The organism is Roseospira navarrensis (assembly GCF_009601025.1).
GTDB lineage: Bacteria > Pseudomonadota > Alphaproteobacteria > Rhodospirillales > Rhodospirillaceae > Rhodospira > Rhodospira navarrensis.
In genome coordinates this window covers 1-56,590 of sequence record NZ_WIVE01000014.1, presented here as the reverse complement: position 1 = coordinate 56,590, position 56,590 = coordinate 1, and the positions used below count along the sequence as shown (strand labels likewise).

General features: G+C 71.0%; 50 protein-coding genes. 24 read left to right on the top strand and 26 right to left on the bottom strand.

Annotated features, from left to right (window positions below; genetic code table 11):
• Positions 1-505: 505 nt before the first annotated feature.
• Positions 506-1,159 carry an alpha/beta hydrolase gene (locus GHC57_RS06650; RefSeq protein ID WP_153342447.1) on the top strand — a complete coding sequence of 218 codons (654 nt, stop codon included), beginning with the start codon at positions 506-508 and terminating at the stop codon, positions 1,157-1,159.
• A gap of 7 nt (positions 1,160-1,166) precedes the next feature.
• Here GHC57_RS06650 and queA read toward each other — a convergent pair whose 3' ends face one another.
• The 3 genes from queA to GHC57_RS06635 all read right to left on the bottom strand — a co-directional run bounded on the left by queA (position 1,167) and on the right by GHC57_RS06635 (position 5,999).
• Positions 1,167-2,213 carry a tRNA preQ1(34) S-adenosylmethionine ribosyltransferase-isomerase QueA gene (gene queA, locus GHC57_RS06645; protein WP_153342445.1) on the bottom strand — a complete coding sequence of 349 codons (1,047 nt, stop codon included), beginning with the start codon at positions 2,211-2,213 and terminating at the stop codon, positions 1,167-1,169.
• A gap of 605 nt (positions 2,214-2,818) precedes the next feature.
• Entirely contained in the window at positions 2,819-3,706 is an 888-nt protein-coding gene (locus tag GHC57_RS06640; RefSeq protein WP_170294727.1) for a LysR family transcriptional regulator, read from the bottom strand.
• A gap of 121 nt (positions 3,707-3,827) precedes the next feature.
• Positions 3,828-5,999 carry a methyl-accepting chemotaxis protein gene (locus tag GHC57_RS06635; protein WP_153342441.1) on the bottom strand — a complete coding sequence of 724 codons (2,172 nt, stop codon included), beginning with the start codon at positions 5,997-5,999 and terminating at the stop codon, positions 3,828-3,830.
• 327 nt (positions 6,000-6,326) lie between these two features.
• Here GHC57_RS06635 and GHC57_RS06630 point away from each other — a divergent pair, with 327 nt between their 5' ends.
• The 10 genes from GHC57_RS06630 to GHC57_RS06585 all read left to right on the top strand — a co-directional run bounded on the left by GHC57_RS06630 (position 6,327) and on the right by GHC57_RS06585 (position 15,413).
• Positions 6,327-7,076 (top strand): YebC/PmpR family DNA-binding transcriptional regulator, encoded by a 750-nt coding sequence (locus GHC57_RS06630; protein WP_153342439.1) that lies wholly within the window; start codon positions 6,327-6,329, stop codon positions 7,074-7,076.
• A gap of 159 nt (positions 7,077-7,235) precedes the next feature.
• A complete protein-coding gene (ruvC, locus tag GHC57_RS06625; RefSeq protein ID WP_153342437.1) occupies positions 7,236-7,736 on the top strand; it encodes a crossover junction endodeoxyribonuclease RuvC in 501 nt (166 codons plus the stop codon).
• Entirely contained in the window at positions 7,733-8,374 is a 642-nt protein-coding gene (ruvA, locus tag GHC57_RS06620; RefSeq protein ID WP_153342435.1) for a Holliday junction branch migration protein RuvA, read from the top strand. Before ruvC ends, ruvA begins: the two co-directional genes overlap by 4 nt.
• Positions 8,375-8,560: 186 nt before the next feature.
• The gene (locus GHC57_RS06615) at positions 8,561-9,895 is read left to right on the top strand and encodes a diguanylate cyclase domain-containing protein (RefSeq protein ID WP_153342433.1); all 1,335 of its coding nucleotides are present in this window, start codon (positions 8,561-8,563) and stop codon (positions 9,893-9,895) included.
• A 75-nt stretch (positions 9,896-9,970) separates the two neighbouring features.
• The gene (gene ruvB, locus GHC57_RS06610) at positions 9,971-11,071 is read left to right on the top strand and encodes a Holliday junction branch migration DNA helicase RuvB (protein WP_153342431.1); all 1,101 of its coding nucleotides are present in this window, start codon (positions 9,971-9,973) and stop codon (positions 11,069-11,071) included.
• On the top strand, positions 11,068-11,559 hold the full coding sequence (locus GHC57_RS06605) for a YbgC/FadM family acyl-CoA thioesterase (protein ID WP_153342429.1): 492 nt from the start codon (positions 11,068-11,070) through the stop codon (positions 11,557-11,559). Before ruvB ends, GHC57_RS06605 begins: the two co-directional genes overlap by 4 nt.
• A gap of 10 nt (positions 11,560-11,569) precedes the next feature.
• Positions 11,570-12,535 (top strand): protein TolQ, encoded by a 966-nt coding sequence (gene tolQ, locus GHC57_RS06600; RefSeq protein WP_343031128.1) that lies wholly within the window; start codon positions 11,570-11,572, stop codon positions 12,533-12,535.
• Between the two features lie 78 nt (positions 12,536-12,613).
• On the top strand, positions 12,614-13,060 hold the full coding sequence (locus GHC57_RS06595; RefSeq protein WP_153342427.1) for an ExbD/TolR family protein: 447 nt from the start codon (positions 12,614-12,616) through the stop codon (positions 13,058-13,060).
• Positions 13,061-13,076: 16 nt separating this feature from the next.
• Entirely contained in the window at positions 13,077-14,048 is a 972-nt protein-coding gene (locus GHC57_RS06590; protein ID WP_153342425.1) for an energy transducer TonB, read from the top strand.
• Positions 14,049-14,294: 246 nt separating this feature from the next.
• Positions 14,295-15,413: a PA0069 family radical SAM protein gene (locus GHC57_RS06585; protein ID WP_153342423.1), complete on the top strand. Its 1,119-nt coding sequence runs from the start codon at positions 14,295-14,297 to the stop codon at positions 15,411-15,413.
• A gap of 23 nt (positions 15,414-15,436) precedes the next feature.
• On the opposite strand, the gene lpxK is transcribed toward GHC57_RS06585, so the two are convergent.
• The 4 genes from lpxK to GHC57_RS06565 form a co-directional block, all read right to left on the bottom strand.
• The gene (lpxK, locus tag GHC57_RS06580; RefSeq protein WP_153342421.1) at positions 15,437-16,438 is read right to left on the bottom strand and encodes a tetraacyldisaccharide 4'-kinase; all 1,002 of its coding nucleotides are present in this window, start codon (positions 16,436-16,438) and stop codon (positions 15,437-15,439) included.
• Positions 16,425-17,735, bottom strand: coding sequence for a 3-deoxy-D-manno-octulosonic acid transferase (locus tag GHC57_RS06575; protein ID WP_153342419.1), 1,311 nt, complete (start codon positions 17,733-17,735; stop codon positions 16,425-16,427). The genes lpxK and GHC57_RS06575 overlap by 14 nt, the downstream gene beginning before the upstream one ends.
• A gap of 61 nt (positions 17,736-17,796) precedes the next feature.
• Positions 17,797-18,840, bottom strand: coding sequence for a glycosyltransferase family 4 protein (locus tag GHC57_RS06570; RefSeq protein WP_246152178.1), 1,044 nt, complete (start codon positions 18,838-18,840; stop codon positions 17,797-17,799).
• A 108-nt stretch (positions 18,841-18,948) separates the two neighbouring features.
• Positions 18,949-19,953 carry a UDP-2,3-diacylglucosamine diphosphatase gene (locus GHC57_RS06565; protein WP_211369133.1) on the bottom strand — a complete coding sequence of 335 codons (1,005 nt, stop codon included), beginning with the start codon at positions 19,951-19,953 and terminating at the stop codon, positions 18,949-18,951.
• Positions 19,954-20,316: 363 nt separating this feature from the next.
• On the opposite strand from GHC57_RS06565, the gene GHC57_RS06560 reads away from it, so the two are divergent.
• Positions 20,317-21,216 (top strand): diacylglycerol kinase family protein, encoded by a 900-nt coding sequence (locus GHC57_RS06560; RefSeq protein ID WP_170294726.1) that lies wholly within the window; start codon positions 20,317-20,319, stop codon positions 21,214-21,216.
• Between the two features lie 332 nt (positions 21,217-21,548).
• On the opposite strand, the gene GHC57_RS06555 is transcribed toward GHC57_RS06560, so the two are convergent.
• The 3 genes from GHC57_RS06555 to recG all read right to left on the bottom strand — a co-directional run bounded on the left by GHC57_RS06555 (position 21,549) and on the right by recG (position 24,852).
• Positions 21,549-22,160 carry a FlgO family outer membrane protein gene (locus GHC57_RS06555; RefSeq protein WP_153342411.1) on the bottom strand — a complete coding sequence of 204 codons (612 nt, stop codon included), beginning with the start codon at positions 22,158-22,160 and terminating at the stop codon, positions 21,549-21,551.
• Between the two features lie 12 nt (positions 22,161-22,172).
• The gene (locus tag GHC57_RS06550) at positions 22,173-22,364 is read right to left on the bottom strand and encodes a hypothetical protein (RefSeq protein ID WP_153342409.1); all 192 of its coding nucleotides are present in this window, start codon (positions 22,362-22,364) and stop codon (positions 22,173-22,175) included.
• Between the two features lie 391 nt (positions 22,365-22,755).
• On the bottom strand, positions 22,756-24,852 hold the full coding sequence (gene recG, locus GHC57_RS06545; protein ID WP_153342407.1) for an ATP-dependent DNA helicase RecG: 2,097 nt from the start codon (positions 24,850-24,852) through the stop codon (positions 22,756-22,758).
• 118 nt (positions 24,853-24,970) lie between these two features.
• On the opposite strand from recG, the gene GHC57_RS06540 reads away from it, so the two are divergent.
• The gene (locus GHC57_RS06540; protein ID WP_153342405.1) at positions 24,971-25,228 is read left to right on the top strand and encodes a succinate dehydrogenase assembly factor 2; all 258 of its coding nucleotides are present in this window, start codon (positions 24,971-24,973) and stop codon (positions 25,226-25,228) included.
• Positions 25,229-25,250: 22 nt separating this feature from the next.
• Here GHC57_RS06540 and GHC57_RS06535 read toward each other — a convergent pair whose 3' ends face one another.
• Together GHC57_RS06535 and GHC57_RS06530 are read right to left on the bottom strand one after the other, a co-directional pair.
• The gene (locus GHC57_RS06535; RefSeq protein ID WP_153342403.1) at positions 25,251-25,715 is read right to left on the bottom strand and encodes a hypothetical protein; all 465 of its coding nucleotides are present in this window, start codon (positions 25,713-25,715) and stop codon (positions 25,251-25,253) included.
• 40 nt (positions 25,716-25,755) lie between these two features.
• Positions 25,756-25,965, bottom strand: a complete 210-nt coding sequence (locus GHC57_RS06530; protein ID WP_153342401.1) for a hypothetical protein — start codon at positions 25,963-25,965, stop codon at positions 25,756-25,758.
• A 285-nt stretch (positions 25,966-26,250) separates the two neighbouring features.
• Here GHC57_RS06530 and GHC57_RS06525 point away from each other — a divergent pair, with 285 nt between their 5' ends.
• From GHC57_RS06525 to GHC57_RS06515, 3 genes are all read left to right on the top strand, one after another.
• Positions 26,251-27,474, top strand: coding sequence for a PAS domain-containing sensor histidine kinase (locus tag GHC57_RS06525; RefSeq protein ID WP_153342399.1), 1,224 nt, complete (start codon positions 26,251-26,253; stop codon positions 27,472-27,474).
• A gap of 264 nt (positions 27,475-27,738) precedes the next feature.
• Complete coding sequence (amt, locus tag GHC57_RS06520; protein ID WP_153342397.1) at positions 27,739-29,694, top strand: ammonium transporter; 1,956 nt, start codon at positions 27,739-27,741, stop codon at positions 29,692-29,694.
• 276 nt (positions 29,695-29,970) lie between these two features.
• Positions 29,971-30,948, top strand: coding sequence for an EamA family transporter (locus GHC57_RS06515; protein WP_153342395.1), 978 nt, complete (start codon positions 29,971-29,973; stop codon positions 30,946-30,948).
• Positions 30,949-31,174: 226 nt separating this feature from the next.
• Here GHC57_RS06515 and GHC57_RS06510 read toward each other — a convergent pair whose 3' ends face one another.
• Positions 31,175-32,971 (bottom strand): acyl-CoA dehydrogenase, encoded by a 1,797-nt coding sequence (locus GHC57_RS06510; protein WP_153342393.1) that lies wholly within the window; start codon positions 32,969-32,971, stop codon positions 31,175-31,177.
• An 838-nt stretch (positions 32,972-33,809) separates the two neighbouring features.
• On the opposite strand from GHC57_RS06510, the gene GHC57_RS06505 reads away from it, so the two are divergent.
• The 4 genes from GHC57_RS06505 to GHC57_RS06490 all read left to right on the top strand — a co-directional run bounded on the left by GHC57_RS06505 (position 33,810) and on the right by GHC57_RS06490 (position 36,458).
• The gene (locus GHC57_RS06505) at positions 33,810-34,436 is read left to right on the top strand and encodes a glutathione S-transferase N-terminal domain-containing protein (protein ID WP_153342391.1); all 627 of its coding nucleotides are present in this window, start codon (positions 33,810-33,812) and stop codon (positions 34,434-34,436) included.
• A gap of 45 nt (positions 34,437-34,481) precedes the next feature.
• Positions 34,482-35,324 (top strand): pseudouridine synthase, encoded by an 843-nt coding sequence (locus GHC57_RS06500; RefSeq protein WP_153342388.1) that lies wholly within the window; start codon positions 34,482-34,484, stop codon positions 35,322-35,324.
• On the top strand, positions 35,324-35,812 hold the full coding sequence (locus GHC57_RS06495) for a GNAT family N-acetyltransferase (protein WP_153342386.1): 489 nt from the start codon (positions 35,324-35,326) through the stop codon (positions 35,810-35,812). Before GHC57_RS06500 ends, GHC57_RS06495 begins: the two co-directional genes overlap by 1 nt.
• Before the next feature lie 277 nt (positions 35,813-36,089).
• On the top strand, positions 36,090-36,458 hold the full coding sequence (locus tag GHC57_RS06490) for a hypothetical protein (RefSeq protein WP_153342384.1): 369 nt from the start codon (positions 36,090-36,092) through the stop codon (positions 36,456-36,458).
• Between the two features lie 44 nt (positions 36,459-36,502).
• On the opposite strand, the gene GHC57_RS06485 is transcribed toward GHC57_RS06490, so the two are convergent.
• Together GHC57_RS06485 and GHC57_RS06480 are read right to left on the bottom strand one after the other, a co-directional pair.
• A complete protein-coding gene (locus GHC57_RS06485) occupies positions 36,503-37,471 on the bottom strand; it encodes a tyrosine recombinase XerC (protein ID WP_343031127.1) in 969 nt (322 codons plus the stop codon).
• Between the two features lie 53 nt (positions 37,472-37,524).
• Entirely contained in the window at positions 37,525-38,112 is a 588-nt protein-coding gene (locus tag GHC57_RS06480) for a YqgE/AlgH family protein (RefSeq protein ID WP_153342380.1), read from the bottom strand.
• A gap of 359 nt (positions 38,113-38,471) precedes the next feature.
• Here GHC57_RS06480 and GHC57_RS06475 point away from each other — a divergent pair, with 359 nt between their 5' ends.
• The gene (locus GHC57_RS06475; protein WP_153342378.1) at positions 38,472-40,754 is read left to right on the top strand and encodes a protein-disulfide reductase DsbD family protein; all 2,283 of its coding nucleotides are present in this window, start codon (positions 38,472-38,474) and stop codon (positions 40,752-40,754) included.
• A gap of 136 nt (positions 40,755-40,890) precedes the next feature.
• On the opposite strand, the gene dacB is transcribed toward GHC57_RS06475, so the two are convergent.
• The 4 genes from dacB to GHC57_RS06455 form a co-directional block, all read right to left on the bottom strand.
• Positions 40,891-42,612 (bottom strand): D-alanyl-D-alanine carboxypeptidase/D-alanyl-D-alanine endopeptidase, encoded by a 1,722-nt coding sequence (gene dacB, locus GHC57_RS06470; protein WP_170294725.1) that lies wholly within the window; start codon positions 42,610-42,612, stop codon positions 40,891-40,893.
• Positions 42,613-42,889: 277 nt separating this feature from the next.
• Positions 42,890-43,465 (bottom strand): RsmD family RNA methyltransferase, encoded by a 576-nt coding sequence (locus GHC57_RS06465; RefSeq protein ID WP_153342374.1) that lies wholly within the window; start codon positions 43,463-43,465, stop codon positions 42,890-42,892.
• 92 nt (positions 43,466-43,557) lie between these two features.
• The gene (locus tag GHC57_RS06460) at positions 43,558-45,111 is read right to left on the bottom strand and encodes an ATP-binding protein (protein ID WP_153342372.1); all 1,554 of its coding nucleotides are present in this window, start codon (positions 45,109-45,111) and stop codon (positions 43,558-43,560) included.
• 453 nt (positions 45,112-45,564) lie between these two features.
• Entirely contained in the window at positions 45,565-45,816 is a 252-nt protein-coding gene (locus GHC57_RS06455; protein WP_153342370.1) for a DUF1127 domain-containing protein, read from the bottom strand.
• 195 nt (positions 45,817-46,011) lie between these two features.
• Between GHC57_RS06455 and lptF the strand changes: the two genes are divergently transcribed.
• The 3 genes from lptF to parA all read left to right on the top strand — a co-directional run bounded on the left by lptF (position 46,012) and on the right by parA (position 50,288).
• Positions 46,012-47,142, top strand: a complete 1,131-nt coding sequence (gene lptF, locus GHC57_RS06450; RefSeq protein ID WP_170294724.1) for an LPS export ABC transporter permease LptF — start codon at positions 46,012-46,014, stop codon at positions 47,140-47,142.
• On the top strand, positions 47,139-48,971 hold the full coding sequence (locus GHC57_RS06445; protein WP_153342366.1) for an ABC transporter transmembrane domain-containing protein: 1,833 nt from the start codon (positions 47,139-47,141) through the stop codon (positions 48,969-48,971). Before lptF ends, GHC57_RS06445 begins: the two co-directional genes overlap by 4 nt.
• Positions 48,972-49,634: 663 nt before the next feature.
• Positions 49,635-50,288: a ParA family partition ATPase gene (gene parA, locus GHC57_RS06440; RefSeq protein WP_153342364.1), complete on the top strand. Its 654-nt coding sequence runs from the start codon at positions 49,635-49,637 to the stop codon at positions 50,286-50,288.
• 13 nt (positions 50,289-50,301) lie between these two features.
• Here parA and cobU read toward each other — a convergent pair whose 3' ends face one another.
• The 7 genes from cobU to GHC57_RS19295 form a co-directional block, all read right to left on the bottom strand.
• Positions 50,302-50,847, bottom strand: a complete 546-nt coding sequence (gene cobU, locus GHC57_RS06435) for a bifunctional adenosylcobinamide kinase/adenosylcobinamide-phosphate guanylyltransferase (protein ID WP_170294723.1) — start codon at positions 50,845-50,847, stop codon at positions 50,302-50,304.
• Positions 50,844-52,148, bottom strand: a complete 1,305-nt coding sequence (locus tag GHC57_RS06430) for a Ni/Fe hydrogenase subunit alpha (RefSeq protein ID WP_153342362.1) — start codon at positions 52,146-52,148, stop codon at positions 50,844-50,846. Before GHC57_RS06430 ends, cobU begins: the two co-directional genes overlap by 4 nt.
• Complete coding sequence (locus tag GHC57_RS06425) at positions 52,141-52,950, bottom strand: NADH-quinone oxidoreductase subunit B family protein (protein WP_153342361.1); 810 nt, start codon at positions 52,948-52,950, stop codon at positions 52,141-52,143. The genes GHC57_RS06430 and GHC57_RS06425 overlap by 8 nt, the downstream gene beginning before the upstream one ends.
• 13 nt (positions 52,951-52,963) lie before the next feature.
• Entirely contained in the window at positions 52,964-53,869 is a 906-nt protein-coding gene (locus GHC57_RS06420; protein WP_211369132.1) for an FAD/NAD(P)-binding protein, read from the bottom strand.
• A gap of 23 nt (positions 53,870-53,892) precedes the next feature.
• The gene (locus tag GHC57_RS06415) at positions 53,893-54,363 is read right to left on the bottom strand and encodes a cyclic nucleotide-binding domain-containing protein (protein ID WP_153342360.1); all 471 of its coding nucleotides are present in this window, start codon (positions 54,361-54,363) and stop codon (positions 53,893-53,895) included.
• Positions 54,364-54,400: 37 nt separating this feature from the next.
• Positions 54,401-55,645 carry a 4Fe-4S dicluster domain-containing protein gene (locus GHC57_RS06410; protein WP_153342359.1) on the bottom strand — a complete coding sequence of 415 codons (1,245 nt, stop codon included), beginning with the start codon at positions 55,643-55,645 and terminating at the stop codon, positions 54,401-54,403.
• Positions 55,646-56,110: 465 nt separating this feature from the next.
• Positions 56,111-56,590, bottom strand: a 480-nt coding sequence (locus GHC57_RS19295) for a hypothetical protein (RefSeq protein WP_211369131.1), incomplete at its 5' end; no start/stop codon positions are given.

Here is a 56,590-nt window from a genome sequence, read left to right as displayed (position 1 = left end):
CGATGTCCGCGGCCTCGCGGTCGACCGACTGGTCCCGTCGTGCTTTCGGCCCATCCCTCTGCCGCACCACCGAGGGGGGCCCGCCCGCCGGAAGGGCGACGGCGGCGGGGCCGCCCACACCCGGGTCATATCCGGCTCGGGAGGGTGCCCCGAACCCGACACGGATGTTGGGGGGAGAGGCGCCGAACGGAACGGCCGTCTGGTCCGATCGGTCGTCCGACTGTCTGTTCTGTATCCCTGTGTACGCGGACCCGCGCCGTGCGTCAGGACCGAGATGGACGGTGTTGTCCGCCAGACCTGTCCGGCACCTCGGCCGATCCATAAACTGGCAGTGTTGGAGGAGTTTATGGTATCCGAGGAATTCGGTCAAGAAAACCCCAGCCCCTGCCCGGTCGCCGGGAGTCGTTGCGGGCACGGCCGGTCGGCGCCCCATGCCCCGACCCCTGGTCGCCCCTGTGGCGACCCGCCCACGTTCACCATCTAGAGACGGAACCCGCCGCGCCCCATGCCCGACGTCATATTCAACGGCCCCGAAGGCCGCCTGGAAGGCCGCTACCACCACAGCAAGGCGGCCCAGGCGCCGATCGCGCTCATCCTGCACCCGCACCCCCAGCAGGGCGGCAGCATGAACAACAAGGTGGTGTACACGTTGCACCAGGCGTTCTCACGGCGCGGATTCTCCGTGATGCGCTTCAACTTCCGGGGGGTCGGACGGTCGCAAGGCGTGTTCGACAACGGCCAGGGCGAGTTGTCCGACGCCGCCGCCGCCCTGGACTGGCTGCAGGCCGTCAACCCCGACGCCGCCCACTGCTGGGTCGCCGGATTCTCGTTCGGCGCCTGGATCGGCATGCAGTTGCTGATGCGCCGCCCGGAGATCAGCGGCTTCATCTCGGTGGCGCCGCCGGCGAACCGGCAGGACTTCACCTTCCTGGCCCCCTGCCCGTCCTCCGGTCTCATCGTCCACGGAGACCGCGACGAGATCGTGCCGGAGGCCTCGGTGGTCAAGCTGGCGGCCAAGCTGTCGGCCCAGAAGACCATCACGGTCGAGCACGCGGTGATCGAGGGCGCCTCGCACTTTTTCACCGAGCACATGGAGGCCCTGGCGGACGCGGTGGACCGCTACCTGCTGGCCAATCCGGATCGCGTGCGCGCCGGGTGAATCTCGCTCACGCACCGTCGGACTCTGCCCGGCGGTCGAGAAGGCAGGCGTCGCCATAGCTGTAGAATCGGTAGCCGGCCGCGATGGCGTGGGCATAGGCCGCCCGCATGGTCTCCAGCCCGCTGAAGGCCGAGACCAGCATGAACAGCGTGCTCTTCGGCAGGTGGAAGTTGGTCATCAGCCGGTCCACGGCGCGCACCCGATCGCCCGGCGTGATGAACAGATCCGTCCCGCCCGAGAACGCGGCCAGGGTGCCGTCGGGCGCGGCCGCGCTCTCCAGCACCCTGAGCGCCGTGGTGCCGACGGCAACCACCCGGCCGCCGGCGGCACGGGCCGCGTTGATCGTGGCGGCGGCCTCGGCGGAGACCGTGCCGTCCTCCACGTGCATGCGGTGGTCGTCGGTGTCGTCCGCCTTCACCGGCAGGAAGGTGCCGGCGCCCACATGCAGGGTCACCGTCACCCGCCGGACCCCGCGCGCGTCCAGGGCCGCGAACAGCCGCTCCGTCATGTGAAGGCCCGCCGTCGGCGCCGCCACCGCGCCGTCCGTGCGGGCGTGGATGGTCTGGTAGTCGGCGCGGTCGCGGGCGTCGTCCGCCCGCTTGATGTAGGGCGGCAGCGGGACATGACCGTGCGCCTGCAGCGCCGCCATCAGGTCGGCCCCGGCGCGGTCGAAGCGCACCAGCACCTCGCCGCCCTCGCCCGTCTCGACGCATGTGGCGCTCAGGTCCTCGGCGATGGCGAGGGCCGTGCCGGGTTTCAGCTTCTTCGCGGGCCGCGCGAAGGCCCACCAGGCGTCTGGGGCGACCCGCCGGTGCAGCATCAGTTCCACGCGGCCCTGGCCGACCCGGGCGAACAACCGGGCCGGGATCACCCGGGTATCGTTGAGCACTAGCACATCGCCGGGGGACAGCAGAGCGGGCAGGTCCAGCACGGCCCGGTCCGACAGCGCCCCGTCCGCCGCCACATGCAGCAGGCGGGCGGCGTCCCGGGGACTGGCCGGACGGTCGGCGATGCGTTCGGGCGGCAGGTGGAAATCAAACAGATCGACGCGCATGGGCTCTCGGCGGGATGGGGGAAACCGGGTCCGACACCTCGGACCCTATCGGACGCGGCGGAGGCGATGAACCAAACACGGCCGGTTCATCGCCGATCAAGGAAAAAAAGGTCATGACGGACATCCGGGGGTCCGGTGGTTTCTGAACCGTGGCGGCCACCGAGACACCCCCTCCCCCAAGGCAACGGGCTCAGGTTCACGCGATCGCTTCTGCAGGTCTTTGCAGCGGATCGGAGACCCGCGCTCGAGATCCTTCAGCCGCTTCGCGGCTTCAGGATGACATCCTATAATTTCAGTGTGTCATCCCGAGTGAGCGAAGCGAGACGAGGGATCTCGAGAGGCCTGCTCTGACGGCGCGGACCGTGCCGTCATGGTAACCTGAGCCCGTTGCCCTGACCCCACCCCTCCCCATTCCATGGGGAGGGAGTCCGGTCGGCGCGGCATGGACCGGAACTCCTCCCCCATTCATGGGGGAGGTCGGGAGGGGGTTCAGGCGCGCAGCGCGACGCCAGAGAGCACGCGAGGACCGCGCGGCCCCCGCCGTCCTGACCCCTCCCGTCCCCGGACATCCGTGATGACCCAAACAAAAGGCGCGGGAGACTGCGTCAGGCGAGGTCCGTCGTCCAGTCGAACCGCTCCGCCAGGTTGATGACCGCCTTGACGGCGGGCGAGAACCGCCGCCCCGCCACCGTCACCAGGCTGATTTCGCGGGTCAGCGCGGGCTGGACCAGTTCACGGGTCAGCACGCCCGGCATGATGGGCAGGAACTCCGGCATGATGGCACACCCCATCCCGGCCAGGATCATGGCCTGGATCCAGTCCTCCCGTTCGGTCTCGTAGCGGACGCGGATCCTGGGCTCGTCCATCTGCGGGTGCAGGGCGGCCATGTAGTCCCCGAATTCGCAGTTGGAGCGGTTCAGGTAGTCCTCGCCGTCCAGATCCGACAGCGAGACCGCGTTCATGGTCTGGAAGCGGTGGCCCTCCGGAAAGGCGACCACATAGCGCTCGCGGAACAGGGTGCGGGCGTCCAGCCGGTCCGGGAACGCGGGTTGGGCCAACAGCGCCAGATCCAGGGCCCCCTGCATCATCAGGTCCTGGATCCAGTCGCCCGGCCCCTCGCGCAGGCTGACCTCCAGGGTGGGAATGTCGCGTTCCAGCCGCTGGAAGAAGCGGATCAGCCGGCGCGGCCCGATGGTGCACATCACGCCGATGTTCAGGGGCGCCTTTTCCAGCGCCTGGAAGGACTGGGCCTCGCACTGGGCGGCGGAGCTGGCCGCCATGACCGCTTCCAGGTGCGGGCGGATCAGGTGGCCCAGGTCGGTCAGGTGGGTCAGGTTGCGTTCGCGCCGGAACAACTGGCCGCCCAGCTCGTCCTCCAGCTTCTTGATGGCCTTGGTCAGGGACGGCTGGGAGACGTTGCAGGTTTCCGCGGCGCGGGTGAAATTCAGGCAGTCCGCCAGGGCCAGGAAGTAGCGGACCTGATGCATTTCCATGGGGGACCCGTCCTCCCGTTGCAGGGCTTGGCATTGCCGGGGACACCCTCCGCCAATCGCGCAGCAATGCGGCAACCGCATGGCGGCGCACCGGGATGGGCCGGCCCCGGACGCGCCCCGGTCAGTCCTGCCGCACGCCCTGAAGGAACCGATTGACGGCCGAGGACAGATCGGCCGCGCGCCGGCTGAGTTCCCCGGCAGCGCCGAGCACCTCGCGCGCGGCCCCGCCCGCCTCCTCGGATGCGGCCGTGACGTCGCCGATGGAGCGGCTGACCTCCTGGGTGCCGCCGGCCGCCTCGGCGGTGTTGCGGCTGACCTCGCCGATGGCGGCGTTCTGCTGTTCGACCGCGGCGGCCACGGCGGCCGAGATCTCGCCGATGCGGCCCACCGTGGCCGCGAAGTGCTCGATGGCCTTGACGGCGTGCTGGGTGTTGGCCTGCACCTCCTTGATGTGGCGGTCGATGTCGTCGGTCGCCCGGGCGGTCTGACCGGCCAGCGCCTTGACCTCGTTGGCCACGACGGCGAAGCCCTTGCCGGCCTCGCCGGCCCGCGCCGCCTCGATGGTCGCATTCAGGGCGAGAAGGTTGGTCTGGCTGGCGATGTCGTTGATGAGCGAGAGGACCTCGCCGATGTTGTCCGCCGCCTGATCCAGCGCGCGGACCTCCTCGGTGGTGCGGTCGGCCTCCTGCACGGCCGTCTCGGCGGTGGTGCGCGCCTGTTCGACCTGACGGGCGATCTCCTGGATGGAGGCCGCCAGTTCCTCGGTCGCGGTCGCCACCGTCTCAACGTTGGCGGCTGTCTGCTCGGCCGCGCCGGCGACGGTGGTGGCGTTGCTGCTGGCCCGGTCGGCAACGCCGGTCAGGCCGTTGGCCGAGGTCTCCAACTCGGTGGCGGCGCTGGAGACGGCCTCGACCACGCCCGAGACGTCCCGCTCGAAGCGGTCGGCCATCGCCAGCAGGCTCTTGCGGCGGGCGGCCTCGGCCTCCTGCCGCTCGCGCTCCTGGGCGGCCTTCAGGTCCTCCGCCTCCTGGAAGCGGGTCTTGAAGACCGCCATGGCGTGGGACATGTCGCCCAGCTCGTCGCGGCGCTCCGTGGCGGGAATGGTCACCGACAGGTCGCCCTCGGCCAGTCGCCCCATCGCGCCCGTCATGGCGGCCAGGGGTCGGGTGATGGCCCGCGCGAACAGGATCCCCAGCAGACCCACCACGACCAGGATGCCGATCCCGGCCAGGATCAGGAACCACTCCATGGCCACGACGGGGGCCATCACCTCGGCCACGTCCACTTCCGCCAGAACGGCCCAGCGGACGCCCTGGACATCAATCGGGCCGAAGGCCGAAACGACGGGCACGCCGCGATAGTCCGCCACCTGCCGCACCCCGCTTTCGCCGGCCAGGGCGGCGCGGGCGGTCTCGGTCTCGACCGTGCGGGCCAGGATGGTGGACTGATCCGAGAACCGCGAGTCGCTGCGCATCAGCAGGTCCGTGCCCACAAGGTAGGCCTCGCCGGACTCGCCCATGCCGGCCTCGATCTGCATGATGTCGTTGATGCGCCCGATCGGCATCTGGAAGGCCAGCACGCCCGCGAAGTCCCCGTCCTCGTCGAACACGGCGCCCGCGATGAAGCTGGCCGGCGCGTTCCCGGACGGCGCATAGGCCGCGAAGTCCACGAAGGTCACCGCGTCCGGCCGGGGGTCCTCCGTGATGTGCCGATAGGCCTCGGCCAGCCCCGACCCGGCCCATTGGCCGTCGGTCAGGTTGGTGGCGAAATCGGCCTCCTTGAACACCGTGTAGATGACGTCGCCGTCGGGCGAGATCAGGAAGACATCGTAGTACCCGCGCTCCCGCTGCAGGGCCCGGAACCAGGCGTGATAGAGGGCGTGCTGTTCGTCGTACCATGTGCCGTCGGGCGCCGCGTCCAGCTTGTCCTTCTCGCCTTCGGGATGGGGATTGCCGTCGATGTAGGCCCCCTGGAGGGCGGCCACCACGTCGTTGCCGGGGGCGTTGCGGCGGGCGGCGTCGAACCCCAGGCCGAAGTCCTTCAGCGCGCGGGCCACCGTCTCGTTGTTGGATGTGATCCGGATGTCGCTTTCAATGTTGTCCAGGAAGGTGCCGAGCGCATTGGTCCGTCCCTCGCGCAGGGCCATCATCTTTTCCTCGGCCTGGACCGTCATGTCCCCGGCCGCGCGCAGGTAGGCGAGCGTGCCGGTGACCGCGACCGAAACCAGCGCGATCAGCCCGATCAGCAGCGGCAGGACGATGGCAATCCGATAGCGCGACAGAACACGAGACATGAACGACCCCCTCCCCCGTCTTGAAGACCGCACGGCGACTCAGGCTGGTGATGAAGGGATGAGCAGCGTCGACGGGCCGCCTCCCAAATTTTGGGCAGACGTTCCATACGTTCCGTATATGAACGCCCACACCCTACCAGAGTAGCAAATTGAGTTCGGACGCGATACAGGCTGCGAATTCCAGGATTTTATTTGAACTGTTTAAAATCGCGCCAAGCAGCCGGTCCGCGCACGCTGTCAGCGGGCAACCCGCTGGAATCCGCCCGGCATCTGGTGTAATCGGGGGCACCGACTTCCATCTTCGACAGACACGGGTGCCACACGACCATGGCCGGCCATTCCCAGTTCAAGAACATCATGTATCGCAAGGGCGGGCAGGACGCGAAGCGCGCCAAGCTGTTCACCAAGCTCGCCCGCGAAATCACCGTCTCGTGCAAGGTCGGTTCGCCCGACCCGGATTCGAACCCGCGCCTGCGGGCCGCCATCGCGGCCGCCAAGCAGGCCTCGATGCCCAAGGACAACATCGAACGCGCGATGGCCCGCGCCACCAGTTCGACCGACGGGGCCGATCTGGAGGAACTGCGCTACGAGGGCTACGGCCCCGGCCAGGTGGCGGTGATCGTCGAATGCCTGTCCGACAACCGCAACCGCACCGCCGCCGAGGTCCGCGCCGCCTTCAACAAGAACGGCGGCACCATGGGCGAGACCAACTCGGTCGCGTTCAACTTCGAGCGGGTCGGGCTGGTGCGGTACGCGGCCGAGGCCGGCGGCGCCGACGAGATGCTGGAAGCCGCCATCGAGGCGGGCGCCGACGACGTGGTCAGCGACGACAGCGGCCACGACATCTATTGTCAGCCGGATGATCTGAACACCGTGCGCGAGGCCCTGACGGCCGCCAAGGGCGAGCCGGAGGCGGCGCGCCTGGACTGGCGGCCCAACAGCACCGTGCCGGTGGACGAGGATACGGCGAAGACCCTGCTGAAGTTCCTGGACGTGCTGGACGACAACGACGATGTCCAGCGGGTGGCCGCGAACTACGAGATCTCCGACGAGATCATGGACAAGCTGAGCGCGTAGGAACACCAGGGCGTCATCCTGAGGCCGCAAGGCGGTCGAAGGATCTCGTGCCCTGACGAAACCCCGGACCCGACGCACCCTGCCTGACGAGATCCTTCGCCGCCTCCGGCGGCTCAGGATGACGGGCGGGGCGCGCGGGGCGCCAGGAAGGACACACCCATGCGCATCCTGGGGCTGGATCCGGGCCTGCGGGTCACCGGCTGGGGCATCGTGGAGGCGGCCGGCAACCGCCTGTCCCACGTCGCGGACGGCGTCGTGACCAGCGACGACCGCGCCGCGCTGGCCGACCGGCTGGCCCAGCTTCATGACGGGGTGATGGCGGTGATCGAGCGCTTCAATCCGGCCGAAGCGGCGGTGGAGGAAACCTTCGTCAACCGCAACCCGCTCAGCACGCTCAAGCTGGGACAGGCGCGCGGCGTGGTCATGCTGGCTCCGGCGCGGTGCGGCCTGGTGGTGGCGGAATACACGCCGAACGCGGTCAAGAAGGCCGTGGTCGGGCGCGGCCACGCCGAGAAGGCGCAGATCGCGCTCATGGTCCGCACCCTGCTGCCGGGGGCGGACCCGACGCGGACCGATGCGTCGGACGCCCTGGCCGTCGCCATCTGTCACGCCCACCTGCGCGCCAGCCAGCGCGCCCTGATGGCCGGGGCGCGGCCATGATCGCGGCCCTGCGCGGCACCGTGCTGGAGGCCGGCGAGGACGGCCTGGTGCTGGACGTGAACGGCGTCGGCTATCTGGTGTTCTGCTCGGGCCGCACCCTGGCGCGGCTGCCGGCCCCCGGCGGCGAGGCGGCGCTGGTGGTCGAGACCCACGTGCGCGAGGACCATATCCACCTGTACGGCTTCGCGGATGCGCTGGAGCGGGACTGCTTCCGCCTGCTGGGCACGGTGCAGGGCGTGGGAACCAAGGTCGCGCTGGCCATCCTGACCGTGGTCCCGGCCGAGCAGATGGGCCAGATCCTCGCCGCGCAGGACAAGGCCATGCTGACCCGCGCCGCCGGTGTGGGGCCCAAGCTGGCCGGGCGCATCGTCGCCGAACTGAAGGACAAGGCGGCCGGTCTGGGCGCGCTGCCGGTGGGCCGCCCGGCCGGGGTCGCCCTGCCCGAGACGACGGCGGGGGCCGCAGGCGGCGCACCGGCCGGATCGGTGATCGACGATGCCACCTCGGCCCTGGTCAACCTGGGCTACGGCCGCGCCGAGGCCTGGGCCGCCGCCACCGCCGCCGCAACGGCGCAGGGCGACGCCGCCACGGTGGAGGGCGTCATCGGGACCGCGCTGCGCGAGTTGGGGCGCACCTGATCCGCGCATCCGGCCGTTGCAGAAACGAAATCGGGGCGGCATCATTCTGTCCAGCATACCCAGGCGGTGGGTCTACACGTCGGGATCGCTCCGTCCGGTCGGCGACGGAGGGGGCCGCGCGGATTGAGTCGGGCAAGACGCCCGGATGCGAGCCCCCTGGCGCCACCCGACGGCCAGACGAGGACCATGCCGAAGCTCTCCCTCACCCTGCGCGACACGATGGAGATCGCCCTGCGCCACGTGCAGGCGCAGGCCGGGGCCAGGCATGGCGTGCGCTGGCACTATCTGTTCGTCGTCGTTCTGATGGCCATCGCCCTGCTGGTGCGTCTGCTGATCGCGCCGCTGGAGGGCGGCATTCAGTACATCACCTTCTTTCCGTCCGTGGCCATCGCGGCCGTGGTCGGGGGGTTCCGGGTCGGGATGGTGGCCGCGCTGCTCGGCATCGGGCTGGCCACGTACCTGTTCTGGCCGCCCTACATGGCCTGGCCCGTGGGCTTCCAGAAGGACATGTGGATGTCCAACGCGGTCTTTCTGGTGGACGCCCTGCTGGTCTGCACGGCGATCGAGGCCATGCACCGCTTCTACCGGCGCTTTCTCGGCGCGGAAAGCGAACTTCAACTGGCCGCCGCCGTCTATGAGTACTCCTCCGAAGGCATCCTGGTGACCGACCGCAATGCCTGCATCCTGACCGTCAACCCGGCCTTCACCCGCATGACGGGATACACCCAGGCCGAGCTGGTCGGCCAGACGCCGAGCATGCTGCGCTCCAACCGGCACAATGGCGACTTCTACCAGGACATGTGGACCACCCTGGAACGGCAGGGCGTCTGGCAGGGCGAGGTCTGGAACCGGCGCAAGACCGGCGAGCCCTACCTGCAGTCCATGAGCATCAATCGCGCCGCCGATCCGTCGGACCACGATATCCGCTACGTGGCCGTCTGCCGCGACATCACGGACAGTCACCTTCAGGACGAGAAGATCCGATACCTGGCCTTTCACGATGCTCTCACCAACCTGCCCAATCGGCTGGTTCTCATGGACCGGATGCGCCAGGCCATCGCCCGGGCCGACCGGGAAGGCGGCCGGCTGGCGCTGGTCTACATCGACCTGGACCGCTTCAAGGAGGTCAACGACACCCTGGGCCACGAGATCGGCGATCTGCTGTTGCAACAGGTCGCGCAGCGCATCAGCGACCAGTTGCGCGCCTCGGACACCGCCGTGCGCATGGGTGGCGACGAGTTCGTGATCCTCATGGAAGGACAGACGCCCCGGGACCACTACCCCCGGGTCTGCCACGCCCTGACCGAGGCCGTCACGGCCCCCATGACCCTGAAGGGCCACACCGTCCAGGTGGGCGTGTCGCTGGGCATCGCGTTCTATCCCGACGACGCCGGGGACATGGACACCCTGCTGAAGCGCGCCGACGCGGCCATGTACCGGATGAAGTCCGACACCCGCGACCCCACCCACATCCCGGGCCCGGCGCAGGGCGGGGACATCGCACCCAGCTCACCGGCCTGATCCGGGACCTGGGGACCACGACGCTTTCCCGCCTCGGGCGTATCCCTCCCGGCGGGCTTTCGCTACCATCCGCCCATGACGCCCAATCATACGCCTTCCGACGCCCCCGACCGCCTCGTCTCCGGCCAGGCCCGGCCCGACGACACGGGCGAGGTCGGCCTGCGCCCGCAGACCCTGGACGACTTCATCGGCCAGCGGCTCGCCTGCGACAATCTGCGCGTCTTCGTCCAGGCCGCCCGCACCCGCGCCGAGGCCATGGACCACGTGCTGCTGCACGGCCCGCCCGGCCTGGGCAAGACCACCCTGGCCCAGATCGTCGCCCGCGAACTGGGGGTGGGCTTCCGCGCCACCTCCGGCCCGATGATCGCCAAGGCCGGGGATCTGGCCGCCATCCTGACCAACCTGGAGCGCGGCGACGTGCTCTTCATCGACGAGATCCACCGCCTCAATCCCGCCATAGAGGAGGTGTTGTATCCGGCGATGGAAGACTTCCAGCTCGACCTCATCATCGGGGAAGGGCCGGCCGCGCGCTCGGTTCGCATCGACCTGAAGCCCTTCACGCTGGTGGGCGCCACCACCCGGTCGGGCCTGCTGACCACGCCCCTGCGGGACCGCTTCGGCATTCCCGTCCGCCTGAACTTCTACGACCCCGAGGACCTGGAGGCCATCGTGCGCCGGGGCGCCGACAAACTGGGCATGACGCTGACCCCCGACGGCGCGATGGAGATCGCGCGGCGCTCGCGCGGCACCCCCCGTGTGGCCGGGCGCCTGCTGCGCCGGGTGCGCGACTTCGCCGCCGTCGCCGGGCGCGCCACCGTGGACCAGGTGGCCACGGACGCCGCCCTGCGCCGCCTGGAGGTGGACGCCCTGGGCCTGGACGCCATGGACAGGCGCTATCTCTCGTGTATCGTGCGGCACTATTCCGGCGGCCCGGTGGGCGTGGAGACCATCGCGGCCGCCCTGGCGGAAGAGCGCGACACGCTGGAAGAGGTCATCGAGCCGTTCCTCATCCAGCAGGGCCTGATCCAGCGCACGCCGCGCGGGCGCATGGTCACCGAAACCGGCTATCGGCACATGGGCCTGGCCGCGCCGGCCGGGCGGGATCGCGCGCAACTGGACATGCTGAACCAGCCTTCGCCGGGCGATGACAACGATGCAGGAGGGACGAGACCTTGAATGCACTCCAGGATCCCGCGCCCCACTCGGGGGTGTTCCGGGGACCGCTGCATATCCTGCCGGTGCGGGTGTATTACGAGAACACCGACGCGGGCGGCATCGTCTATCACTCGGATTACCTGAACTTCGCCGAGCGGGCCCGCACCGAGATGATGCGCCGCTTCGGCCTGTCGCACGGGGACCTGATGGCCGAGGCCGGCGTGGGCTTCGCCGTCCAGCACGCCGAGGCGACCTTTCACAAACCGGCGCGGCTGGACGACCTGCTGATGGTCGAGACCCGCATTCTGGAGGTGGGCGGCGCCAGCATGCGCCTCGGCCAGGAGATCACGCGTCAGGGCGAGCGGCTGGTGAGCCTGCTGCTGCGCCTCGCGCTGGTCACCGAGCGGGGCCGACCCGGCCGCATTCCCCCCTCGCTGCGTACCGCCCTGCGCGACCATCTGGCAGCCCACCCGGCGGATGCTCCCGCCCCCGAGACCCACGGATCGTGACGGACAGACCATGGACACAGTGATCCTCGACATCGCCGGCGCCATTGCCGACCTGGGCGATCTGGCGCGCGGCCTCGCGGACGGCGCGGCCGGGCTCTCCGACATGGTGCAGGCGGAGCCGCCGCCCCCCTCGGCCGCGCCGGTGTCCCCGGCGGGCCGCGAGAGCCTGCCGGGCGGCGGGCTTGACGCGCTCGGCGCGCCGACGCCCGGTGCCCCGCTGGCGGGCGGCGGCGGCGCCGGAGGGCTGGCCGCCACCAAGCTGGACCCGATGAGCCTGTTCTGGCAGGCCGACATCATCGTCAAGGGCGTCATGCTGATGCTGGTGCTGGCCTCGGTCTGGTCCTGGGCCATCATCATCGACAAGGTCACGCGCCTGAAGATGCTGTTCCGCCGCGCCAACGCGTTCGAGGATCGGTTCTGGTCCGGCGGCTCGCTGGACGACCTGTACGACCGCCTGGGGCCGAACCCGAAGGACCCCATGACCTCGCTGTTCATCGCCGCCATGCGCGAATGGCGGCGGGCGACCGGCCGCGAGGGCGGGGCCGGGCTGTCCGCCAGCCTGCCGCAGCGCATCGACCGGGTCATGCAGATCACCATGAGCCGCGAGCTGGACGGGCTGGAACGCCGCCTGGGCTTCCTGGCCTCCACCGGATCGGTCGCGCCCTTCGTCGGGCTGTTCGGCACGGTCTGGGGCATCATGAACAGCTTCCACGCCATCGGCATGTCCAAGGACACCAGCCTGGCCACCGTCGCCCCCGGCATCGCCGAGGCCCTGTTCGCCACCGCCATCGGGCTGGTGGCGGCCATCCCGGCCGTGGTGGCCTACAACAAGCTGTCCAACGACATCGACGCCTACGCCCGCCGGCTGGAGACCTTCGCCGGCGAGTTCAGCGCCATCCTGTCGCGCCAGATCGAGGAACGCACCAGTCCCCGGCCCGCGCACGAGCGGCTCAGCCTGGACAAGGCCGACGCGTGATCCCTCCGACCGCCCGCGCGCGCCCCGGCGCGCGCGCCTGACGACCCGCACCAGGATGCACCAGGAGACGTCGAGACCATGGGCGCCAGTCTGCAACCCCGCGGCGGGGGCACCTCCGGCCGCCACCGTCGCCGCCCGATCAGCGACATCAACGTGACACCCATGGTGGATGTGATGCTGGTGCTGCTGGTCATCTTCATGGTGACGGCCCCGCTGCTGGTCACGGGCGTGGACGTGGAACTGCCGCGCGCCAGCAGTCCCAGCCTGGATCAGGACAACACGGCCCTGACCATCACGGTCCAGGGGGACGGCCGGCTGTTCATCAATCAGACCGAGGTCGCCCTGGGCGGGCTGGCCGCCCGCATGGACGCCATCACCGGCGCCAACCCCGAGGCCCGCGTCTATGTGCGCGGCGACGAGGGCGTGCCCTACGGCCGCGTCATGGCCGCCATGGGCGCGCTTTACGACGCCGGCTACCGGCGCGTGGCGCTCATCACCCAGCCGCCGTCCGGCGGGGCACAATAAGGCCCGCGACCCGATCATGACCCGCGGCGTTGTCATCTCCGGTCTTCTGCATGTGGCGATTCTCGTATTCGCCTGGCTCGGACTGCCCCAGGTGCTCCGGGAGCCTCCGGAGCGCCAGCCCCTGCTTGTGGAACTGGTGGAGATCGACGAGGAGACCACCTCGATCACCCAGACACCGGCGCCGCCCCAACCTGAGCCGGAGCCGGAGCCGGAACCCGAGCCGGACCCCGCACCGACGCCCCCACCGCCGCCGGAGCCCGAGCCGCGCCCCGAGCCGGAACCTGAACCGGAGCCCGCGCCCGACCCGGAGCCGACACCCGCCCCCCTGCCCGAACCGCCGCCGGTGCCCGACCCCGCGCCGCCGCCGGAACCCGAGCCGGACCCCGCGCCGCCGCCCGAGCCCGAACCGGAGCCGGAGCCCGAGCCCGAGCCCGAGCCCGAGCCCGAGCCTGAACCCGCGCCGGAACCGGCCGCCCCCACGCCGCCGGTGCCCCTGGCCAAGCCGACGGCCCCGCCGCGTCCCGAACGCCCCGACCCGCCCCCGCAGGCGGCGGAGCAGCCGGCCCCGCGCGAGGACACGGCGGATTCCGTCGTGGACAGCCTGCTGAACGACCTGCTGAGCGAGCAGGCCCCGGCCACGCAACCGCGCTCCAACACCGGCGGGCGGCTGTCGGACCGGCTGACCATGACGCAGCTCGACGCCTACAAGCAGCGCATCGCGGACCACGTCCGCGCCAACTGGCGCTTCAACGCGGGCGGGCGGGATGTGCTGTCCATGGCGGTCGAAATCCGCGTGCGCGTCCAGCGCGACGGCACGGTGATCGGCGTGCAGCTTCTCGGCGGCACCGGAACCTACGGCGTGGATCCGTTCTTCACCGCCTTCGCCGACTCGGCGCGACGGGCGGTGCTGCTGTCCAGCCCGCTGCCGATCCCGGCTGAGTACTACGAGCAGTTCAACGACTTCACGTTCAATTTCACGCCGCAGTGAGGCGGGCGCCGGCCGCCGCGGGGGATGACGTCATCCTGAGCCCCCGAAGGGGGCGAAGGATCTCGTGAGGCCGGATGGCTCACCGACACCCGCGCTGGCGGTTGGTCCCGGCCCCAGATCCTTCGGCCGCTTCGCGGCCTCAGGATGACGATGCCTTCCATGAACGTGGCTCCCCCGCGCGTCTGCCTGCAAAGCCCCCGCCCAGATTGTTCTTGATCTGTTCCGGACGCGCGCCATGATGGGGGCATGGCCGGCTCTGCTCACTCCCCCACCCGTTCGCCCCGTCGCGGCGCGCTGTCCAACCGGGACGGCCGCTTCGAGCCCGTGCGCCACGAGGTGGAGGACGACGGCTGGGGCACGCTGGAGCCGGTGGCGGAGGGCGACGACGACCGCGACGGCTGGGGACCGCCGCCCTCCCCCGCCACCACGGTGCAGGTGGACGCCAGCCGGACGATCATCAGCCGGAACGACTCGCCGGACATCCCCTTCGACCGCTCCATCAACCTGTACCGGGGCTGCGAGCACGGCTGCGTGTACTGCTACGCCCGCCCGACGCACGCCTATCTGGGGCTCTCGCCGGGCCTGGATTTCGAGACCCGGCTGTTCATGAAGCCGGACGCGGCGGCCCAACTGGACGCCGCCCTGCGCAAACCGGGCTACCGCCCCGCGCCCATCGCCATCGGCACCAACACCGACCCCTATCAGCCGGTGGAACGGCGGTCCCAGCTCATGCGGGAGGTGTTGGCGGTGCTCTCCGCCTTCAACCACCCGGTCACCATCACCACCAAGTCGGCCATGGTGGAGCGGGATGCGGACCTGCTGGCGGACATGGCGGCGCGCAATCTGGTCGGCGTGGCCCTGTCCGTCACCACGCTGGATCGGGATCTCGCCCGCCGGATGGAGCCGCGCGCCAGCCCGCCGGCGGCCCGCCTGCGCGCGGTGCGGACCCTGAGCGCGGCCGGCGTGCCGGTCTCCGTCATGGCCGCACCCATGATCCCGGGCCTGACCGACCACGAGTTGGACCGCATCCTGGCGGCGGCGGCCGAGGCCGGGGCCGTCCAGGCGGACTACATCCTCGTGCGGCTGCCCCTGGAGGTGGCGGATCTGTTTCGCGAGTGGCTGGAGACCCACGTCCCGGATCGGGCGCGCCGGGTCATGAGCCGGATCGCGGCCATGCGGGCGGGCGCGGCCTCGTCGTCGCGCTTTCACGACCGCATGCGGGGGACCGGCACCGAGGCCCAGTTGCTCGCCCAGCGCTTCGCCGTCGCCGCCCGCCGCCACGGCCTGACGAAGCGCGGGCACGCGCTGGAGTGCGGCCGCTTCGCCCCACCCCCGCGTCCGGGCGATCAGTTGTCGTTGTTTTGAGCCTGATCGGCCATGACCCGACGTCAGCGCGCGTCCCGCCCCGCCTCCACCGCCCGCCGCAACAGGCGGTCCAGCGCCCCCGGATCGGTCCAGGTCACGGTGATGTCGATCACGTCCACCTGCTGGCGCTGGTCCGGGCTGAGCCGGGCCGCGTCCTTGGCCGTGGTCACGGGCAGCGCGCCCAGCAGAAAGGCTTCGTCCAGAATGGGCTGGATGTCCGCCGGCTGGTACGGGTGATGGTCCGCGAAGGGATGGGCCGCCACCACCCGGCAGCCCACATCGTGCAGCAACCGGAACACCTTGGCCGGATCGCCGATGCCGGCGAAGGCGACCACGGATTGCCCTTGCCACGAGCGCACACGAGGTCCGGGCTCCAGGCCGGCGGCGAGGACCGGCACCTCCCTTGGGACCCGCCGCGCCACCCCGGTCCGGTCCGGTCCCATGACCACCACCGCGCCGGCCCGGCCCAGGCCCACCGGCACGGGCTCGCGCAGGGGACCGGCCGGGATCAGGCGGCCGTTGCCGAAGCCGCGCGCGCCATCCACGACGACAAGGGAAAGGTCCTGCACCAGCGCCGGGTTCTGGAAGCCGTCGTCCATCACCACCACGTCGGCGCCGTCCACCACGGCGGCCCGACCGCCCTCGGCGCGGTCGCGGGCGATCCACACCGGCAATCCGCCCCGCGCCATCATCAGGGGCTCGTCGCCCACGGCCGCCGCGTCGTGCACGCCCGGATCGACCCGCAGGGGCCCGGTCTCCTGCCCGCCGTAGCCGCGCGACAGCACCATGGCGTTGAGGCCCATCGCCTTGCGCAGGCGCCAGGCCACGGCCTCGACCACCGGCGTCTTGCCGGTTCCCCCGGCGGCCAGATTGCCGACACAGATCACCGGCACGGGCAGGCGCTCCGGCTTCCCCCGGGCGAGACGCCGGGCCGTGGCCCAGCCGTACAGCAGCCCCACGGGCTCCAGCAGGCGGCCGGCGACGCCGCCGCCGTCCCGCCGCCACCAGAACTCAGGCGCCCGCATGACGCCCGCCTCCGGCCGGCGCCAGCGGATCCAGCAGGGGCGCCAGCGCCGCCATGACCCGGTCGAGCACGCCGGCCTCACCGTCGGCGAAGGCCGCCCCGCGCTGGCCCAAGGCGGTCCGGGCCTGGGCATCGGTCAGCAGCGACCCGAGCACGGCGGCCAGATCGGCCTCGTCGGCGACCTGCCGCGCGGCCTCCGCCGCCCGCATGCGGGCGACCATGTCGCGGAAGTTGTCCATGCGCGGGCCGAACAGCACGGCCGCGCCCAGCCGCGCCGGCTCAAGGGGGTTCTGGCCGCCGCCCTCGCCGGCCAGGGTCTTGCCCATGACCACGACGGGCGCCAGCCGCGCCGCGAGGCCCACCTCGCCCATGGTGTCCATCAGATAGACGTCGGTGTCCCGCCCCGGCCCCTCTCCGAGGCTGCGGCGGGCGACCCGCACGCCCTCGGCCGCCAGCGCGGCGGCCACGGTCTCGCCCCGCACATGATGGCGCGGCATGACCAGGGTCAGCAGCCCGGGAACCCGCCCGGCCACCTGCCGGTGCACCCGGGCCACCAGCGCTTCTTCCGGGTCGTGCGTGGACAGCGCCAGCCAGCACGGCCGGTCGCCGATCGCCGCCCGCAGGCGGGCCAGCTCGTCCGGGTCCGCCGGCGCGGGCGGCGCGGCGAACTTCAGGTTGCCCACGCAGGCCACCGGGTCCGCGCCCAGGGCGCGCAGCCGCGCGCCGTCCGCCTCGCTCTGGGCCAGCGTCACCCGCATGGGGCCGAGCATCGCCCGGATGGCCCCCGGCCCGTAGCGCGCCCAGGCCCCGGCCGACCCGGGGGACACCCGGCCGTTCAGCAGCGCCATGGGGATGCGGCGCGCGGCCGTCTCGGTCATCAGGTTGGGCCAGAACTCGCTTTCGGCGAACAGCGCCAGATCGGGCCGCCAGTGGTCCAGGAAGCGATGCACCGCCCGCCGCGACAGGTCCACGGGCACGAACTGATGCAGCGCCCCCTCCGGCAGGCGCGCCGCCATCAGGCCCGCCGAGGTGACGGTGCCCGTGGTGCACATCACCCGCACCGCCGGGCGCTCGGCCCGCAGGCGCTCGATCAGCGGCAGTAGCGACAGGCCCTCGCCCACGCTGGCGCCATGCAGCCAGACCAGCGGCCCATCCGGGCGGGGGCGGCCGGGATGGCCCAGGCGCTCACCCAGACGCGCGGCGTCCTCCTTGCCGCGCGCCAGGCGGCGACGAAGGGCGAGCCGCACGACGGGCGCGGACAGGTCGGTCAATCCCCGGTAGAGGGTCAAAAGGGCCATGCGCGCGCCGGCATCTGTGGGGTGGGGGCTCGGCGAGGCTTAAGGGGGCCGGCGCGCCGGGTCAAGCGCTGGCCGCACCCACCGCCTTCGTTGCCGGCTCGGCCGGGTCGAAGGGGCAGATGTTGGAGAGGAACTGGTCCACGCTGGCGTCCCACGACCGACCTTCGGCGAACGCCCGACAGGTCGCCGGATCGGCCTCCAGCGCGGCCAGACAGGCGGTGCGCAGGTCGTCGTCCAGACGCCCGACCGGCGCATCGCCGATCACATCCAGCGGCCCGGCCACCGGGAAGGCCGCCACCGGCACGCCGCAGGCCAGCGCCTCCAGCAGCACCAGCCCGAAGGTGTCGGTCAGGCTGGGGAACACGAAGGCATCGGCGACCGCATAGTGCAGCGCCAGATCCTCGCCCCGCTTCTCGCCGGTAAACACGACCTCGGGATGACGGACGCGCAGGTCTTCCAGTTGCGGGCCGCCCCCCACCACGATCCTGGTGCCGGGCAGGTCGAGGGACAGGAAGGCCTCGATGTTCTTTTCGATGGCCACCCGACCCACATAGACGTACCAGGGACGCGGCCCCTGGATCACGCCGTCGAGCGCGCTCTTGTCGCGGGGCCGGAACAGCGCCGTGTCCACGCCCCGGCCCCAGCGCCGGATGTTGCGGAAGCCCCAGCGGGTCAACTCGTCCTCGATGGACGGGGTCGCGACCATGATGGCGCGGGAGCGGCCATGGAAGTGCCGCAGCAGGGCATAGCTCCAGTCCACCGGCACCCAGAACCGGGCGTGGACGTATTCGGGAAACCGGGTGTGGAAGGCGGTCGTGAACGGCCAGCCCCGGTCGATGCACAGGCCGCGCGCGGCCCAGCCGAGCGGTCCTTCGGTGGCGATGTGGACGACCGTGGGCGCCCAGTCAGTCATCGCCGCGCCGATGCCGTGACGCGGCGCCAGCGCCAGCCGGATCTGCGGGTAGGTCGGACACGGCACGGTCTCGAACTGGTCCGGCGTGACCATGCGGACGGCGTGACCCCGCCCCTCCAGATGAGCGCGCAGGGTATCCAGGGTGCGCACGACGCCGTTGACCTGCGGGAACCACGCATCGGTCACGATCATGATGCGCTCGCGGCCGGAGTCCACCGCCCGGGCCGGGGGCAGAGCATCGTGATCGTCAGGGTCCGGCGAAGGACGGGTATGCGGGGCGGACATGCTGGCCCGACCCCCTCAGAACGAGGCCCGGGCGCGCTCGCGGACCGGGAGCGGAGCGGCGGCCTCGTCCCCGGATTCGCGGGACGCCGCGCCCTCGTCGTCTGTATTGGCGGGGGCGTTGGCGGCGGGTTGCAGGGTGGTCCGCTCGGGCGCCGGATGCACCAGAACGTCCGCTCCGGCGGCCGGAACCGTCGCGGGCGCGGCCCCGCGCGCGCCCTTCGCGCGGCGGGGCTGGCGGCGATATTCCTCGACCATCGAGACGTCGCGCACCTTGGTCCAGTCCAGGATTTCCATGCGGCCGTCGGTGTGTTCGACCATGGCGGTGCAGCTTTCCACCCAGTCGCCGTCGTTGCAGTACAGCACCTCGCCCACCTGCCGGATCTCGGCGTGGTGAATGTGGCCGCAGATGATGCCGTCCACGCCGCGCTTGCGGGCGAGGTCGGCCATGCCTTCCTCGAACTTGGTGATGAACTGAACGGCGTTCTTCACCTTGTGCTTCAGGTACTGCGAGACCGACCAGTACGGCAGGCCCAGTCGGCGCCGCAAAAGGTTGAACCAGTGGTTGATTTCCAGCACGACCACGTAGGCCCAGTCGCCGAGCACCGCCAGCCAGCGGGCGTACATGACGACGCCGTCGAACTCGTCGCCGTGGATGACCAGATAGCGCCGGCCGTCCGCGCCCTCATGGATAGCCTCGCGGCGCAATTCGATGTCGCCGAATTCGGTGTCGCAATAGTCGCGGGCGAATTCGTCATGATTGCCGGGGATAAAAATCACCCGGGTGCCCTTGCGGGCCTTGCGCAGCAGCTTCTGGATGACGTCGTTGTGGGCCTGGGGCCAGTGCCAGTGCTTTTTCAGCCGCCAGCCGTCCACGATGTCGCCGACCAGATAGAGTGTCTCGCTGTCCGTCTCCTTGAGGAAATCCAGAAGCATCTCGGCCTTGCAGCCGCGCGTGCCCAGATGGATGTCGGACAGGAAGATGGTTTTGTAGACCTGCGGCCCCGGACCCGTTGCGGTCATGTCCTCGACCTGCTTCTCTGACGTTGTGTTGCCTCGGGCGACCTCGCCCGGTGTCTGTTGCCGTGGCTGCATCGTGTCACCACCTGCGTCGTTCGGCCTGCCGCCCGTCGCGTCCGGCGTGTCCCGCGGGTGTCGTTCCCGCCCCTGCTCCTGCGTGGGGCCGGCCGCCGCGCGGCCCGGCCCTTGCGGACCGTCTACGCAGTCGAACGCCGGACCGCAAGCGAAAGGACGCAGGGATGGCCCCCGGATCGAACGCCTGAACCGTGCGGGCCCCAACTCTAGTGTACGTGAGCCATGGACGCACCGGATTTTGATTATGAAACAAATAATTCACGGCGACCGGCGGTCCGCGCCGGACTGGTCGTGATTGCCAATCCGAAGGCGGGGGGCACCAGCGCCCGGCGGCTGGCTACGGCCATCGAGACCCTGCGGGACCTGGGGCACGCCCCGGCCATCTGGTACACCCGGGGCGCCGGGCAGGGCCGGCCCCTGGCCGCGCGCGCGGCCCGCGAGGGGGCGGCGGTCGTCGTGGCGGCGGGCGGCGACGGCACCATCGCCGAGGTGGTCGCGGGGATCCTGGACGCCTGCCCGACTCCGGGCCCCGACCGACCGGCGGTCGGCCTCATCCCCTTGGGTACGGTCAACGTGCTGGCCCGCGACATCGGCCTGAAGCCGCGCGTTCCCCGGGTCGCGGCCCGGGTGCTGGACGCGGGCCACCGGCGCCTTTTGAGACCCGCGCGGCTGAATGGTCGCCCGTTCGTCGCCATGGCCAGCACCGGGATCGATTCCGAGGTGGTGCGCTGCGTGGATGGAGTCCTGAAGCACCGGGCGGGCGCGGCGGCCTATCTGTGGGCGCTGCTGTCCATCGTGCCGCGCTATGCCTACCCGGTCATCACCGCGACCCTGGAGCGCCCCGACGGGTCGGTCGAGGGCCTCACCGGGGCCCTGGTGCTGGTCACCCGCTCGCGGTTCTACGGCGGCTCGCTGACCGTCGCGCCGACGGCCGAGATCGGCGCGCCCGACCTGCATGTCGTGGTGGTCCACCGCCCGGGGGCCGTGGCGCTGGCGGGGCACGGCCTGGGCCTGCTTACCGGCCGGTTCGGGCGGGGGCCGGGTGTCAGCCTGCGCACGGCCCGCCGCGTGACCGTGGAGGCCGCCGGGCCGTTGCCCGTGCAGGCGGACGGCGATCTGGCGGAGACCCTGCCGGCCGCGATCACCCTGGACGTGGAGGACGGCCTGGACCTGATCGCGCCGATGACATGAACCTGTTCGGCCTGAACAATAGGCCGATCTTCACGGAAGGCCGGGGACGGTCTCGGAGAGTCAGGCCGAGACGTGCAGAGGGGTCGCGCCGTCCCTGTCCTGTCACTGTCATCCCGAGCCGCAGGAGGCGGCGAGGGATCTCGGGAGACAGAGTGACGCCGCGCCGGGACCCCGCCCGTGCGCGAGATCCTTCAGGCGCTCTGCGCCTTCAGGATGACGGTCCTGTTGTCCCGCTTCCCCGTCGGGATGACCCGAAAAAAAGGGTGACCCTGGGGCCACCCGTGAGGCTGATATGCGGACGGAAATCGGGGACCGGAGGACCGGGACGCAGGCTAGCGGGCCGTGGTGTAGGAATAGGACGCGCAGGTGCCGACGGCCGAGTCCGACGCCGGCATGGCGACCAGGCTTTGCACGTTGCCGTCGTTGCGCAACTGGAAGTCGGCGGCGGACAGCACATCACCGCTGGTGGCGTGGATCAGCTTGGCGTTGACGAACACCCACTGGCTGCCCGGCGTGTACGTGCCGGCGACGATCGCCTGGGCGCCGACGCTGCGGCTGATGTCGCGCAGGTCGCGGGAGAGAACCAGTTCCCCCGTGCCCTCGCGCACCTTCAGGGAGCTGCCGAACCGCATCTCGCGCACGGTGTAGCCGGCGTTGGTCAGGCGGGTGGCGATCTGCTCCGCGACCAGACGCCCGATGGGGGCGGCGCGGGTCAGGTCGCCGTTGTCCACCAGCGTGGTGACCACGATCGGCTTGTCGGTGTTCAGGCGGGCGTGGGACAGTTCCAGAAGCTGATCGGCGGCCTGATAGCTGGCCGCTTCCACGTCCACCGCCGGGCGGGACCGCTCGGTCTGGAACGTGTCGGGAAACTGCTCGGGCGCGCAGGCCGAAAGCGCGGTCACGGCGGCGCCGGCGACCAGCACGGACATCAGGACGGATCGCATCACCGGCCTCCCCTATTCGACGACATAGTGGGCGACCGGCGGTTCAGGCAGGTCGCGCCGAACCGGCTGGTCCTCCGCCGCGGCCTTGGCCTCGGCCTTGTCTTCCATATAGGCCGTGGGTCCGGGAGCGGTGCCGCATCCCGCCGTCGCGACGGCCAGGACGCCGGCAATGAGCAAGAGACCTGATCTGCGCACGAGCGTCATCCTTTCTGCTCTACCCCGACCACTGTAGCAACAACGAGCAAAGAATGTCAATACTCAGAAGGCTCTACAAGACGAAATTTAAGCGGTTAATGAAGTCTTAAATCTGGCCGCCACCCGGTCCGGCCCTCACCCCCCTGCCCGCCCCCAGGTCAACAGATTCAGGTCAACATGAGGGTGCTTTTCGCGCCGTCGGCGCAAAGCTGTCGAGATCCCTCGCCTCGCTTCGCTCGCGCGGGATGACGAAATAAAATGAGAGGATGTCATCCGGAAGCCGCGAAGCGGCTGAAGGATCTCGAGCGCGGTTCTCCGACCCGTTGCCAAGGGCTGCCGGAGCAATCCCGTTGCCCTGAACCCGTTGCCGTTGCCGTTGCCGTTGCCGTTGCCCTGGCCCTCACCCGGACCGGACGGTGCGCACCGCCGCGTCCCGCTCGAACAGGTACAGCAGCACCCGCAGCGCCCGGCCGCGCTCGCCCTCCAGGTCGGGGTCGCGCGCCAGGATCAGCTTGGCGTCGGCGCTGGCGGTCTCCAGCAGATCCGTATGCGCGTCCAGGTCGGCGAGGCGGAAGTTCGGCATGCCGCTCTGGCGCGTGCCCAGGACCTCGCCGGCGCCGCGCAGACGCAAGTCCTCCTCGGCGATGACGAAGCCGTCCTCGGTGTCGCGGATCACCCGCAGGCGCTCGCGGGCCACCTCGCCCAGGGGCCCCTGATAGACGAGCAGGCAGCTTGATTTTTCAGAGCCACGCCCGATGCGCCCGCGCAACTGGTGCAACTGCGACAGCCCGAAGCGTTCGGCGTGCTCGATCACCATGACGGTGGCGGCGGGCACGTTCACGCCCACCTCGATCACCGTGGTCGCCACCAGCACGTCGCAGCCCTCGCCGGCAAAGCGGGCCATCACGGCGTCCTTGTCGGCGGCCTTCATGCGGCCGTGGACCAGCCCGACCCGGCCGCCCAGCACCTCGCGCAGATCCTCATAGCGGCTCTCGGCGGCGGCCATGTCGGCGGTTTCCGACTCCTCCACCAGCGGGCAGACCCAATAGACCTTGTGGCCGGCGGCCATGGCGCGCTTGATGGCGTCGATCACCTCGGTCAGGCGCTGGACGGAGAGCACCACGGTCCTGATCGGCTGGCGGCCGGGCGGTTTCTCGTCCAGACGCGAGATGTCCATGTCGCCGTAGTGCGTGAGCGTCAGGGTGCGCGGGATCGGCGTGGCGGTCATCACCAGCACGTCGGCGTCCGGGCCCTTGGCGGACAGACCAAGGCGCTGATCCACGCCGAATCGGTGCTGCTCGTCGATCACCACCAGCCCCAGGTCGCGGAACGTCACGTCGTCCTGGAACAGCGCATGGGTGCCGACGATCACCCGCACCGTGCCGTCGGCCAGATCGGCCAGCAGGGCTTCGCGCGGCTTGCCCTTGTCGCGGCCGGTCAGCAGGGCGATGCGCACCCCGGAGGCCTCGGCCAGCGGCGCGAGGGTCTCCATGTGCTGGCGGGCCAGGATCTCCGTCGGCGCCATCAGCGCGGCCTGGGCGCCCGACTCCAGCGCGATCAGCATGGCCAGCCACGCCACCACGGTCTTGCCGCTGCCCACGTCGCCCTGCAGCAGGCGCAGCATGCGGGCGGGCTTCGCCATGTCGGCGGCGATCTCCTCCAGGGCGCGGGTCTGCGCCCCGGTCAGGGTGAAGGGCAGCCCGGCCAGGGCGGCCGCGCGCATCTCTCCGGCGCCCGTGCGCGCGCGGCCCGGGCGGTCGCGCATCTTGGCCCGCACGATGAACAGCGCGAGTTGGGTGGCCAGAAGCTCGTCGTAGGCCAGCCGCTGGCGGGCCGGCGCCAGGGGCGAGACCGCGTCCTCGTCGGCGGGGTGGTGCGCGGCCTCCAGCGCCGCCCCCCACCCCGGCCAGCCGCGCCGGGCCAGCAGCGTGGGGTCCAGCCACTCGGGCGCGGTCTCCGCCACCTTGAGCGCCAGCGCCAGCGCCTGCCCGGCCACCTTGTGCACCGTCTTCGGCGTCAGGCCCTGGGTCATGGGATAGACCGGCTCGACGGTCTGGATCTGCGCCAGGTCCGAGACCGGCACGATATGGTCCGGGTGGGCCATCTGCGGCAGGTCGTTGAAGTATTCCACGCGGCCGCTGACGGCCCGTTGCTCGCCCGGCGGCAGCATCTTCAGCATGTAGTCCCGGCCGGCGCGGAAGAACACGAGCGTGAGCGTGCCGGTCTCGTCGGATGCGGCGACGCGGTAGGGCGCGCGGCTGGCCGGCGGCGGCGGGCGGTGCTCGTCGATGGTCAGCACCAGGGTGGCGACCTTGCCGGGCATCGCCTCGGCCACCGTGGGGCGATCGCGCCGGTCGATCACCCCGGTCGGCAGGTGCCACAGCATGTCCACCACCTTCGGCCCCGCCAGCTTGTGGAACAGGGGCGCCACGCGGGCGCCGACCCCTTTCAGGGACTCGACGGGCTGGAACAGGGGATAGAGCAGTTCGGGGCGCATGGCGGCGGACGGACGTGGCGGGAGGAACCGAGGCGGGGTCTGCTGACAGCCGCGCCGGGATCCCGTATAACACGGAGCGACGGGGCGCGCGCCCCACGCAGCCGGCCCGGAGCGGATCATGGACGACCGACGCAAACGCATTCTGTACCGCGCCAAACTGCGCGGCATGAAGGAAACCGACCTGATCCTGGGGGGCTTCGCCGAGGAATTCCTGGCCGACATGGGGCCCGAGGAGCTGGACCAGTTCGAGACCCTGCTGGACGAGCCCGACGCCAACATCATGGACTGGCTGTTCGACCGCACCGCCGTACCGGCCGAGTACGACACGCCCATCATGGCGCGCCTGAAGGCCTATCGCCTGATGCCGCCGGTGTAGGGGCAGGCACGCCGGGGTTTGGCTATCTCACGGCGTCCACGACCGCCTGAAAGACGGCCACGGCGTCAATCCCGGCCAGCGCCAGGATGAACGCCAGGCAGATCAACCCCATCGTGTACAGGGCGGTCCCGGTCACCGACGACAAGACGTTGGGCCACCAGGTCCGCCTGAGCGTTTCGGCGCGGATATGGGGCGCCGCTTTCGCCACGGCCTCTTTCTGAACCTCCAGAAGAACGGATGTCGCCTCCCGGCGCAGCTTCCGAAGTTGTGAATCCCGGGTTCGGTCCTTCACCCATCTCTGGACTTCTTCCGGCGGCGGGCTGCATCCGGTTTCTTGCTGCCAGAGGTGGATGAACTCCCGTTTGTCCTGTTTATAGATTCCGTATGCGATCAGCCCGAGAGCATGTTTGACGCCGACGTCGGCCTGACCCGACACATCAAGCTGCGTCAGCCGCTCAAAGATTTCGTTGTAGTCCGGTTGGGTCATGATCGTCAGAATGGGGCCGCGTCTGAAACCGATGCCGGCCTCATGACGGAGACCCAACCTTTCCGCCCCAGTGCGCCACCCGGGCCTTCACGTATTGCCGCGTCTTTTCGCGGCGCAGTCTCAGGATCTCTTCAATCTTCTTGTCGGCACGGCGCAGGCCCGCATCCAGAATCAGGGACCGTTCGGGGTCGCGCTCGGGGTCACCGCTCCTGGTCGGTTCCGGAATGATCTTTTTGGTTTGCGATCGCATGCCCGCACCCCCATTGGAGACCTTGACCCCATCTCAGTGAAATATACGTGTGCCCCGCCCCCTTGAAAAGAGGCGGCGAAACGCGTCGGCGAAACGGGGCCCCACCGCCTGCGGGCCGGGCCCGCCCGCCGTCGAGCACTTCTGACATTTTTATCGATTGCCGCTGGCGGTCCGCCCCCAACATCAGGCATCCTTACAGGATGTGGGGCTATTCCCCACGGGGCCCCGGCCGGGGGGAACGGCCGGATCAGGCCCGGCGCGCTGGATGGGTGAAGGGGACTCACCATGACGGATGGGGACAAACGTCCGCGTCAACCAGAGGCCGTGCCCGGCGGCAGGGGTGTCTCTCAGTGGGCCGTCCTGATGGAGGGCCTGGGGGTGCCCGCGTTCGTCAAGGACCGGGACCTTCGGTTTACGGACTGCAACACCCTTCTCGCGACCCGGGTGCTCGGCTCCACGACGGCGGACCTGCTGGGCCGGACGGCGGCCCAGGTCATGGGACCGGCGGCGGCGGCCCCGCACGAGGAGCACGACCGCGCCCTGGTGCGGGATGCCGATGCCGGGGACCACTCCCCCCGCGTCTACGATGCCCCGATCCGGTACGCGGCGGCGGGTGGCGGCGCCGGGGGCGGCGCCCGCGGCCACGCCCGCTTCATCAAGGCCGCCCTGCGCGACCCGGCGACAGGGGCCGTCACGGGCGTGAGCGGGCTGATCGTGGACATCACCGCCGACCGCGCCCGGATGGCCGCTCTGGAGCGCACGGCCGAACGGTCCGATCACGCCAACGCCGAGAAGGACCGCTTCCTGGTCAACATGAGCCACCAGCTCCGCACCCCGCTCAACAACGTGATCGGCTATGCGGAGGCCCTGATCATGGGCGTCTTCGGTCCCCTGAACGAAACCCAGCGCGACTACGCCGAGAGCATCGTGAAGGCAGGCAGACATATGGAATCCGTCTTCGGCGTGGTGCTGGACGTGGCGCGGCAGACCGAACCGGGCCACGGCGACGGCGAGACCTGGGTGGACCTTCACACCCTGTGCGCCGACATGATCCAGACCGCGCTGCCCAGCGCCACGGCGGCCTCGGTCACGCTGGGCCTGCACGAGGACGAGGCCCTGGCGGGCCGCCCGCTGCACGTGGACGAGGGCGCGCTCCGGCACATCCTGCACAACCTGCTGGCCAACGCCATCGCCTTCACCGGCAGCGGGGGACGCGTGGACCTGACCACCGCGCTGGACCGCGACCGTCTGCTGATCCGGGTCAGCGACAGCGGCGGCGGGGCCACTTCGGGCGATCGGGTGCGGCGCATCCTCGACCCGTCGTCGTCCGCCGGCGGCCATCGGCCGGACCCGCAGGCCACCGCCGGCGTCGGCCTGACCATCGTCAAGACCCTGGTGGCCGCCCTGGGCGGGGTGTTCGACCTGCACAGCGTGCCGGGGCGGGGGACGACCGCCGCCGTGCGGCTGCCGGCCGCCCGGCTTGGCCCGGCCCGACCGTCCGGGCCCTGACGGACCCGGCGACTCCGAGGGCACACACACGACAGACTCGGGCGCGCCGGGTCCGCCTGCACCCCATGGCCCACCAGGGTAGGCAGCGTCGGAGACTCGGAGACAACCCTTCAAACGATCAACCAGAGAACACACTAGCCCCAAGGACATACCCCTGAAGCGGTAGACACGCGCCGCAACGCCGGGTTGGTATTGACAGCCGGGTTAAAGAGGCATTTTTTTTAGCACATCCTGTTCACTGCCGCATCTCAAGGCAGTCTTCCCATGTCCGACCAGCATATGATTTGGCTTGCGCTGTCCACATTCCTCGTCCTGCTGATGCAGGCCGGGTTTGCCTGCTATGAAGCCGGCATGGTGCGCCGGAAGAACTCGGTCAACGTGGCCATCAAGAACGTGGCCGACCTGGGCACCACCATCTTTTTCTTCCTGCTGGTCGGCAACGCCCTGATGTTCGGCAGCAGTTGGTTCGGGTTGATCGGCTTTGCCCCGTCCGTGGTGATCGACGGCAGTCCGCCCGACCTCTTGATGGCGTTGTTCCAGGCCATGTTCTGCGGCACGGCGATCACGATCGTGTCGGGCGCGGTGGCGGAGCGCACCAGCTTTCGCGGCTATCTGCTGCTGGCCATCTGCATGAGCGTCGTGGTGTACCCGATCACCGGGCACTGGGCCTGGGCCGAGGGGGGATGGCTTCTGCAACTGGGGTTCCTGGACTTCGCCGGCAGCACGGTCGTGCACGGCGTGGGCGGGGCCATCGCGCTGGCGGCGGTGCTGCGGATCGGGCCCCGCCTGGGACGGTTCGAGAGCGAGGGCTCGGCGTCCTACATCGAGGGGGACAACCTCGCCGTCTCGGCCCTGGGGGCGTTCCTGCTCATGTTCGGCTGGTTCGGCTTCAACAGCGGCGCGGCCACCGACTTCAACCATCAGGTCCCGCTGATCCTGGTCAACACGGGCGTGGGGGCGGCGGTCGGCATCGTCTCGATCCTGGCCATGGCGGCGGCGCTGGGCCGCAAGCCCAAGGCCACCGAGATCCTGACCGGCATGCTGGGCGGGCTGGTGGCGATCACCGCCGGCTGCTCCGTCGTCCAGCCGCTGGGCGCCATGGCCATCGGCGCCGTGGGCGCGCTGGTCGCGGTCTGGGGCCTGGGCCTGCTGGAGCGCGCCCGCATCGACGATCCGGTGGGGGCGATCCCCGTCCACCTGTTCGCCGGCGTGATCGGCACGGTCATGCTGCCCCTGTTCGCGACCCCCGAGCACATCCCCGAGGGCATCGGCGGGCGCACCGGATGGGTCGCCGTCCAGGCCCTGGGCGCCGTGTGCATCACCGGGGCCGCGTTCGTGGTCGCCTGGGTCTTCATGGGGGTCACCAACGCCTGGGCGCGCTACCGGGTCTCGCCCGAGGACGAGCGGATCGGCCTGAACGTGGCCGAGCACGGCGCGGGCACGGCCATGCTGGACCTGCTCAACCAGCTCTCCGCCCAGGGCTCGAAGGGCGACTTCTCGACCCCGGTGGAGGTGGACGCCGAGACCGATGCCGCCATCATCGCCTCGTTCTACAATCAGGTCCGCGAGCGCTTCGTCCGCGAGGCCGACCGCAGCCGGCGACTGCTGGACGAAGCGGCGCGCCTCGCCCTGCACGACCCGCTGACCAACCTGAAGAACCGCCGCGCCTTCATGCAGGCCGCCGCGATGGTGATGGCGGACCTGAACCGCTACGGCGGCGATGCGGTGCTGGTCATGCTCGACCTGGACCACTTCAAGGCCATCAACGACACCCACGGCCACGACGTGGGCGACGCCGTGCTGGTCGAACTGGCCCGGCGGCTGTCCCTGGCGGTGCGGGATTCCGACGTGATCGCGCGTCTGGGCGGCGAGGAATTCGCCGTCATCGTCTCCCACGCCACGCTGCAGCAGGGCATGGTCTCGGCGCGGCGCATGCTGCACACCATCAACGGCGCGCCTTTCGAGGTCGCGGGGGCGCCGAACGCCGCCCTGACGGTCACGGCCAGCCTGGGGGTCACCGCGCTGTCGCGCCACGCCCTGTTCGACCACGCGCTGAAGGCCGCCGACGAGGCGCTGTACGAGGCCAAGCGGGCCGGCCGCAACCGGATCGTCCCGGCCGGACAGGAGCGCACCGAACCCGCCGCCTCGCCCCCGACCCCGCGTCACGCCCCCAGCGGCGGCGGCAGTGGCGATCCCCTTGCCGAACCAAGCACGGCCTGATCCCCCATCGCGCGCACGCACCCATTGGCATGCGCGCATTGCATGCCTGACCTGACCGCCGGCCCCGGATTTTGTGCGCCGTCCGTATTCTAAACCGCGTAGCCTCATATCAGCGGCGCCGGCCCTCTCCCCCACCCGGCCACCCAACGAGAGTCCCCTGTGGGTGGCCGGGTGGGAGAGCGGGCCGGCCGCGGACTGCAACGGTCCTCAACAGAGGCCGTTGGTCGAACATGTCACTCCCTGGACAGCCCGTCCCCCGAACGGAAAGGTCCGACCGTGCCCCCTGCCGTGGCCTCGTGGTGGCAGGCGTTGTCCGGCAACGCCCGTGGCGCCCTGTTCATGCTGCTCAGCGCCGTCAGTTTTTCGGCCATGGGCGGCATGATCAAAGTCGTCGGCGGAGAGCTGCACAGCTTTCAGGTCGTGTTCTTCCGCTGCCTGTTCGGGATGATGGTGCTGCTGCCGTTCATCCGGCGGCAGGGCTTCGGCATCTTCCACACCCGGCGGCCGGGCATGCACAGCCTGCGCGTGGTGTTCGGCATCCTGGCCATGTTCTGCCTGTTCCACGCCATCACGCACATGGAGCTGGCGGCCGCGATCACCATCACCTACGCCCGGCCGCTGTTCATGATCGTGCTGGCCGTGCTGATCCTGGGCGAGGTGGTGCGCTGGCGCCGGGGGCTGGCCACGGCGGTCGGCTTCGTCGGCGTGATCGTGGTCATGCGGCCCGACCCGACGGCGCTGGATATCCATGCGCTGACGGCGCTGGCCTCGGCGGCCCTGATCGCCAGCGCCCTGACCATGGTCAAGATGCTCTCCAGCACCGAAAAGCCGCTGTCGATCCTGATGTGGTTCGTCACCGGGGCGGTGCTGGCCTCGCTGGGCCCGGCGCTGTGGGTCTGGCGCTGGCCCGAGCCGCTGACCTGGGTGCTGCTGGTGGCCATCGGCGCGGCGGCCAGCCTGGGGCAGTATCTGGCCGTCCGGGCCTACCGCGAGGGCGAGGCGACCCTGGTCACCCCCTTCGACTACAGCCAGATTCTGTGGGCGACTCTGATCGGCATGGTGCTGTTCGCCGAGGTGCCGGACGCCTGGACGCTGGTGGGCGCGGCCATCATCATCGCCTCGGCGCTCTACATCATGTACCGCGAGGCCCAGTTGGGCCGCCCCGCGACCCCGCACGGCGGCGATCATCCGCACCCGGATCCGGATCACGACCGGGACAGCACGGACGACCGGGGGCCGGACCGGCGACCCTGAGGCCGACTGTCGTAGGCCGGGCGGGAGTTGGACTCCCGCCCGGACCGTTTTAATCCCATCCACCGGGCGAAACGGTCCGGACCGGGCTGCAAGCCCCGTCCAGCCACTCAGACTCTGTTATGCGATACATTGAGACTGGCCGGCTTTTGTCCTGACTCGTCAGAACAAAAGCCATACGCCGCTTCGCCAGCCGACCAAACGGGATGACCCTTTCCGTCGGCCGGGATCAGAACCAGTCTTCCTCCATGGCCATCAGGCTGTCCGGCCCGGCCATGGCGGTCGCCCGGTGCGCCCCGGTGAACGGCATCTGGGCATCGGCGAAGAAGCGCGCCGTGGCCAGCTTGGACTTCAGGACGGTCGGGTTGCCCTCACCGGCCTCAAGCCGCCGCTGCGCCTCCAGCGCGCCTTTCATCATCAGCCAGCCGCCGGCGGCGATGCCGAACAGCAGGGCATAGGGCGTGCTGGCCGCCTGGGCGTCCTCGGGGATGGCGTGCTCCAGCAGCCAGGTGGTGGTCGCCTCCAGGTCGTCGATCACGATGCCGAAGCGCGGCGCCATGGCGGCCAGTTCGTTGGGCGCATCCGCCAGCGCGGCGTGGGTCTCGCGCATTTCCGCGATCAGCGCGTGAACCTCGTGCCCCTTGTCGCGCAGCACCTTGCGGCTGACCAGGTCGATGGCCTGGATGCCGTTGGTGCCCTCGTAGATACGGGAGATGCGGGCGTCCCGCAGATGCTGGGCCGCGCCGGTTTCCTCGATGTACCCCGTCCCGCCGTGGACCTGCACACCGAGATCGCTGACCTCGAAGCCCACTTCCGTGCTCCAGGCCTTCACCACCGGGGTGAGCAAATCGAGCCGATGATGCGCCGACTCCCGCCGGGTGTCGTCCGGGTGCGCGTGGGCCAGGTCCATGCAGGCGGCGGCATAGTACGTCAGCGCCCGCGCGGCCTCGGTCTTGGCGCGCATGGTCATCAGCATGCGCCGCACGTCCGGGTGATGCACGATCGAGGTCCGGCCCGATTTGGGATCGGTGACATCCACGCCCTGCACCCGGTCCTTGGCGAAGGCGGCGGCGTGCTGATAGGCGCGCTCGGCGATGCCCACGCCCTGCAGGCCGATGTTCAGGCGGGCGTTGTTCATCATGGTGAACATGCAGCCGAGCCCCTGATGCGGCGCACCGATCAGGGTGCCGATGGCGCCGCCCTCGTCGCCATAAGCCATCACGCAGGTCGGACTGCCGTGGATGCCCAGCTTGTGTTCCAGCGAGACCGCCTTGACGTCGTTCTTCCCGCCCAGCGAACCGTCGGGGTTGACCAGAATCTTCGGCACCAGGAACAGCGAGATGCCCTTGACGCCCGGAGGCGCATCGGGCAGCCGCGCCAGCACCAGGTGACAGATGTTCTCGGCCAACGCGTGGTCGCCGTGGGTGATGAAGATCTTCTGGCCGGTGATGCGGTACACGCCCTCGCCCAGGTCGGGCGCGGGCTCGGCCTTGCAGCGCAGCGCCGACAGGTCGGAGCCGGCCTGACTCTCGGTCAGGTTCATGGTGCCGGTCCACTCGCCGGAGACCAGCTTCGGCAGGTAGATGGCCTTCTGCTCGTCGGTGCCGTGGGCCTGCAGGGCCTCGATGGCGCCGGTGGTCAGCAGCGGGCACAGCGCCCAGGCCATGTTGGCGGCCTGCCAGATCTCGCTGACGGCGACGCCGACCACGCCCGGCAGGCCCTGGCCGCCGATCTCCGGCTTGAACGGCAGGCTGTTCCAGCCCGCCTCCAGGAACTGGGCGTAGGCCTCGATGGCGCCGTCGGGCAGATGCACGGTGCCGTCCGGATCCAGCCGGCAGCCCTGGCGGTCCCCGGACTCGTTGATCGGGGCCAGCACGCCGGCGCCGAACTTGCCGGCCTCCTCCAGCACGGCGGCGATCAGGTCGGGGGTGGCGTCCTCGAACCCGGGAAGGCCCGCGATCTCGGGAAGGCCCGCAAGGTCCAGCGCGAACTGCATGTCGTCGAGGGGCGCCGTATAGGTGCTCATGAGCGGGTCCTCCGATGTTCTGTCGGCATACGTGCCCGCCCGACCCTCGCGGCGCGGGGCGGGTCACCACTTGGGATGCTCCACCAGCATACCTGCCCGTCATCCGGCGATCACGTGCGTTCGGCGCATGTCGGCCGCGTTTTTCTCGCGTCCGGCCCACGCGGGCGGAGGCAGGGTCGCCCCACGCCGATGGCCCACCGCCGATAAACTCTGGGTTGCGCAAACCTTCGGTGCCCGGAGGGCCTCCACCGGACTCGGCGGCGCGGCGATCGCGCGGTATGCCCCACAGCGCCTCGAATTGCGTGTCATTTTGACTTTCAGATTTTCATTTTGCATGCGTTCCTGATGCAGGCGATGCAGAATGACGGAAGCCCGACGCTTGCGCGCGCCCGTCAAGCGCGCCAAGGTGCGGCCGAGTCGCCTGACCACCCGTCGGCGCGGGCGGGCGGGCGACGTCGGCACGTCTGTCTGAAGGGGCTTTGTCGTCGGGGACAGGAGGGCCTGCCAGAGGTCGCGGCGGGCGGGGCCGGGCGGCCAATAGAAAAAGGGGAACGGTGTGGCTTTGAGAGGGAGCAAAGAGCCAGCACCGTTCCCCGTTCCCATGTCTCCCTCGTGGCCAGGGAAGCGGACCCGGGGCCGGAGGAGAGACGGAATGGGGTCCTTCGCGACGGCGGACACGGGAAAGTCGCTTTGGAGCCCCCCAGACAGGCCTGCGGGAGGGGACGCGTTGCCTGCCTGTCGCGAGCCTTGCATAGGCCGTGCCAATCTTTCCGGCATCCGCGCGGACACCGCAGTACGGTGACCCCGCCGCGCCGACCACACGTCAGGAGTGTGCCTCGTGATCGTCATCGGCCGCAATCTGTCGCCCTTCACCCGCCGCGTGGTGCTGTCGCTGTCCGTGCTCGGCCTGCCGTTCGAGCGGCGGGAACTGGGCACGGCCACCCACATGGACGCGATTCGCCGCGTCAATCCCCTGGGCCGGGTCCCCGCCGTGACGCTCGATGACGGCACGGTGCTGATCGAAAGCAGCGCCATCCTGGACCACCTGGACGAACTCGTGGGCCCCGAGCGCGCCCTGACCCCGCCGTCCGGCGCGAACCGCCGGCGGGTCCTGCGGCACTGCGCGCTGTTGACGGGAGCCATGGACAAGGCCGTGGTGGCGTATTATGAGCGCACACGACGACCGGCCGAGATGGTGTATGCCCCGGCGGTCGAGGGCAACGAGCGCCAGGTCGCCGACGGCCTCGCCGCCGCCGAGGCCGAACGCCCCGATGCCGAGGGCGGCTGGCTGCTGGGCAGCATGCGTCCGACCCAGGCCGATCTCACCGCCCTGGTGGCGCTGCCGTTCCTGCGCATCGTGCTGCCCCATCTGGTGGAGCCGGGCCGACACCCCCGTCTGGAAGCCCTGGTGGCCCGGCGGGGCCCCGAGGTCCCGGGCTTCGTCGAGACCGATCCCACACCCTGACCGGCGGCCGTGCCCGCCGCCCCGCGTTCCGGAGTTTCCCGCGACATGGCGTCCCGATCCCACGACACGACCGCCGCCGACGGCGAGACGGCCCACGCCCCGGCCTCCGCCGGGGGCGACCGCATCGCCAAGGTCCTGGCCCGCGCCGGCCTGTGCTCGCGCCGCGAGGCCGAGCGCATGATCGCGGCCGGCCGGGTGGCGATCGACGGCACCGTGCTGGACACGCCCGCGCGCACCGTCGGCGCCAACGAGATCATCACGGTGGACGGCCAGCCCATTCCGCGCGCCGAGGAAACGCGCCTGTGGCGCTATCACAAGCCGCCCGGCCTGGTGACCACCAACCGGGATCCGCAGGGCCGCTCCACCGTGTTCGACAGCCTGCCCGGTGATCTGCCGCGCGTCGTCACCGTCGGCCGGCTCGACCTGAACAGCGAGGGCCTGCTGTTGCTCACCAACGACGGCGCCCTGGCCCGGCACCTGGAACACCCCGACACCGGCTGGGTGCGCCGCTACCGGGTGCGGGTCCACGGCCGGGTGGAGCCCGACCGGCTGGGCGCGCTCGAGTCGGGGGTGGTGGTGGAGGGCGTCCGCTATGGGCCGATCAAGGCCGCGCTGGAGCGCCAGCAGGGCGCCAACGCCTGGCTGACGGTGGCCCTGCGCGAGGGCCGCAACCGCGAAATCCGCCATGTCATGACCCATATGGGCTGGCCGGTCACCCGCCTGATCCGGATCGGGTACGGACCGTTCATCCTGGGCCCCCTGCCCCGCGACTCCGTCGAGGAAGTGCCGCGCCGGCAGCTTCGCGACAATCTGGGGGCCGGCTGGACCTCGGGCGGGCCGCGCCGCACCCGCCACGGCTCCGACCGGGACCGCGCCGGAGGCTCCTGATGCGCCTGTTTCCGCTCTCGCCCGTCGTCGCGGCGACGCTCGCGCGCGGCGACCTGTCCGTGGTGCCGCCGGGTGTGGACGTGACGCGGGTGGTCGATCTGGTGCGGGCCATGGCGGGTGCGCACCGCAAGATGTACCAGGTCACGGGCGCGACCGCCCCCTGGCTGGGACACCTCGCCATCGCGCCCGATCCGGAACGGGTGGTGGGCGTGTGCGGGTTCAAGGGCTCCTGCCGGGACGGCGCGGCGGAGATCGCCTATTTCACCTTCCCGCCGTTCGAGGGCCGGGGCCACGCCGTCGCCATGACGGGATGCCTGATCCACCTCGCCCGCGCCCATGCCGAGGTGCAGGAGCTGCGCGCCCACACCCTGCCGCATTCGACCCGGGCCGCGCGCGTGCTGGAACACCACGGATTCGAGCGCCTGGGCACGGTCGAGGACAGCGAAGACGGGCACATCTGGCGCTGGCGCCTGACCCTCGCCCCTTGACGCCACGGAGGGTCTACCAGCCATGTCAACGAATTGGTTGACGCGGCCGTCATGAATCAGCAGGGTGCCAAAATCTTGCGCGTCTGATATCCATCCGTCCGCCCAGTCCGGCCGCCCCGTGGCGTCCCTGGGGCGGGGCCGATGGCGTACAAGTGGGATCCATCCCGGACCAGACTTTCGGGCCGCGCGCGGCCGATGATTCCGGGGGCGCCTCGGCGGGGGCGGGATTCGCGGGCGTGCCGCAACGCAACACGCGAAAAGGACAGGTGACCGAACCATGCGACTTCTGAAGTGGGTTGCCCTCCTGGGTGGGCTGGCGCTGACCGGATCCGCCGTCACGAGTTCGGCCCTGGCCGCTCCGGAAACCGAATCGTGCAGCGTCGTGGGCATCTATGGCACCATCGCCCTGGTGGTCTGCCCCGATGCCAAGTCCGACGCCGCGTTCATTGCCGCCGGGCAGGAAGCATGCGAGCCCATCGCCGTGCGCAACGTGTGCAATGCCTGGATCTGGCGCAGCGAGCAGCGGGCGGCCCGCATGCTCCCCATGGAAAATCACCAGCTCGAAAGCGTGACCGCGCTGTGGATCAACCGCCAGGGCACCCTCAAGGTCTGCGCCCGCGACGGTTGCTACGCCGGCCAGAAGTGACGGCGTTGCGGCGCGCATCCTTGGCCTGACCGCCCGAACGCCGATCAAGCACCCTCTTTGTCCTGATCGCTCACCCGCGCGCGCGGGTGGGCGTCGGCGTGCATGCGCTTCAGCCGCGCCACATCCACAGCCGTATAGCGCTGGGTGGTGGACAGCGAGGCGTGCCCCAGAAGCTCCTGGATGGTGCGCAGATCACCGCCGCGCCCCAGCAGGTGGGTGGCGAAACTGTGCCGCAGGGCGTGCGGCGTCGCCGTTTCCGGCAGCCCCAGGGCCTCGCGCAACCGTCGGACCTGACGCTGCACCACGCCGGGATTGAGCCGCGCGCCCCGCACCCCCACGAACAGCGGATCGTCCGGCCCCAGCGCCAGGGGACAGGCCGCGCGGTACTCCGCCACGGCGTCCTGCACCACCGGCAGCACGGGCACCACGCGCTGCTTGCGGCCCTTGCCGGTCACGGTCATGGCCGGACCGTCCGGGGCATCGCGCTGGTTCAGGGCCAGGGCCTCGCCCAGACGCAGGCCGGCCCCGTACAGCAGCATCACCAGCGCCAGATCCCGCCGGCCGACCCAGCCCTCGTCCTCAAGATCACGGACGGCCTTGACCGCCTCGGCCGCCTCGTCCTCCGCCAGCGCCTTGGGCACCGGCGGCTTCGGGCGCGGCCCCCGCACCTGCGCCAGCGCGGGATTGTGCGCGAGGCCCTCGCGGTCGAGCCAGCGGAAGAAGCCCCGCAGCGTGGACAGCCCGCGCGCCTGCGCGGTGCGCCCCACGCCCTCGCCCCCGCGCCACGCCAGCCAGGCGCGCAGATCGGCGGCATCCAGCGTGGCCAGATCGGACAGGCCCGGCGTGCCGCCCAGATGGTCCGTCAGGAAGGCCAGGAAGCCCGCCAGGTCCCGCACATAGGCGTCGAGGGTGTGGCGGCTGACGCGGCGCTCGGCCCACAGCCAGATCCGCCAGCGGGTCACCACCGCGGTCAGGCCGGCATCGGCGGCCAGGGCCACCGCGGGCCCGGGCACGGGGGGCGCGGTCTCCTGTGCGGCGGGACCGGGGTCCGGGGCGGCGCCGGTCATCAGGCGTGGCCGCCCTCGCTGGACAACAGCGAGGGATCGACGCCCAGGCTGCGCAGCGCCCGGTCATACTTGGCGTCCAGGTCCAGGCCGAAGACCACGTTGGGGTCGGACTCCACCGTCAGCCACACGTTGCGGCGCAGTTCGTCGTCCAACTGCCCGGCGCTCCAGCCGGCGTAGCCCAGCGCCATCAGGGTGCGGGACGGTCCCGTGCCCACGGCGATGTCGCGCAGCACCTCCAGGGTGGCGGTCAGGGCCACCGCGTCGTCCACCACCAGGGTGCCCTCATGGATATAGTCTGCCGAATGCAGCACAAAGCCGCGCTGGCTCTCCACCGGGCCGCCGAACTGGACCTGAATCTGCTCGCACCGGGGTGTCGCCGGGATGCTGAGCTGCTCCAGCAGATCCACGAAGCTGAAGTCGGGAATGGCGCGGTTCACCACGAGGCCCATGGCGCCCTCTTCGGTGTGGGCGCAGATGTAGATGACGGCCCGCACGAAGCGCGGGTCGCTCATGCCCGGCATGGCCACCAGGCACTTCCCCGTCAGATAGCCGTCCGCCGCTCCGACGCTTGCAAACGTCGTTGCCATGGTGTTGAAGCCTCCATATCCCCGCTGACGGTGCGATGATCTCGTGACCCTGGCGCCGGTGTTGAACGGTGACAGGGGCGAGTCTTGTTTCGTCTCGCCGCGCCGACGCAATCGCGCCGGCCGGCCGACAAAAACGTTGACCTTTTGGCCGGCCGGGATGACACACCGAAGCCGCCGTCGGTCTTGGGGATGATTCGACCACGTCCGCCCCCCGATTCCAAGGGAAACCATGCGGCCCCCGGCCCTTGCGGTCCGGACCGCGCTTTCCGATATGGGAACGGCCACGGCGGCGCACAGGCCGCCACCCGGCGCGGCATGGCGCGGAAGGCCCCCGCCTTCGGGGGCGGGAGACGAAACCAATGAGCCGACCCCACCCCCTCATCCCGGCCCGCGCCAAGGCGCCGACGGCCCCGCTGGCTCTGGTCATCCTGGGGCTGACGATCGCCCTGGCGACGCTGCTCACGGCCGCCGCCGCGCCCGCCCGCGCCCAGTTGCCCGACTGGACGACACCCGGGGCCAGCGCCTGGGCCGAAACACCCGAGGGGCGGGTGCGCCTGATCGCGGCGCGCACCGCCCTGAACGGAAGCGACACCGTCCGCCTCGGCCTCCAGTTCGAGATGCAGGACGACTGGAAGGTCTACTGGCGCTCCCCCGGCGATGCCGGCTACCCGCCCTCCATCGACTGGTCCGGCAGCGAGAATCTGGCCGACACCGAGATGCTCTGGCCCGCGCCGGAGCGGTTCTCCGTGCTGGGCATCCAGACCCTCGGCTACAAGCACGGCGTGGTCTACCCCGTTCACGCCACCGTGAGCGACGCGAACCGGGGCCTGCGCCTGGATGCCCGCGTGGACTACCTGACCTGTGCCGACATCTGCATTCCGCGCACGGTGGCGCTGGCCATGGATCTGCCCGCCGGGCCGGGCGCACCCACGGACCACGCCCACGCCATCAGCCGCGCCGAGGCGGCGGTGCCGGGCGATGGACAGGCGCACGGCCTGACCCTGGACGCGGCGGTGGCGGAGACCGGCGCGGAGGGTGCGCCCGTGCTGCGCGTGGTCGTGCAGGCCGACCCGCCCTTGGAAAACCCGGACCTGTTCGTCGAGGGACCGCCGGGCAGTTGGTTCGATCCGCCCCGGGTGGCCCACGACGGCGACGGCCTGTCGGTGTTGTGGACCACGGCCGGGGGCGTGGAAACCCTGGCGGGCGTGCCCCTGACCCTCACCGTGGCGGATGGCGTGCGCGGCCTGGAAGCCCGGGTGACGCCGGAAGCCGCCACGGGCGGGCCGCATCCCCTCGCCGCCTCGGCCCAGGCGCCGGCCGGGCTTGCGGACGCCGCGCCCGTCCCAGCCGCGACGGGTCCCGCCGACATTCTTTCCATGCTCGGTCTGGCGCTGCTGGGCGGGCTGATCCTGAACCTGATGCCCTGCGTGCTGCCGGTGCTGTCGCTGAAGCTGCTGGGGCTGGTGGGGCACGGCGGCGGCACGCCGGCCCGGGCCCGCGCCAGCTTCCTGATGAGCGCGGCCGGCATCGTCGCCTCGTTCCTGGTGCTGGCCGGGGCCGCGATCGCGGTCAAGGCGGCCGGGGTGGCCGTCGGCTGGGGCATCCAGTTCCAGCAGCCGGCGTTCCTGGTGGTCATGATCGTGCTGCTGACCCTGTTCGCCGCCAACCTGTGGGGCCTGTTCGAGGTCGGCCTGCCCGGCTGGCTGAGCGGCGCCGCCTCGGCCGGGGCCGTGCGGGCCGGCGACGGCGATCCGCATTCCCTGTGGGGGGCGTTCGGAACCGGCGCCCTGGCCACGCTGCTCGCCACGCCCTGTTCCGCGCCGTTCCTGGGCACGGCGGTGGGCTTCGCCCTGTCGCGCGGCTGGGCCGAGATCGCGCTGATCTTCCTCGCCCTGGGCGTGGGCATGGCCCTGCCCTATCTGCTGGTGGCCGCCTGGCCCCGCATGGCCACCATGCTGCCGCGCCCCGGCCGCTGGATGCTGTGGATGAAGGCCGTGCTGGGCGTCGCCCTCGCGGGCACGGCCGTCTGGCTGCTCACGGTGCTCGCCGCGCAGGTGCCGCCGCTGGCGGCAGCGCTGGCGGGCGGGCTGATGGTGGCGATGGTCCTGACCCTGGCCATTCCCCGCGACCGCCTGCCGGTGCGCGCGGCGCTGGCGGGGCTGGTCGCGCTGGGCACGCTGGCCCTGCCGGCCTGGGCCGGCCTGCTGCCGGGCGGCGGCGGGACCGGACGGGACGGTGGCCCGCTGGCCGCCGATGCCGCCGACTGGCGCCCGCTGGACGTGGCCGCGATCCCCGGGCTCGTGGCCGAGGGCCGCACCGTGTTCGTGGACGTCACGGCGGACTGGTGCGTGACCTGCCTCGTCAACAAGCGGGTGGTGCTGGATCAGGACCCGGTTGCGGCCCGTCTGGCGGCCGAGAATGTGGTGTTGATGCGGGGCGACTGGACCCGACCCGACGCGGACATTGCGGCCTATCTGGCCAGCTTCGGCCGGTACGGCATCCCCTTCAACGCGGTCTACGGACAGGGGGCGCCGGACGGCCTGACCCTGCCGGAGCTGCTGACCAACGGCGCGGTCCTCGATGCCATGGACCGGGCCGGCGGATTGGATGCGGCCGCGGCCGGGGCTGATCCCGCAACCTGAGCCCCCGACGTGCGCCGCGACAGCGGCGGGCAATGCACCGTCGCACGTCCATGCGGTGCGTTGCGCCTTCGGCGCGAACGCACCCTACGGGCTACGGGCGTCGTTCGTGTCGGGCCGGTTCACTCCCGAACGCGGGTCAGTGCTCCGTGATCCACTTCAGCAGCAGGGCATGCTCCAGGTCCCGGGCGCGGGCGAGCTGGGTTTTGGCGGCGCGCACCGCCGTGCCCGAGTAGTGCAGGTAGCCTTCATCGAAGGCGCGGCGCCGCTCCAGGTCCGAGGCGAACACGGCGAACACCAGCCGGTTGCCGCTGGACCCGCGCGCCACGCCCGCCAGCCCGCGCCCATGAAACATGGTGCCGCTCTTGGCCCAGACGCGCGGCACCACGTCGCCCGCGCGGACCAGCGACGCGATCTCGCGCCCGGCGGCCTCGGGGAAGTGGCGGGCCGGCATCAGCCGCAGATAGGGCGCGCCCATGGCGGATCGGTCGGCGCCATAGCGCAGGATGGAAACGATCTGCTCCGGGCTGGCGCGGCTGTCCGGCGACAGGCCCGAGTGGTTGGCCAGATGGAAGCCGGTCCAGTCCACCCAGGGCAGGGTCTCGGCCAGCCACCGTTCCAGGCGCGCCGCCGAGTCAGGGATGCTCAGCGGACCGCCCTCCAGGCGTCGGGTGGTCGCCAGCCCCAGCAGTTCCGAGACCAGGTTGTTGCTGTGCTTGAGGGCCGCAACGGTGATGGAGTCCAGCGACCGGCTGAAGTGCTGGGCCACGATGGGGCCCCGGGCCGGCCCCATCGCCGGCGCGGGCTCGGGCAGGGTGATGCCGGCCTCGGCGCAGAGTTCCCGGAACACGGCGGCCACGAACGGCGCCGGCGCCTTCACCGGCAGCCACAGCGCCCCGCGCCCCGGGGCGAGGGGCGCCATCTTCCATTGCTCGGTGACCAGCCCGGCGTCGTCGCGGGTGCCGGGCGGCGGGAAGGCATGGCGCAGCATGGGACCGCTCCGGGACCAGCCCACCGAGAGATCATAGCTGCGCTCCACCCGGATCGGGGCCACCGGCGGGGTGCCGTGGGTCCGGACCCGCTTGATGTAGTCGCCGTCCCACTCGATCCGAACCCGGTTGAAGTCCAGCGACAGGGCCGACAGGCCGGGGTTGTAGCTGTGCTCGGCCGGTTGGGTCGGCTCCAGGGCCGAGGCCGCGACCAGCGCCGAGTCGTCATAGACGAACGGACCGTCCAGCGTCTCCAGACCGGCGGCCTTCAGGGCCTCGACCAGTTCCCGCAGATCCTCGGAGTCCAGCACCGGATCGCCGCCGCCCACCAGGGCCAGGGTGCCCCGCCAGGTGCCGCCCGTGCGGTCGCCGTCGAAGCGCACCAGGGTGGGAAAGGTGTGGTCCGGCCCCAGCACCGACAGCGCGGCCACCGTGGTCGGCACCTTGGCCACCGAGGCCGGCAGGAAGTCCGCCCGGGTGGCGTTGTGCCCGGCGAGGTACTCGCCCGTGTCCAGGTCGAACACCAGATAGCCCACCTGCTCCGGCGCGAAGCCGGCGGCGGCGATCAGGTCCGCCTCGCTGGGGCGCGGGTTGGCGGGCTTGGGACCGGGCGGCCGGGGCGGCCCGGCCAGGGGCCGCATGGCCAGATCGACGCGCCCGCCGCCCAGGGTGGGCTCGCCACCGCCCGGCGGTCCCGGATCGGGCACGGTCAGGATCACCGTGGGCTTGGTCGGCGGCGGCGGTGGCGGCGCGCCGGCCTCCGCCCAGGCCGACGGCGCGGCCAGGATCAGCGCGCCGGCGAGCAGCGCCGCGACGCCAAGGCGGAGACGCTCCGCCGCCGGAGCCGGACTGCGGGCCGCGTGACGCGGCATGGGCGCTCTCCTTCCTGTGATCGTGTTCAGAGCGACACGCGGCCGGTCGCCCGCCTCACGCGCGGACCGACCTTCAGCCCGGCCAATCATGGCCATCTCAAGGCATCGTATCAAAGGAAGGGGCCCTGTGACCAAAGTTAATCCGGGCGCGGTCCGGTTGCCCGGATCCCCGCGCGATCCGCCCCGGTTCGCCCCGCGCCAGAATGGCCGGAGGAAGTTGCCAGAGCGTAAAGACCGGCCAGGATCGGGGCGACCGCGGGGCCCCGATATGGCGGAATCAGGGCGCCTCCCGGACGAGGACCCGCACCCGCGCCCGGCCGTGATCCCGGGTGTCGGCCAGCGCGAAGCCGGCCGGGGGGTCCAGCGGCTCGTCGCACCCGGTTTCCACGACGCACAGGGCGCCCGGGGCCACCCAACCGGCGGCCGCCAGGGCGGCCAGCGTCGGCGCGGCGAGCGCCTGCCCGTAGGGCGGATCCAGCAGCAGCAGCGTGCAGGGGTCCCGCCCGGCGGGGCGCGCGGGCGGTCGGGTGGCGTCGGCCCGGCGCACGGTCACGGCGGCCGCCACGCCCCAGGCGGCGGCCCGATCGGACAGCGCCCGCACCAGGGCGGCGTCCCGCTCCAGGAAGGTGACATGCCCGGCCCCCCGGGACAGGGCCTCCAGCCCCAACGCGCCGGTGCCGGCGAAGGCGTCCAGCACCGGGGCTCCGGCCAGAACGAAGCGACCGTCCGCCTGGAAACGGTGGGTCAGCACGTCGAACAGCGCCGCCCGCGCCCGCTCCGACGTAGGCCGGACGGCCCGGCCGGGCGGCGCCTCCAGGCGGCGGCCGCGCAGGGTTCCACTGACGATGCGCATGGGAGGGGCGGTCTCCGGAGGGCCGGGAAGGGGGTACGGACGGCCCGCACCATGGACCGGCCCCGGGGCCGCGTTCAAGCGGTGAGGGGGCCTCACGCCGGCTGGGGCGGCGGAGACGCCTCACCCGCCAGCACGCGCCAGGCCGGGAACCGCAATGTGACCGTGGTGCCGTGGCCGGGTTCGCTGGCCAGGATCAGGCTGCCCGCATGCAGCTCGATGAAGCCCTTCACCAGGGCGAGCCCCAGGCCGGTGCCGGTGGTGAACGCCGGCCGGTCGGACAGTCCCCCCCGGGCACCGGACAGACCGCTGACGTTGCTGCCCTGCTGGAACGGCTCCAGCACGATCTGAAGGTCCGCATCCGGGATCCCCTGCCCGGTGTCGGAGACCATCACCCGGGCGCAGTCCTCGGGGTCCATGTTGGCGGTGACGAGCACCCGCCCCCCCTCCGGGGTGAAGCGCAGGGCATTGGCGACGATGTTCATGAGCATCTGGCGGATCACCCGCCCGTCGCCGCGGATCAGGGGCAGCGCCGGCTGCACATCCACGTCAAGGCGGACGCCCCGGGCGTTGGCCTGGCCCATCATCAGGCCGGTGGTGCGAACCACCTCGGCGCCCAAATCCACGGGCCCCTCGGTCAGAACCATGCGCCCGGATTCGATCTTGGACAGGTCCAGCACGTCGTTGACCAGCGCGAGCAGGTGCTCGCCGCTGGTGCGGATGTCGCGGGCATACTCCTCGTAGGTGGGTGTGCCCAGCGGCCCCAGCACCTTCTGTTCCATCATCTGGGAGAACCCGAGGATGGCGTTCAGAGGCGTGCGCAACTCGTGACTCATGGTAGCCAGGAAGCGGGACTTGGCCTGATCCGACTCCTCGGCGCGGCGACGGTCGGCCAGGGCCTCGGACCGGGCGTCCTCCAACTGGCCGACCTGCCGGGTCATGATCCGCCCCCCCATCGCGATGCCGGCCAGTCCCACAGCCCAGACCGCCAGATGCCAGGTGACCGAGAAGGCCCGCGTCGGCGCCTGGATCGCCTGGACCGGGGTCATCGGAATCGTCACGCTGATGCCGCCGCGCACATCGCCCAGGGCATAGCCCTGCGTGTCGTGGCAGGTCAGGCAGGACTCATCGACGGTCAACGGCCGCATGTAGCGCAGGATCGGCACCCCCTCGCCGGTGACGGCCTGTTCCGTGTGGTCCTGGGCGCCCGCCTCGAAACGCTCCAGCGCCCGCCGCTCCCACGGCTGGGGCGCGTTGGCCGGCCGGACGGGGTCCAGGCTGGTGATGCGGCTGAGGATGCCGGTGCGCTCCTCGGCGATGCCGTGGACGATGCGCGTCATGTAGGACGGATTGACCAGCGTCAGCGGCCCGATATCCGAGTCGATATCCCGGCTCTCGACCTTGAGGTACGGGTTCGGGGCGACATGGGTGACGGGCGCATAGACCCCGCCCATCCGGGCGTTCCAGGCGCGGTAGACCAGATCGCGTTCGAAGGCGCCGGCGGCATGGAAGCGGGCGAGCGAGACGACCTGCTCGGTGAGAAGGCGGGTCTCCCAGTACAGGGACCCCCACAGGAGGGCCGTCCAGCCCACCATCAGACCCAACGTCGCCAGAAGCATGCGACGCCGCAGACGCGAACCGTGTCCCATCGCGTGTCTTGACGCCCTTCCGTCCCGAGGGGCCCGGTTCCGGGCCCCAAGGCGACCTGTCCCCTCGCGCTGCAACCCTGCGGCGGAACGGGTTGGGTCCTCTTGCCGTTACGCGACGATCATGCGGCAACCGCGCCCGGATTTCCAGACGTTTCGAAGGCAACACGGGCGTGATGCCAACGGCCTCTGCCGAGGACCGTTGAAGTCCGTGGCCGGCCCTCTCCCCCACCCCACCACCCAATAGGATACTCTCGTGGGTGGCCGGGTGGGGAAAGAGGGCCGGTGCCGCTGGCGTGAAACGAACCCGGCGGCGCGTGGGGGGATCGCGCCGCCGGGCCGGGACATCGGGTGAAACAACAACCGGGCGGCACGCCCCTCGCGAGGGTCATGCCGCCCGGTCATACCAGCCACGCGGCGGCGGCCGGGGGGCAGCCGCCGCCGGTGGCGGCTCCGTCAGGCGATCCAGAACGGCTTGTCCGTCTCGCCGCGGACGGAGTCCACGCTCAGCCCGATGTCGCGCAACATGCGGTCGTCCAGCGCGCGCAACTGCGCGCGGGTCCGGGCCCGCTCGATCCACACGGCGACCTGGCGGACGATCCCGTCTCCAAGCGCCCCGAAGACGGGGGACTGACCGCGCGCGGCCGCCGGGCGGGTCGGCGCGGAGAGCGGTGCGGGGTGATGAGCGAAACCGGACAGGGTCGTCATGGGTCGATCTCCCAGGAGTCAATCGGCGGACAGGAGCGTCGGGCAGCACCTTGAAGATGCGCCCGGACCCATGCACCGGACAAACGAGTCTTTCTCGGACCCAGGATGAGCGGAATTGGGTCATCGGCGAAACCGGTCCGTCGGCCCCGCCAGACCGCTTTCGATCCCGTGCGTCCCCGCCTATACTCCGGCGCCATGCGACTGACGACCCGCTACATTCTGCGCCAGCTCGTGACCAGCCTCGTTCTCGGAACGGCCGCGCTGGTGACGCTGCTGTGGCTCATCAACTCGTTGCGCTTCTTCGACGCCTTCATCAACAAGGGGCTGGCCGTCGGCACCTTTTTGAAGCTGACGATGCTGCTGATGCCGGGCTTCCTGACCTTCTTCCTGCCCATCGCGCTGTTCGCGGTCATCCTGTTCGTCTACAACCGCATGACCCACGACCGGGAACTGGTGGTCATGCAGTCCGCCGGCCTCAGCCGCTGGCGGATCGGCCGGCCGGCCCTGGTGCTGGGCGTGCTGCTGTCCGGCTTCGGCTACTACCTGACCCTGGACGCGGTCCCCAGGCTGGAGGCCGCCTTCAACGACCTGTGGTTCGAGATCCGCCAGGAAATGACCCGCATCGCGCTGGACGAGGGCGCCTTCACCGAGGTGGACGAGCACCTGACCATCTATGTCCGCGAGGGCACCCCGCAAGGCGACCTGAACGGGATCATCATCCACGACCGCGCCGATCCGGGCGTGGATGTCACCATCACCGCCCGGCGCGGCGCGCTGGTCTACGAGGACGGACGGGCCCGCGTCGTCATGGTCAAGGGGGTCCGCCAGGAACGGGACAAGGCGACCGGACGGGTCAGTTTCCTGTTCTTCGACAGCCAGTCCGTGCCCATCGGCACCGAAAACGCCCAGACCATGATCCGGGTGCCGGAAAACAGGGAACGGCCCATCGGGCAGTTGTTCACCCTGCAGACCGGCGACAGCATGTCGCCGCACACACCGGACCGATTCTCGGACAGCATGGTCCGCAGCGCGCGCATGGAGGCCAACCAGCGCCTGTCCAAGCCGATCGCCAACATCGCCTTTGCGCTGCTGGCGCTGGGGGCGCTGCTGGCCGGGCAGTTCAACCGCCAGGGCCGCAACGCCCGCGTCGGCATCGCGGTGATCGCGGTGGTGCTGTGCCAGGCCTCGTTGTTGGGCGCGGCCAACCTGGCCAAGTCGGACTCGACCTACCTGCCGCTGCTCTACGTGGGTCCGCTGGGCACGCTCGCCCTGGGCCTGTGGTGGATGCTGCGCTATCCGCGCCCCGGCCGGGCGGAAATCACGTGACCGATCCCGCCGCGCAGACCCCGAAGCCGGGTGCGCCGCATTCCGGCTCGGCCGCCGCCTGGCGCCTGATCTGGCGCTTCCTGCGCGCCACGGCGGGGCCGTGGTGGCCCTATCTGGCGGCCGGCGGCGTGGCCATGCTGCTGGTCGCGGGGTCCACCGCGCTGACGGCCTGGCTGATGAAGCCGGCGGTGGACGACGTCCTGGCCGCGCAGGACCCGACCATGATGTGGGTCGTCGGGCTGGGCCTGCCCGGGGCGTTCGCGCTCAAGGGCATCTCCAACTACATGCAGCGGGCAAGCATGCTCTATGCCGGCCTGGGCATGGTGGCGACCGCCCGCACGCGGCTGTTCGGCCATCTGCTGGGCCTGGACCTTGCGTTCTTCCAGGCCAACCCGATCGGCACCCTGACGTCCCGCCTGATCGTGGACCTGGACACCCTGAAAAACACCATCACGTCCACCGGCATCGCGCTGGGGCGCGACGTGGCGACCCTGGTCAGCCTGATCGTGACCCTGATGGTCATGGACTGGCGGCTGAGCGTGGTCGGGCTGCTGATCTTTCCCGCCGTGGTGCTGCCGGTGCTGGCGCTGGGGCGGCGCGCCCGCCTGCGCACGGGCGAGTTGCAGGAGACGATGGGCCGCTTCGACGCCATGCTGTCCGAATCCTTCGAGGGCGTGCGCGTGGTCAAGGTCTTCGGCACCCCGGCGCGCGAGCGCGCCCGCGCCCATTCCCTGGTGGAACGCCTGTTCACCTCCATGTTCCAGGTGGAGAAGACCAAGATGCTCTCGGCCTTCCTGATCGAGGTCGCCGCCGGCATCGCGGTCAGTCTGGTGGTGCTGTACGGCGGGCTTCGCGTGATCGAGGGCGGCACCACCCCCGGCACCTTCTTCGCCTTCATCACGGCGCTGATCCTGGCCTATCGACCGATCAAGAAGCTGGGCAACCTGAACGCCACGCTGATGGAGGGCGTGGCGGTGCTGGACCGGCTGTTCCAGGTGCTGGATGCCCGCCCGATCCTGGTGGACACGCCCGCCAGCCCGCCGCTGGCCGTCTCCAGCGGTGCGATCCGGCTGGAGGGCGTCCATGTGGAGCACCCGAACGCCGCCATTCCCGCGCTGCGCGGCGTGACCCTGGATATCCCGGCGGGCCGCACCGTCGCCCTGGTGGGGCCCTCGGGCGCGGGCAAGACCACGGTGCTCAATCTGGTGGCCCGGCTGCTGGACCCCACCAGCGGGCGCGTGCTGATCGATGGCCAGGACATCCGGGGCGTGCCGCTGGACTCCCTGTGGCGGCACATCGCCCTGGTCACGCAGGACGTCACCCTGTTCGAAGGCACGGTGCTGGAGAACATCCTGTTCGGCGCCCCCGGCCCGGTGGACCCGGCCGATCCGACGCCGGACTGGCGGGCGCGGGCCGAAGCGGCCGCGCGCGACGCCGACGCCATGGACTTCATCACCGCCCTGCCCCGGGGCTTCGACACCCAGATCGGCGAAAGCGGCCTGCGCCTGTCCGGCGGCCAGCGCCAGCGGCTGGCCATCGCGCGGGCCATGGTGAAGGACGCGCCGATCCTGCTGCTGGACGAGGCCACCGCCGCCCTGGACCGCGACACCGAACGCCGGGTGCAGGCGGCCCTGGAGCGCCTGGGCCAGGGGCGCACCACCCTGATCGTGGCGCACCGGCTGGCCACCGTGCGGGGCGCGGACACCATCTGCGTCATGGACGGCGGCCGCATCATCGAGAGCGGCCCCCATGACGCCCTGGTGGCCCAGGGTGGGCTGTATGCGCGCCTGTGGGCCGGCCAGGGCGGCGAGATCATTCCGGCGGAATGATGCCGCCGAGGGCAACGGGCTCAGGTTAACATGACGGCCCGTTCCGTGCGGTCAGAGCAGGCCTCCCGAGATCCCTCGTCTCGCTTCGCTCACTCGGGATGACACACCAAAATGATAGGATGTCATCCTGAAGCCGCGAAGCGGCTGAAGGATCTCGAGCGCGGGTCTCCGACCCTTTGCAAAGACCTGCAGACGGGATCCCGTCAACCTGAGACCGTTGCCCTGTGATTCCGCTAGGATGTCATCCTGAAGCCGCGAAGCGGCTGAAGGATCTCGAGCGCGGGTCTCCGACCCTTTGCAAAGACCTGCAGACGGGATCCCGTCAACCTGAGACCGTTGCCCTGTGATTCCGCTAGGATGTCATCCTGAGGCCGCGAAGCGGCTGAAGGATCTCGAGCGCGGGTCTCCGACCCTTTGCAAAGACCTGCAGACGGGATCCCGTCAACCTGAGACCGTTGCCCTGTGATTCCGCTAGGATGTCATCCTGAAGCCGCGAAGCGGCTGAAGGATCTCGAGCGCGGGTCTCCGACCCTTTGCAAAGACCTGCAGACGGGATCCCGTCAACCTGAGACCGTTGCCCTGTGATTCCGCCCGGAAGCACTGGCAGACGGCGGCGTCCTGCCGTTATGCTCCGGTTGGTTTCGCAGGCAGGAGGAGTCCCCCATGGCGGCGCGCATCATCACCGTGGCCCAGCAGAAGGGCGGCGCCGGCAAGACGACGGTCGCGGCCCAGCTCGCCGTCACCTGGGCCCGGCGCGGCAACTCGGTCGCCATCGTGGACATCGACCCCCAGCGCAGCCTCGCCTCGTGGCATGGCTGGCGGATGGAGCATCATCCGGACGGCGCGGCGCTGCACCTGTCCGATGTGGCGGGCTGGCGCCTGGGCACCGAGCTGGACCGGCTGCGCGACCGCTTCGACATGGTGGTGGTGGACACGCCGCCCCATGCCGAGACCGAGGCGCGCGCCGCCGTGCGCGCCGGCGACATTCTTTTGTTGCCGGTGCAGCCCAGCCCCATGGACCTGTGGGCCACCCGCACCACCGTGGAGATGGCCACGAAGGAAAAAACCGACGCCCTGATCGTCATGAACCGCATGCCGCCGCGCGGCAAGCTGCCGGACATCATGCTGGAAAAGCTGCTGGAAGAGGGCCTGCCCATCGCTCACACCAAGCTGGGCAACCGCGTCGCCTATGCCGCCAGCATGATGGAGGGCAAGGGCGTGGTGGAGTACCAGCCGCGCTCCACCGCCGCGCGCGAGATCGGCGCGCTGGCCATGGAGGTGCTGGCCACCCTCAAGGGCCGCGCGAAAAAGCGGTAGGGCGCCTCAGCGATCAGCCGCCCTTCAACGTCAACGGCAAACCGGCGGCGACGAACAGCACGCGGTCGCAGATGGCCGCCACGCGTTGGTTCAGCACGCCGGCCTCGTCGCGGAAACGGCGGCCCAGGGGCGTTTCCGGCACCAGGCCCAGGCCGACCTCGTTGGCGACCAGCACCACCGGCGCGCTGCGGTCCTCCAGGGCCCGCACCAGCAGGCCGACCCGTGCACCCACGTCCATCTCGTCCAGGATCAGGTTGGTGAGCCACAGGGTCAGGCAGTCCACCAGCACCGGCACGGCATCATGGGTGCGCAGGGCCGCGTCCAGGTCCACCGGCACCTCCTCCGTGATCCAGTCCCGGCCGCGCCGCTCCCGGTGCAGGCGCACGCGCTCGTCCATCTCCGGATCATCGCCCGGCGCTCCCCAGGGGCGGAACGTGGCCAGATAGGCCGGGACCTGACCGCGCGCGCGGGCGGCCTCCAGGGTCAGGGCTTCGGCATGGCGGCTCTTGCCCGAGCGCGCGCCGCCCAGGATCAGGGTACAGGTCGGAGTCTGGGTCACGCCCGGTCCACCTCCAGCGTCAGGAAATGCGTCGCGCAGGAAATGCACGGATCGTAGTTGCGGATGGCCTGCTCGCACACCCACTTCAGCCGCGCGTCGTCGGCCTCGATGTGGGCAGCCACCACGTCCCACAGGTCCTCGCCGATGCTGCGCTGGTTCTGGGCCGTGGGCGGCACGATGCAGGCGTGCGTGATGTGGCCGGTGTCGTCCAGCGTATAGGCATGATGGCACAGGCCGCGCGGCGCTTCCGTGGCGCCGTGGCCGGTACCGGCGCGCGGCGGGATCTCCGGGTGCGGCGGGTCCGGCGCCGCATAGGCGTCCACCAGCGCCCGCGCATCGATCACCGCCTGAAGCGTCTCGACGGCGCGCACGATGATGCTCTGGAACGGATTGCGCACCACCCGCCCCAGCCCGGCCGCCTGCGCGGCGGCCCTCGCCTCCGGCGCCAACTGGTCGAAGTTCAGCGCATAGCGCGCCAGCGGCCCGACGTGATAGGTCCGGCCGTCCCGGGTCGCGCCCACCAGGGCGTTGCTGTTCTTCTGGTGATCCTCGCTGAAGTGGTCGTGGAACGCCTGCACCGGCACGTCGAGCCCGTCCGAGGACACAATCCGGCCCTCGCAGACCGCATAGTGATCGTCGGTGTGCAGGGCGACGAACAGATAGTCCCGTTCCACCGCCGGCATGGGCAGGGTGGCCGTGAACCCGACCAGCCCGCGCGCCGCCTCCAACGCCCAGTCCAGTTCGGCGCGCAGCGCCAGGACCTCGTCGCGCGACGGCGACCGCCAGACCCCGCCCACGCGCAGGTTCACCGGATGGATGGCGCGGCCGCCGATGACCTCAAGGATGTGATTCCCCAGCTTCTTCAGGCGCAGCGCGGTCTTGACGATCTCCGGATGGTCCTGGGCCATGCGGATGGAGTCCTCATAGCCCAGGAAGTCCGGCGCGTGCAGCATGGCGATGTGCAGCACGTGGCTTTCGATCCACTCGCCACAATAGATCAGGCGGCGCAGCCGGCGCATGTCGGCGGACACCGACAGGCCGAGCGCATCCTCCATCGCCAGACTGGCCCCGAGCAGATAGGCCACGGGGCAGATGCCGCAAATGCGCGCGGTGATATCGGGCGCATCGGAATAGGGCCGACCGCGCAGCAGCGCCTCGAAAAAGCGCGGCGGCTCGTGGATGGTGAAGGCCACGTTCTTGAGTTGGCCGTCGCGGATGCGCACCGACAGCGCGCCCTCGCCCTCGACGCGGGCGAGGTTCTCCACCTTGATCCGGCGCGTGGCCCCGGCTGCCTTAGCCATGGCGCTGGCCCTCCTCCCGGAAGCCCGGGGCGTTGGCGTTGAAGGTGTGGAACAGGTGGCGGGTCGCCGGGCCGTCCAGGCCGCTGCCGCCCTGCGCCGGACCGGCCCGCAGATGGCCCGCCAGGGCGCGGGTGTTCACACCCTCCGCCGGGCCGAAACAGCCGTAGCAGCCGCGCCCGACACGCGGACACAGGTTGCCGCAGCCGGCCTGGGTGACCGGCCCCAGGCAGGGTTCGCCCTTGGCCACCATGACGCAGACGGTGCCGGCCCGCTTGCACTCGACGCACTGGCTGTAGTTGGGCAGGCGCGGCTGGCGGCCCTGGATGAGCGCGGTCAGCACGTGCAGAAGCTGGCCCCGGTCGATGGGGCAGCCGCGCAATTCGACGTCCACCGGCACGTGGTGGGCGATGGGGGTGCTGGTGTCCAGCGTCTTGATGAAGTCCGGGCGGGCATAAACGGCGCGGATATAGTCCTCGGTGTCGGCCATGGACTTGAGCGCCTGAATGCCGCCGCTGGTGGCGCAGGCCCCGATGGTGACCAGGACCTTCGACTGCCGCCGGATCTTCTGCAGCCGCTTCAGGTCGTGCGCCGTGGTGATGGAGCCCTCGACCAGCGAAACATCGTAGGGACCGGGCACGGTGGCCCGGGTGGCCTCCAGGAAGTACGCGATCTCGACCGCGCCCACCACGTCCAGCAACTCGTCCTCGCAGTCCAGCAGGCTGAGTTGGCAGCCGTCGCAACTGGCGAACTTCCACACCGCCAGCTTGGGGCGGCGCGGGGCGTCGGATCCATCCGTGCTCATGATACCGCCCTCCTCAAACCTCGGACTGCGCCAGCCGCGTGGCGACCCGGTCATAGCGAAACACCGGGCCGTCCTTGCACACGAAGTCCGGCCCCCACTGGCAGTGGCCGCAGAAGCCGATGGCGCATTTCATGTTCCGTTCCATGGACAGGAACAGCCGCTCGGCCGCCACGCCCCGGTCGAGCAGCGCCTGCGCCACATGACGCATCATGATTTCCGGCCCGCAGACATAGGCCGCCGTGTCGCGGGCATCGAAGCCGCCGCGCGCGATCAGCTTGGTGACCATGCCGACCGGACCGGACCAGCGGCCGGTCGCCCGGTCCACGGTGACGTGCACGGTCATGTCGAAGCGCCCGCGCCAGGCGGACACCTGCTTGCGGTACAGGATGTCCTCGGGGGTGCGGGCCCCGTACAGCAGCACCACGTTGCCCAGGCGGCCCCGGCGCGCCAGCACGGCGTGGATCAACGGCCGCAGCGGGGCGAGCCCAATGCCGCCGGCCACAATGACCACGTCATGACCGTCGGCGGCCTCCACCGGCCAGGGTGTGCCGAACGGACCGCGCACGCCGATGACATCGCCGACCCGCAGCGCCTTCATGGCGTTGGTCACCTGCCCCACCGCGCGCGTGGTATGGATCAGGCGCTCGGGCCGCTCCGGATCGCCGCTGATGCTGATCGGCACCTCGCCCGCGCCGTGGATGTAGAGCATGTTGAACTGGCCGGGGCGGAACGTTAGCGGCGACCCCTCCAGGGGTGCCAGGTCGATCGTGAAGGTGTCCGACAGGTCGCGTTGCCAGCGCTCGATCCGGAACGGCCGCGGACGCATGGGGTCGAGCGCCGTCATCGACGCCGGCACGCGGGCGGCGGCGGCGGTCTGGGTCAGGCGGGCGGCGAGATCCGCGCCGGGAGCGGTGTCCATGGCCGGGTCCTCCTCGGCGGGGGTCAGGCCGGCGGCGCGTACAGGTCGAGCATCTGCAGGCGGGCGGCCCGCAGGCGCTCGCCCATCACCGGCACGAAGCGCGCCATCAGGTGGAAGCCCAACTCGTGGTCCGTCTCCATCTTCTCGCGCAGGCAGACCCCGTCCAGGCTGATGGCGCGCACCAAGGACACGGCGCGGGCATCGAAGGTCCAGTGGTGCGGCGGGACCAGCCAGGACCAGCCCAGCGTGTCGTCCTCGTGCAGGGTCTCCAGCACCACCGAGCCCTTGTGAGGCACCTTGACCTCGACGGCCACCTGGCCGTGGCGGAGGATGTAGAATCGGTCGGCCATGCCACCTTCGTGGAAGATGTAGTCGCCCGCGTCGAAGCGCTCGTTGCGGGCGCAGCCAGCCAGTTCGTCCAGGTGCTTCGGCCCCAGCCCGGCGAAGAACGGGTGGGCATTCAGCAGATCGTCCATGTCCTGCAGGGATACCATGGCAGGGCCTCCTCTCCTCGTCCGCGCCGCGCGGCCATCATGCCGGCGGGTCGTCCTTGCGCCGTCGCGGTCCGGTGTGTTGTGGCCGCAGGCGGGCGGGCGCGCGGCGGTTGCGGATGGGCCGATCGGCGGCCAGGGCCGCCACCTCGGCGGTGATATCGATGCCGACCGGGCACCACGTGATGCACCGGCCGCAACCCACGCACCCGCTGGTGCCGAACTGGGCGTGCCAGGACGACAGCTTGTGGGTGATCCATTGCCGGTACCGCGCCCCCCGCTCCTCGCGCACGGCCCCGCCGTGGATATACGAGAACACCTCGGTGAAGCAGGAACTCCAGCGCCGGGTGCGCGTCGCCGTGGCTCCGTCCAGGCTGGTGGAGTCCTCCACCGTGGCGCAGAAGCAGGTGGGGCACGACAGGGTGCAACTGCCGCAGGCGAGGCAGCGCGCGGCCACATCGGCCCAATGGGCATGCTCCGTGGCGTCGGCGAGGATGCGGCTCGCCGCCTCGGGCAGCGCGCGGACCTGGGCGGCGGCGGCCGCATCGGCCTGGGCGCGGCGGGCCGTGTGGTGGTCATCCGTGGCCGGGGTGTGAGGCACCGCCTCCAGCAGCGCAGCCCCGGCCGGACTGCCGGCCCGGGCGAGGTACACGGCGCGGTCGCCCTCCACCAGTTCGGTCAGCGCCACATCGGCGCCCGTATCTCCAGCGGCCGGGCCGGTGCCCATCGCGGCGCAGAAGCAACTCGCCGCCGGCTTCCCGCAGGACACGGCGATCACCAGAGCGTCGCGCCGGCGGAGGGCATAGGCGGGATCGTGGTGCGCGGCCCCGGGATCGGCGAAGACTCCGTCCAGCACGCCCAGCGCCGCCAGATCGCACGGCCGCACGCCCAGGAAGGCGCGCGGGGCGGGCGGCGCCTCCGGGCCCTCGATGGACAAATCCCCATCGGAGTCGCGGCGGGCGGTCCACAGCCGCGCCTCGGGCGGATGCACGAACCGCTTCCAGCCCTGCGCGGGCACTGCATGGGCGAACCGGGCGGGCCCCGTCCCCGGGGCGAGTCGGTAGTGGCCGGCGTCCTGTCTATCGCGCCAGCCCCGGGGCAGGTCGTCAACGCTGGTCAGCGGCGCCAGCACGATGGCGCCGTCCCGGACCGTGGGCCCGATGACCTCGCACCCAGCCTCCCGCAGCACGGCGAACAGCGCCGCCAGACCGTCGTCCGTCAGACAGACGAGGCCCGGGGCGGCGCCGTTCGTCATGCCCGAGTGCTGGTGTGCTTCCCCCGTCATGGCCGCCCCCTTCGGTCCCGCAGCCCCCGCACCCGACGGGGTCCCCCGCGAGTCTGTCCGACGCCGTTCCGTCCGCTCATAGAATACCGGAGGGACGGCGGCAGGGGAACGAAAGTCGGCCCGCGCCGCTGTCTTTCCGCACACACGAAAACACCGCCTCCGGGAGCCCGGGAAGCGGCGGATGGACAATCGGACTGGGCGGACTGGGCGGACTGGGCGGACTGGGCGGACTGGGCGGAACGGCGCCGCGCCCCCTGAGAGGGCGGGACGGTCCCGGACGTGGACCCGACCCGGCAAGAGAACCACCGGCGGCCCGGATGTCCGGGGGGCCCGTCAGGAGCGGGGACCCATCATGGCGAGGCCGACGTGCGGCCCCGCCGTGACGGGAGGGTCCCAGACTCCCAATGGTACGGTACGCTTACGATACGCTCAGGTACGGTACGCTTTCCTGACGTCCTCGCGGTTTTACTGCGCGGACGCGGTCTCCGTGGTCTCGGCCGGCGCGGCGGCCGGGTCCTCGACCTGGGTTTCCTCGATCACCGGCTCCTCGGCGGCGGCGTCCTCGACGGGCGCGGCCTCCTCGGCGGCGGCTTCTTCCTCGGTCGCCGGAGCGGCCTCTTCAGCAGCCGGCGCTTCCGCAGCGGCGGCGTCCTCGCTCACAGCCTCCTCGACCTCGGCGGCGGCCTCCTCGGTGGCCTGAGCGGCCTCCTCGGTGGCTTCCGCAGCGGCGTCTTCGGTGGCCTCGGCCGCGTCCGTCACCGCCTCGGCAGCCTCGCTGGCTTCCTCGGCGGCCATTTCACCGGCCTGCTCCAGGTTATCGACGCCTTCTTCAATGAGGGTCTGCTCTTCCTCGGCAGCCGGCGCTTCGGCAGCGGCGGCGTCCTCGGCCGGAGCGGCCTCCTCGGCAGCCGGCGCTTCAGCAGCGGCGGCGTCCTCGGCCGGAGC

Excerpts from the sequence above, each read along its gene's own strand:
- GHC57_RS06525 (WP_153342399.1), top strand. The coding sequence starts at position 26,251 with ATGACGGATGGGGACAAACGTCCGCGTCAACCAGAGGCCGTGCCCGGC.
- ruvC (WP_153342437.1), top strand. The coding sequence starts at position 7,236 with ATGCGCATCCTGGGGCTGGATCCGGGCCTGCGGGTCACCGGCTGGGGC.
- GHC57_RS06590 (WP_153342425.1), top strand. The coding sequence starts at position 13,077 with ATGACCCGCGGCGTTGTCATCTCCGGTCTTCTGCATGTGGCGATTCTC.
- GHC57_RS06550 (WP_153342409.1), bottom strand. The coding sequence starts at position 22,364 with ATGACGCTCGTGCGCAGATCAGGTCTCTTGCTCATTGCCGGCGTCCTG.
- GHC57_RS06425 (WP_153342361.1), bottom strand. The coding sequence starts at position 52,950 with ATGAGCACGGATGGATCCGACGCCCCGCGCCGCCCCAAGCTGGCGGTG.
- GHC57_RS06535 (WP_153342403.1), bottom strand. The coding sequence starts at position 25,715 with ATGACCCAACCGGACTACAACGAAATCTTTGAGCGGCTGACGCAGCTT.
- ruvB (WP_153342431.1), top strand. The coding sequence starts at position 9,971 with ATGACGCCCAATCATACGCCTTCCGACGCCCCCGACCGCCTCGTCTCC.
- recG (WP_153342407.1), bottom strand. The coding sequence starts at position 24,852 with ATGCGCCCCGAACTGCTCTATCCCCTGTTCCAGCCCGTCGAGTCCCTG.
- tolQ (WP_343031128.1), top strand. The coding sequence starts at position 11,570 with ATGGACACAGTGATCCTCGACATCGCCGGCGCCATTGCCGACCTGGGC.
- GHC57_RS06495 (WP_153342386.1), top strand. The coding sequence starts at position 35,324 with ATGCGCCTGTTTCCGCTCTCGCCCGTCGTCGCGGCGACGCTCGCGCGC.
- GHC57_RS06630 (WP_153342439.1), top strand. The coding sequence starts at position 6,327 with ATGGCCGGCCATTCCCAGTTCAAGAACATCATGTATCGCAAGGGCGGG.
- GHC57_RS06460 (WP_153342372.1), bottom strand. The coding sequence starts at position 45,111 with ATGGGACACGGTTCGCGTCTGCGGCGTCGCATGCTTCTGGCGACGTTG.
- GHC57_RS06635 (WP_153342441.1), bottom strand. The coding sequence starts at position 5,999 with ATGTCTCGTGTTCTGTCGCGCTATCGGATTGCCATCGTCCTGCCGCTG.
- ruvA (WP_153342435.1), top strand. The coding sequence starts at position 7,733 with ATGATCGCGGCCCTGCGCGGCACCGTGCTGGAGGCCGGCGAGGACGGC.
- GHC57_RS06540 (WP_153342405.1), top strand. The coding sequence starts at position 24,971 with ATGGACGACCGACGCAAACGCATTCTGTACCGCGCCAAACTGCGCGGC.
- GHC57_RS06475 (WP_153342378.1), top strand. The coding sequence starts at position 38,472 with ATGAGCCGACCCCACCCCCTCATCCCGGCCCGCGCCAAGGCGCCGACG.
- lptF (WP_170294724.1), top strand. The coding sequence starts at position 46,012 with ATGCGACTGACGACCCGCTACATTCTGCGCCAGCTCGTGACCAGCCTC.
- queA (WP_153342445.1), bottom strand. The coding sequence starts at position 2,213 with ATGCGCGTCGATCTGTTTGATTTCCACCTGCCGCCCGAACGCATCGCC.
- GHC57_RS06420 (WP_211369132.1), bottom strand. The coding sequence starts at position 53,869 with ATGGACACCGCTCCCGGCGCGGATCTCGCCGCCCGCCTGACCCAGACC.
- GHC57_RS06565 (WP_211369133.1), bottom strand. The coding sequence starts at position 19,953 with ATGACCGCAACGGGTCCGGGGCCGCAGGTCTACAAAACCATCTTCCTG.
- lpxK (WP_153342421.1), bottom strand. The coding sequence starts at position 16,438 with ATGCGGGCGCCTGAGTTCTGGTGGCGGCGGGACGGCGGCGGCGTCGCC.
- GHC57_RS06490 (WP_153342384.1), top strand. The coding sequence starts at position 36,090 with ATGCGACTTCTGAAGTGGGTTGCCCTCCTGGGTGGGCTGGCGCTGACC.
- GHC57_RS06510 (WP_153342393.1), bottom strand. The coding sequence starts at position 32,971 with ATGAGCACCTATACGGCGCCCCTCGACGACATGCAGTTCGCGCTGGAC.
- GHC57_RS06585 (WP_153342423.1), top strand. The coding sequence starts at position 14,295 with ATGGCCGGCTCTGCTCACTCCCCCACCCGTTCGCCCCGTCGCGGCGCG.
- GHC57_RS06430 (WP_153342362.1), bottom strand. The coding sequence starts at position 52,148 with ATGGCTAAGGCAGCCGGGGCCACGCGCCGGATCAAGGTGGAGAACCTC.
- GHC57_RS06555 (WP_153342411.1), bottom strand. The coding sequence starts at position 22,160 with ATGCGATCCGTCCTGATGTCCGTGCTGGTCGCCGGCGCCGCCGTGACC.
- parA (WP_153342364.1), top strand. The coding sequence starts at position 49,635 with ATGGCGGCGCGCATCATCACCGTGGCCCAGCAGAAGGGCGGCGCCGGC.
- GHC57_RS06615 (WP_153342433.1), top strand. The coding sequence starts at position 8,561 with ATGCCGAAGCTCTCCCTCACCCTGCGCGACACGATGGAGATCGCCCTG.
- dacB (WP_170294725.1), bottom strand. The coding sequence starts at position 42,612 with ATGCCGCGTCACGCGGCCCGCAGTCCGGCTCCGGCGGCGGAGCGTCTC.
- GHC57_RS06455 (WP_153342370.1), bottom strand. The coding sequence starts at position 45,816 with ATGACGACCCTGTCCGGTTTCGCTCATCACCCCGCACCGCTCTCCGCG.
- GHC57_RS06480 (WP_153342380.1), bottom strand. The coding sequence starts at position 38,112 with ATGGCAACGACGTTTGCAAGCGTCGGAGCGGCGGACGGCTATCTGACG.
- GHC57_RS06465 (WP_153342374.1), bottom strand. The coding sequence starts at position 43,465 with ATGCGCATCGTCAGTGGAACCCTGCGCGGCCGCCGCCTGGAGGCGCCG.
- GHC57_RS06595 (WP_153342427.1), top strand. The coding sequence starts at position 12,614 with ATGGGCGCCAGTCTGCAACCCCGCGGCGGGGGCACCTCCGGCCGCCAC.
- GHC57_RS06640 (WP_170294727.1), bottom strand. The coding sequence starts at position 3,706 with ATGGAAATGCATCAGGTCCGCTACTTCCTGGCCCTGGCGGACTGCCTG.
- GHC57_RS06650 (WP_153342447.1), top strand. The coding sequence starts at position 506 with ATGCCCGACGTCATATTCAACGGCCCCGAAGGCCGCCTGGAAGGCCGC.
- GHC57_RS06575 (WP_153342419.1), bottom strand. The coding sequence starts at position 17,735 with ATGGCCCTTTTGACCCTCTACCGGGGATTGACCGACCTGTCCGCGCCC.
- GHC57_RS06410 (WP_153342359.1), bottom strand. The coding sequence starts at position 55,645 with ATGACGGGGGAAGCACACCAGCACTCGGGCATGACGAACGGCGCCGCC.
- GHC57_RS06415 (WP_153342360.1), bottom strand. The coding sequence starts at position 54,363 with ATGGTATCCCTGCAGGACATGGACGATCTGCTGAATGCCCACCCGTTC.
- GHC57_RS06500 (WP_153342388.1), top strand. The coding sequence starts at position 34,482 with ATGGCGTCCCGATCCCACGACACGACCGCCGCCGACGGCGAGACGGCC.
- GHC57_RS06570 (WP_246152178.1), bottom strand. The coding sequence starts at position 18,840 with ATGATCGTGACCGATGCGTGGTTCCCGCAGGTCAACGGCGTCGTGCGC.
- GHC57_RS06530 (WP_153342401.1), bottom strand. The coding sequence starts at position 25,965 with ATGCGATCGCAAACCAAAAAGATCATTCCGGAACCGACCAGGAGCGGT.
- amt (WP_153342397.1), top strand. The coding sequence starts at position 27,739 with ATGTCCGACCAGCATATGATTTGGCTTGCGCTGTCCACATTCCTCGTC.